The organism is Roseovarius nubinhibens ISM (assembly GCF_000152625.1).
GTDB lineage: Bacteria > Pseudomonadota > Alphaproteobacteria > Rhodobacterales > Rhodobacteraceae > Roseovarius > Roseovarius nubinhibens.
Map to the genome: position 1 here is coordinate 2,534,602 of NZ_CH724156.1, position 53,666 is coordinate 2,588,267.

General features: G+C 64.1%; 55 protein-coding genes, 2 tRNA genes, 2 rRNA genes and 1 other RNA gene (2 of these 60 only partly in view). 29 read left to right on the forward strand and 31 right to left on the reverse strand.

The window, feature by feature from the left end; genetic code table 11:
* The 4 genes from ISM_RS12055 to ISM_RS12070 all read left to right on the forward strand — a co-directional run.
* A 23S ribosomal RNA gene (locus tag ISM_RS12055) occupies positions 1–1,938 on the forward strand (it extends 896 nt beyond the left edge of the window).
* Positions 1,939–2,025: 87 nt separating this feature from the next.
* Positions 2,026–2,140, forward strand: a 5S ribosomal RNA gene (rrf, locus tag ISM_RS12060).
* A gap of 57 nt (positions 2,141–2,197) precedes the next feature.
* A tRNA-Met gene (locus ISM_RS12065) sits at positions 2,198–2,274 on the forward strand.
* Between the two features lie 230 nt (positions 2,275–2,504).
* On the forward strand, positions 2,505–3,128 hold the full coding sequence (locus ISM_RS12070; RefSeq protein WP_009814453.1) for a HEAT repeat domain-containing protein: 624 nt from the start codon (positions 2,505–2,507) through the stop codon (positions 3,126–3,128).
* A 16-nt stretch (positions 3,129–3,144) separates the two neighbouring features.
* Here ISM_RS12070 and ISM_RS12075 read toward each other — a convergent pair whose 3' ends face one another.
* Positions 3,145–4,065, reverse strand: coding sequence for a hypothetical protein (locus ISM_RS12075; RefSeq protein ID WP_156783377.1), 921 nt, complete (start codon positions 4,063–4,065; stop codon positions 3,145–3,147).
* A gap of 121 nt (positions 4,066–4,186) precedes the next feature.
* On the opposite strand from ISM_RS12075, the gene ISM_RS12080 reads away from it, so the two are divergent.
* Complete coding sequence (locus ISM_RS12080; RefSeq protein WP_156783378.1) at positions 4,187–4,891, forward strand: hypothetical protein; 705 nt, start codon at positions 4,187–4,189, stop codon at positions 4,889–4,891.
* Between the two features lie 56 nt (positions 4,892–4,947).
* Positions 4,948–5,835, forward strand: a complete 888-nt coding sequence (locus tag ISM_RS12085; protein WP_217622872.1) for a hypothetical protein — start codon at positions 4,948–4,950, stop codon at positions 5,833–5,835.
* 96 nt (positions 5,836–5,931) lie between these two features.
* On the opposite strand, the gene ISM_RS12090 is transcribed toward ISM_RS12085, so the two are convergent.
* The 3 genes from ISM_RS12090 to ISM_RS12100 form a co-directional block, all read right to left on the reverse strand.
* Positions 5,932–7,965, reverse strand: coding sequence for an NADH:flavin oxidoreductase (locus tag ISM_RS12090; protein WP_009814457.1), 2,034 nt, complete (start codon positions 7,963–7,965; stop codon positions 5,932–5,934).
* A gap of 263 nt (positions 7,966–8,228) precedes the next feature.
* A complete protein-coding gene (locus tag ISM_RS12095; protein WP_009814458.1) occupies positions 8,229–9,629 on the reverse strand; it encodes an amidase in 1,401 nt (466 codons plus the stop codon).
* A gap of 435 nt (positions 9,630–10,064) precedes the next feature.
* The gene (locus tag ISM_RS12100) at positions 10,065–11,006 is read right to left on the reverse strand and encodes a LysR family transcriptional regulator (RefSeq protein ID WP_156783380.1); all 942 of its coding nucleotides are present in this window, start codon (positions 11,004–11,006) and stop codon (positions 10,065–10,067) included.
* 98 nt (positions 11,007–11,104) lie between these two features.
* Here ISM_RS12100 and ISM_RS12105 point away from each other — a divergent pair, with 98 nt between their 5' ends.
* The 6 genes from ISM_RS12105 (at position 11,105) to ISM_RS12130 (ending at position 16,327) form a co-directional block, all read left to right on the forward strand.
* Complete coding sequence (locus ISM_RS12105; RefSeq protein ID WP_009814460.1) at positions 11,105–11,842, forward strand: oxygen-binding di-iron domain-containing protein; 738 nt, start codon at positions 11,105–11,107, stop codon at positions 11,840–11,842.
* A complete protein-coding gene (locus ISM_RS12110; RefSeq protein ID WP_009814461.1) occupies positions 11,839–12,705 on the forward strand; it encodes an MBL fold metallo-hydrolase in 867 nt (288 codons plus the stop codon). The genes ISM_RS12105 and ISM_RS12110 overlap by 4 nt, the downstream gene beginning before the upstream one ends.
* Before the next feature lie 82 nt (positions 12,706–12,787).
* A complete protein-coding gene (locus tag ISM_RS12115) occupies positions 12,788–13,756 on the forward strand; it encodes an ABC transporter substrate-binding protein (protein WP_009814462.1) in 969 nt (322 codons plus the stop codon).
* A 92-nt stretch (positions 13,757–13,848) separates the two neighbouring features.
* Positions 13,849–14,889: an ABC transporter permease gene (locus ISM_RS12120; RefSeq protein WP_009814463.1), complete on the forward strand. Its 1,041-nt coding sequence runs from the start codon at positions 13,849–13,851 to the stop codon at positions 14,887–14,889.
* A 10-nt stretch (positions 14,890–14,899) separates the two neighbouring features.
* Positions 14,900–15,979, forward strand: coding sequence for a quaternary amine ABC transporter ATP-binding protein (locus tag ISM_RS12125; RefSeq protein WP_009814464.1), 1,080 nt, complete (start codon positions 14,900–14,902; stop codon positions 15,977–15,979).
* A 153-nt stretch (positions 15,980–16,132) separates the two neighbouring features.
* Positions 16,133–16,327, forward strand: coding sequence for a hypothetical protein (locus ISM_RS12130; protein ID WP_009814465.1), 195 nt, complete (start codon positions 16,133–16,135; stop codon positions 16,325–16,327).
* A 6-nt stretch (positions 16,328–16,333) separates the two neighbouring features.
* Here ISM_RS12130 and ISM_RS12135 read toward each other — a convergent pair whose 3' ends face one another.
* Positions 16,334–17,092 (reverse strand): sulfite exporter TauE/SafE family protein, encoded by a 759-nt coding sequence (locus tag ISM_RS12135; RefSeq protein ID WP_009814466.1) that lies wholly within the window; start codon positions 17,090–17,092, stop codon positions 16,334–16,336.
* On the reverse strand, positions 17,089–17,991 hold the full coding sequence (locus tag ISM_RS12140; RefSeq protein ID WP_009814467.1) for a LysR family transcriptional regulator: 903 nt from the start codon (positions 17,989–17,991) through the stop codon (positions 17,089–17,091). Before ISM_RS12140 ends, ISM_RS12135 begins: the two co-directional genes overlap by 4 nt.
* 211 nt (positions 17,992–18,202) lie before the next feature.
* Here ISM_RS12140 and ISM_RS12145 point away from each other — a divergent pair, with 211 nt between their 5' ends.
* From ISM_RS12145 to ISM_RS12190, 10 genes are all read left to right on the forward strand, one after another.
* Complete coding sequence (locus tag ISM_RS12145) at positions 18,203–19,183, forward strand: Bug family tripartite tricarboxylate transporter substrate binding protein (protein ID WP_009814468.1); 981 nt, start codon at positions 18,203–18,205, stop codon at positions 19,181–19,183.
* Between the two features lie 113 nt (positions 19,184–19,296).
* On the forward strand, positions 19,297–19,800 hold the full coding sequence (locus ISM_RS12150) for a tripartite tricarboxylate transporter TctB family protein (RefSeq protein ID WP_009814469.1): 504 nt from the start codon (positions 19,297–19,299) through the stop codon (positions 19,798–19,800).
* Entirely contained in the window at positions 19,797–21,329 is a 1,533-nt protein-coding gene (locus ISM_RS12155; protein WP_050754142.1) for a tripartite tricarboxylate transporter permease, read from the forward strand. Before ISM_RS12150 ends, ISM_RS12155 begins: the two co-directional genes overlap by 4 nt.
* A gap of 9 nt (positions 21,330–21,338) precedes the next feature.
* Positions 21,339–22,094: a succinate dehydrogenase/fumarate reductase iron-sulfur subunit gene (locus ISM_RS12160; RefSeq protein WP_050754143.1), complete on the forward strand. Its 756-nt coding sequence runs from the start codon at positions 21,339–21,341 to the stop codon at positions 22,092–22,094.
* Between the two features lies 1 nt (position 22,095).
* Positions 22,096–22,428, forward strand: coding sequence for a succinate dehydrogenase (locus ISM_RS12165; RefSeq protein ID WP_009814472.1), 333 nt, complete (start codon positions 22,096–22,098; stop codon positions 22,426–22,428).
* Entirely contained in the window at positions 22,425–22,772 is a 348-nt protein-coding gene (sdhC, locus tag ISM_RS12170) for a succinate dehydrogenase, cytochrome b556 subunit (protein WP_009814473.1), read from the forward strand. The genes ISM_RS12165 and sdhC overlap by 4 nt, the downstream gene beginning before the upstream one ends.
* A gap of 2 nt (positions 22,773–22,774) precedes the next feature.
* A complete protein-coding gene (locus ISM_RS12175) occupies positions 22,775–24,538 on the forward strand; it encodes an L-aspartate oxidase (protein ID WP_009814474.1) in 1,764 nt (587 codons plus the stop codon).
* Positions 24,538–25,497, forward strand: a complete 960-nt coding sequence (locus ISM_RS12180) for a fumarate hydratase (protein WP_009814475.1) — start codon at positions 24,538–24,540, stop codon at positions 25,495–25,497. The genes ISM_RS12175 and ISM_RS12180 overlap by 1 nt, the downstream gene beginning before the upstream one ends.
* On the forward strand, positions 25,494–26,666 hold the full coding sequence (locus ISM_RS12185) for a CaiB/BaiF CoA transferase family protein (protein WP_009814476.1): 1,173 nt from the start codon (positions 25,494–25,496) through the stop codon (positions 26,664–26,666). The genes ISM_RS12180 and ISM_RS12185 overlap by 4 nt, the downstream gene beginning before the upstream one ends.
* Positions 26,663–27,331 carry a fumarate hydratase C-terminal domain-containing protein gene (locus ISM_RS12190; RefSeq protein ID WP_009814477.1) on the forward strand — a complete coding sequence of 223 codons (669 nt, stop codon included), beginning with the start codon at positions 26,663–26,665 and terminating at the stop codon, positions 27,329–27,331. The genes ISM_RS12185 and ISM_RS12190 overlap by 4 nt, the downstream gene beginning before the upstream one ends.
* Positions 27,332–28,038: 707 nt before the next feature.
* Here the strand turns inward: ISM_RS12190 and ISM_RS18280 are convergent.
* Positions 28,039–28,122 (reverse strand) — tRNA-Tyr (locus ISM_RS18280).
* Between the two features lie 135 nt (positions 28,123–28,257).
* Between ISM_RS18280 and rlmB the strand changes: the two genes are divergently transcribed.
* From rlmB to ISM_RS12205, 3 genes are all read left to right on the forward strand, one after another.
* Positions 28,258–29,037: a 23S rRNA (guanosine(2251)-2'-O)-methyltransferase RlmB gene (rlmB, locus tag ISM_RS12195; RefSeq protein WP_009814478.1), complete on the forward strand. Its 780-nt coding sequence runs from the start codon at positions 28,258–28,260 to the stop codon at positions 29,035–29,037.
* Positions 29,038–29,049: 12 nt separating this feature from the next.
* Positions 29,050–29,337: a hypothetical protein gene (locus ISM_RS12200; RefSeq protein WP_009814479.1), complete on the forward strand. Its 288-nt coding sequence runs from the start codon at positions 29,050–29,052 to the stop codon at positions 29,335–29,337.
* 277 nt (positions 29,338–29,614) lie between these two features.
* On the forward strand, positions 29,615–30,085 hold the full coding sequence (locus ISM_RS12205; RefSeq protein ID WP_009814480.1) for a CoA-binding protein: 471 nt from the start codon (positions 29,615–29,617) through the stop codon (positions 30,083–30,085).
* 79 nt (positions 30,086–30,164) lie between these two features.
* Here ISM_RS12205 and ISM_RS12210 read toward each other — a convergent pair whose 3' ends face one another.
* Genes ISM_RS12210 through hisF form a run of 3 tightly spaced genes read right to left on the reverse strand, consistent with a single transcriptional unit; the run spans position 30,165 to position 31,521 of the window.
* Positions 30,165–30,455 (reverse strand): Dabb family protein, encoded by a 291-nt coding sequence (locus tag ISM_RS12210; RefSeq protein WP_009814481.1) that lies wholly within the window; start codon positions 30,453–30,455, stop codon positions 30,165–30,167.
* Entirely contained in the window at positions 30,452–30,760 is a 309-nt protein-coding gene (locus tag ISM_RS12215) for a phosphoribosyl-ATP diphosphatase (RefSeq protein WP_009814482.1), read from the reverse strand. Before ISM_RS12215 ends, ISM_RS12210 begins: the two co-directional genes overlap by 4 nt.
* Positions 30,757–31,521, reverse strand: coding sequence for an imidazole glycerol phosphate synthase subunit HisF (gene hisF, locus ISM_RS12220; RefSeq protein WP_009814483.1), 765 nt, complete (start codon positions 31,519–31,521; stop codon positions 30,757–30,759). Before hisF ends, ISM_RS12215 begins: the two co-directional genes overlap by 4 nt.
* Positions 31,522–31,625: 104 nt before the next feature.
* Between hisF and ISM_RS12225 the strand changes: the two genes are divergently transcribed.
* Positions 31,626–32,084, forward strand: a complete 459-nt coding sequence (locus tag ISM_RS12225) for a DUF302 domain-containing protein (RefSeq protein WP_009814484.1) — start codon at positions 31,626–31,628, stop codon at positions 32,082–32,084.
* A 29-nt stretch (positions 32,085–32,113) separates the two neighbouring features.
* Here ISM_RS12225 and ISM_RS12230 read toward each other — a convergent pair whose 3' ends face one another.
* Positions 32,114–32,662 (reverse strand): DUF2867 domain-containing protein, encoded by a 549-nt coding sequence (locus ISM_RS12230; protein ID WP_009814485.1) that lies wholly within the window; start codon positions 32,660–32,662, stop codon positions 32,114–32,116.
* A gap of 5 nt (positions 32,663–32,667) precedes the next feature.
* Positions 32,668–33,390, reverse strand: a complete 723-nt coding sequence (gene hisA, locus ISM_RS12235; protein ID WP_009814486.1) for a 1-(5-phosphoribosyl)-5-[(5-phosphoribosylamino)methylideneamino]imidazole-4-carboxamide isomerase — start codon at positions 33,388–33,390, stop codon at positions 32,668–32,670.
* Positions 33,391–33,543: 153 nt separating this feature from the next.
* Here hisA and ISM_RS12240 point away from each other — a divergent pair, with 153 nt between their 5' ends.
* Complete coding sequence (locus ISM_RS12240; protein WP_040618518.1) at positions 33,544–33,936, forward strand: DUF2147 domain-containing protein; 393 nt, start codon at positions 33,544–33,546, stop codon at positions 33,934–33,936.
* Between the two features lie 229 nt (positions 33,937–34,165).
* Here the strand turns inward: ISM_RS12240 and hisH are convergent, their stop codons facing one another.
* Positions 34,166–34,804, reverse strand: a complete 639-nt coding sequence (gene hisH, locus ISM_RS12245; RefSeq protein ID WP_009814488.1) for an imidazole glycerol phosphate synthase subunit HisH — start codon at positions 34,802–34,804, stop codon at positions 34,166–34,168.
* Between the two features lie 4 nt (positions 34,805–34,808).
* Complete coding sequence (gene hisB / locus ISM_RS12250) at positions 34,809–35,396, reverse strand: imidazoleglycerol-phosphate dehydratase HisB (protein ID WP_009814489.1); 588 nt, start codon at positions 35,394–35,396, stop codon at positions 34,809–34,811.
* A gap of 169 nt (positions 35,397–35,565) precedes the next feature.
* Here hisB and ISM_RS17755 point away from each other — a divergent pair, with 169 nt between their 5' ends.
* Positions 35,566–36,417 (forward strand): GGDEF domain-containing protein, encoded by an 852-nt coding sequence (locus tag ISM_RS17755; RefSeq protein WP_198011666.1) that lies wholly within the window; start codon positions 35,566–35,568, stop codon positions 36,415–36,417.
* Here ISM_RS17755 and ISM_RS17995 read toward each other — a convergent pair.
* The 8 genes from ISM_RS17995 to ISM_RS12285 form a co-directional block, all read right to left on the reverse strand.
* A complete protein-coding gene (locus ISM_RS17995; protein WP_009814491.1) occupies positions 36,351–36,641 on the reverse strand; it encodes a ribbon-helix-helix domain-containing protein in 291 nt (96 codons plus the stop codon). The genes ISM_RS17755 and ISM_RS17995 overlap by 67 nt on opposite strands.
* Complete coding sequence (locus tag ISM_RS12260) at positions 36,638–36,886, reverse strand: DUF4169 family protein (RefSeq protein WP_009814492.1); 249 nt, start codon at positions 36,884–36,886, stop codon at positions 36,638–36,640. Before ISM_RS12260 ends, ISM_RS17995 begins: the two co-directional genes overlap by 4 nt.
* Positions 36,883–38,274: a class II fumarate hydratase gene (fumC, locus tag ISM_RS12265; RefSeq protein WP_009814493.1), complete on the reverse strand. Its 1,392-nt coding sequence runs from the start codon at positions 38,272–38,274 to the stop codon at positions 36,883–36,885. The genes ISM_RS12260 and fumC overlap by 4 nt, the downstream gene beginning before the upstream one ends.
* Before the next feature lie 89 nt (positions 38,275–38,363).
* Entirely contained in the window at positions 38,364–38,876 is a 513-nt protein-coding gene (locus tag ISM_RS12270; protein WP_009814494.1) for an SspB family protein, read from the reverse strand.
* An 84-nt stretch (positions 38,877–38,960) separates the two neighbouring features.
* Entirely contained in the window at positions 38,961–40,202 is a 1,242-nt protein-coding gene (chrA, locus tag ISM_RS12275; protein ID WP_009814495.1) for a chromate efflux transporter, read from the reverse strand.
* Complete coding sequence (locus tag ISM_RS12280; RefSeq protein ID WP_009814496.1) at positions 40,199–41,056, reverse strand: chromate resistance protein ChrB domain-containing protein; 858 nt, start codon at positions 41,054–41,056, stop codon at positions 40,199–40,201. Before ISM_RS12280 ends, chrA begins: the two co-directional genes overlap by 4 nt.
* A 170-nt stretch (positions 41,057–41,226) precedes the next feature.
* Positions 41,227–41,577: a transfer-messenger RNA gene (gene ssrA, locus ISM_RS18000) on the reverse strand.
* 58 nt (positions 41,578–41,635) lie between these two features.
* Entirely contained in the window at positions 41,636–43,735 is a 2,100-nt protein-coding gene (locus tag ISM_RS12285; protein WP_040618058.1) for a hypothetical protein, read from the reverse strand.
* Between the two features lie 162 nt (positions 43,736–43,897).
* Here ISM_RS12285 and ISM_RS12290 point away from each other — a divergent pair, with 162 nt between their 5' ends.
* Positions 43,898–44,548: a thiamine diphosphokinase gene (locus ISM_RS12290; RefSeq protein ID WP_254655681.1), complete on the forward strand. Its 651-nt coding sequence runs from the start codon at positions 43,898–43,900 to the stop codon at positions 44,546–44,548.
* Positions 44,549–44,592: 44 nt separating this feature from the next.
* On the opposite strand, the gene ISM_RS12295 is transcribed toward ISM_RS12290, so the two are convergent.
* The 9 genes from ISM_RS12295 to ISM_RS12335 form a co-directional block, all read right to left on the reverse strand.
* Complete coding sequence (locus tag ISM_RS12295; protein ID WP_009814499.1) at positions 44,593–45,522, reverse strand: DMT family transporter; 930 nt, start codon at positions 45,520–45,522, stop codon at positions 44,593–44,595.
* The gene (locus tag ISM_RS12300; protein WP_009814500.1) at positions 45,522–46,895 is read right to left on the reverse strand and encodes an L-serine ammonia-lyase; all 1,374 of its coding nucleotides are present in this window, start codon (positions 46,893–46,895) and stop codon (positions 45,522–45,524) included. The genes ISM_RS12295 and ISM_RS12300 overlap by 1 nt, the downstream gene beginning before the upstream one ends.
* Positions 46,896–46,991: 96 nt before the next feature.
* Positions 46,992–48,035, reverse strand: a complete 1,044-nt coding sequence (locus tag ISM_RS12305) for an RDD family protein (RefSeq protein ID WP_009814501.1) — start codon at positions 48,033–48,035, stop codon at positions 46,992–46,994.
* Positions 48,032–49,081: a stage II sporulation protein M gene (locus tag ISM_RS12310; protein ID WP_009814502.1), complete on the reverse strand. Its 1,050-nt coding sequence runs from the start codon at positions 49,079–49,081 to the stop codon at positions 48,032–48,034. The genes ISM_RS12305 and ISM_RS12310 overlap by 4 nt, the downstream gene beginning before the upstream one ends.
* Positions 49,078–50,391, reverse strand: a complete 1,314-nt coding sequence (locus ISM_RS12315) for a DUF58 domain-containing protein (RefSeq protein ID WP_009814503.1) — start codon at positions 50,389–50,391, stop codon at positions 49,078–49,080. Before ISM_RS12315 ends, ISM_RS12310 begins: the two co-directional genes overlap by 4 nt.
* A complete protein-coding gene (locus ISM_RS12320) occupies positions 50,392–51,348 on the reverse strand; it encodes an AAA family ATPase (protein ID WP_009814504.1) in 957 nt (318 codons plus the stop codon). It abuts the gene before it with no gap.
* Positions 51,317–52,639 carry a hypothetical protein gene (locus ISM_RS12325; RefSeq protein WP_156783382.1) on the reverse strand — a complete coding sequence of 441 codons (1,323 nt, stop codon included), beginning with the start codon at positions 52,637–52,639 and terminating at the stop codon, positions 51,317–51,319. The genes ISM_RS12320 and ISM_RS12325 overlap by 32 nt, the downstream gene beginning before the upstream one ends.
* Positions 52,632–53,303: a hypothetical protein gene (locus ISM_RS12330; RefSeq protein WP_009814506.1), complete on the reverse strand. Its 672-nt coding sequence runs from the start codon at positions 53,301–53,303 to the stop codon at positions 52,632–52,634. The genes ISM_RS12325 and ISM_RS12330 overlap by 8 nt, the downstream gene beginning before the upstream one ends.
* Positions 53,304–53,391: 88 nt before the next feature.
* Positions 53,392–53,666 carry the 3' portion of a DUF805 domain-containing protein gene (locus tag ISM_RS12335; protein WP_009814507.1) on the reverse strand. Its footprint extends 175 nt past the window's final position, so only the last 275 of its 450 coding nucleotides appear in the window; the start codon falls outside the window, past its right edge; the stop codon is at positions 53,392–53,394.

Sequence of the window (53,666 nt, forward strand, 5' to 3'; positions counted from 1 at the left end):
GATGGGTAATGGGGCCCCACAGGCTTACTGATCCTAACCAAACTCCGAATACCGAGAAGTACTAGATGGCAGACACACTGCGGATGCTAACGTCCGTAGTGGAGAGGGAAACAACCCTGACCTCCGGCTAAGGCCCCCAATTCATGGCTAAGTGGGAAAGCAGGTGAGACGTCCAAAACAACCAGGAGGTTGGCTTAGAAGCAGCCATCCTTTAAAGATAGCGTAACAGCTCACTGGTCTAAATAAGATGTCTTGCGGCGAAGATGTAACGGGGCTCAAGCCATGAGCCGAAGCCGAGGAGTGCATAGCACTGGTAGCAGAGCGTAGTGTGACATAGTTCCATTCCTCCTTAGCATCCTTCGGGGTGCATTGGAGGAGAGGAGCTTTCGATGAAGCGGGCGCGTGAGCGATCCCGTGGAGAGATCACTAGTGAGAATGATGACATGAGTAGCGACAAAGAGTGTGAGAGACACTCTCGCCGAAAGTCCAAGGGTTCCTGCTTAAAGCTAATCTGAGCAGGGTAAGCCGACCCCTAAGGCGAGGCCGAAAGGCGTAGTCGATGGGAACCAGGTTAATATTCCTGGGCCAGATGGAAGTGACGGATTGTGAAGGTTGTTCACCCTTATTGGATTGGGTGGGCCGCTAATCAGTCCCTGGAAATAGCTCCATCATGAGATCGTACCCTAAACCGACACAGGTGGACTGGTAGAGCATACCAAGGCGCTTGAGAGAACGATGTTGAAGGAACTCGGCAAAATACCTCCGTAAGTTCGCGAGAAGGAGGCCCAGTTTCTACGCAAGTATTGGCTGGGGGCACAAACCAGGGGGTGGCGACTGTTTACTAAAAACACAGGGCTCTGCGAAGTCGCAAGACGACGTATAGGGTCTGACGCCTGCCCGGTGCCTGAAGGTTAAAAGGAGGGGTGAGAGCTCCGAATTGAAGCCCAGGTAAACGGCGGCCGTAACTATAACGGTCCTAAGGTAGCGAAATTCCTTGTCGGGTAAGTTCCGACCTGCACGAATGGCGTAACGACTTCCCCGCTGTCTCCAACATCGACTCAGCGAAATTGAATTGCCTGTCAAGATGCAGGCTTCCCGCGGTTAGACGGAAAGACCCCGTGCACCTTTACTACAGCTTCGCACTGGCTTCAGGCACAACATGTGCAGGATAGGTGGTAGGCTTTGAACCAGAGACGCCAGTTTCTGGGGAGCCATCCTTGAGATACCACTCTTGTTCTGCTTGAAGTCTAACCGCGGTCCGTTATCCGGATCCGGGACCCTGCGTGGTGGGTAGTTTGACTGGGGCGGTCGCCTCCTAAAGCGTAACGGAGGCGCGCGAAGGTTGGCTCAGAGCGGTCGGAAATCGCTCGTTGAGTGCAATGGCAGAAGCCAGCCTGACTGCGAGACTGACAAGTCGAGCAGAGTCGAAAGACGGCCATAGTGATCCGGTGGTCCCAAGTGGGAGGGCCATCGCTCAACGGATAAAAGGTACGCCGGGGATAACAGGCTGATACTGCCCAAGAGTCCATATCGACGGCAGTGTTTGGCACCTCGATGTCGGCTCATCTCATCCTGGGGCTGGAGCAGGTCCCAAGGGTACGGCTGTTCGCCGTTTAAAGAGGTACGTGAGCTGGGTTTAGAACGTCGTGAGACAGTTCGGTCCCTATCTGCCGTGGGTGTAGGATACTTGAGAGGAGTTGCCCCTAGTACGAGAGGACCGGGGTGAACGATCCACTGGTGGACCTGTTGTTGCGCCAGCAGCAGTGCAGGGTAGCTATGATCGGACAGGATAACCGCTGAAGGCATCTAAGCGGGAAGCCCCCCTCAAAACAAGGTATCCCTGAGGACCGTGGTAGACCACCACGTCGATAGGCCGGAGATGTAAGTGCAGCAATGCATTCAGTTGACCGGTACTAATTGTCCGATAGGCTTGATTTGATCCAGTAATAGCAAGACTATTACAGAACAAAATCAAAAGCATACACACAATGCGTACTTGACTTGGTACTCAGGAACTTTCCTCGGTTTGGTGGTCATAGCACAAGCGAAACACCCGGTCCCATCCCGAACCCGGCCGTTAAGCGCTGTCGCGCCGATGGTACTGCGACTTAAGTCGTGGGAGAGTAGGTCACCGCCAAACCTAGAAAAGTTCCTCAAGTATCTCTCAATACAAACAAAATCGAACAAACACCCCTGTCGCGGGATGGAGCAGCCCGGTAGCTCGTCAGGCTCATAACCTGAAGGTCGTAGGTTCAAATCCTACTCCCGCAACCAAAACACCGAAAAAGCCCCGCAAGCCGCGGGGCTTTCGGCGTTTGGGGGGGTATTCCTTCCATTGGATCACGCTGGTGCCTCCTCGATGACCTGATTTCAGGCCGTTAACTCCCCTGTTGGGGGTGTTTTGCAGGCGTGGGATCGGCGGTGGCGGCGCAGGCGGAAGCGGATTGACTGGTTGAAAGACCTGCGCATAGGCTGGAGAGGGTCATGCGGTAGGGGAATTTCTGATGAAACTCGGTCGGTTTTTCGCAAGTGTTTTGGCGCTGTTCACCATGGTGGGGAGTGGCCAGGCGCAATCGCTGTCGGCGGCAGAGATTGCCGCGATGGTGGATGAGCGCATGGGCAGCGTCGACGAATATGCTGAATTGCTCAACGATCCGGACCCGGATCGGTCGCTGGCGGCGATGCAGATCATGATCGGATTGGATGATGCGCAGATCAGCCGCATGGCGTTGCAGCATGGGCTGACCAGCACCAGCCCGGGGGTCCGGAAGGCGGCGCTGAAAGCCTATCTGGACACCGGGCCGATCCTGAATATTTACATCGATGGCTCGTCCTTGGATCGGGAGAACCTGACCTCGGCAATCAACCAGCAAAGCGGCACGGTGGATACGTCTGGGACGGCGTTTTTATCCTATAAGGTCGGTGGCTTTGATGCGGAAAACGGCTGTTACGATTTCCACGTGAATGCGAGCTATTGCCTGCTCACCTTGAGCGAAAGCAATGTGTCGATGAACCTGTGGAGCCGGTGGACCTCGATGACGTTGAATGCCGAGGGCAATCTTGTCGGCATGCTTCAGGTGGCCAATATCAGGCCGTCGGTGCCGGTGACGGTCCCGGTCAAACCGTGAGTCTGGGCGGTCCGGGTCAATAGACCTCGACGCTGTCGATCTGCACCGGCCCGGAGCCCTGAACGCTGTCGATGGTCACGATCACCCGGCGGGCGAAGCGTTCGGATTTCTTGCCGCTGTCGAAACTGCCGGTCGGGGTCATTTCACCGCGGTCGAACCGCTGTGGGTTTCCGCCTGCTGCCGAAGGGTCGATCATCACGCGAATGGCCAGCGGTTTGGCCGCGTCGGCCTGCGACCGGATACGCACGCGGCTCACGCCGACCGCCTCGCCATCGCCCACGCCAAAGACCAAGGTGGTGCGACCGGTAAATTCAAAGCGATAGGGGCCGCTGCGGGTCGCGAGGTTTTCCGGGCTGGCGTCGGGGGTGAGGGCCTGCGTCTGATAATCCAGTAGGCGCAATTCATGCTGGCCCTCTTCGGGCTGAGCCACGGTCTCAGTCGCGGCGCTTGTCACGGCGCGGGCGCGGCCGGCAAGCCAGCGGCGCGTCGCGAAACCCAGCTCTTCGATCCGGATGAAGCTCATGCGCTGGCTGCCGTCCGGGCTCTGGATCGCCATGCCGACGGGCAGCTCGTCGGCAAAGAGAAACGCGCCGGACAGGCCTTGGAAGGCGCGGTCATCGGGGTCTTCGAATTCGGCAACAAAGGTCTTGTGGTCGAGCGTGTCGACGATCCGCATCGGCCGCTGGGTGACGCCGCCGCCGGGCTCGACAAAGCGCAGATCGCCGCGCAGGACAGCGCCGGCGGTCTTGCGGGTCTGCATGATCATGCCGAGCTCTGCGGTGCAGGCGGTGCGTCCCGCCGCCTGACCCACAACGCCGATGGCGAAATCCATGCCCTCCCAGAAATCGGGATAGGCCTCGCCGCTGCCATAGACGGAGGGCGCGGGCGAGGTCTCGACCTCGATCTGCCCAAAGGCGTCGAGCAAATGGCTTGGCATGAGAACCCAACAGATGCCATTATCCTTAACCATAAACCCTTGGCCGTCGGAGGCTGCGTCGATTCTGACGGCCTGGGCCCAAGCACTGGTCGTGATGACGAAGGCAGCGAGGGGGACGAAGATGAATTTGATCATGAAACCCTTGGCTTTGGCGCTGAGCGTGAGCGTCTTATTGTCACCTAGTTTCCCGGGCCAAGCAACTGCGGAGCAGGCCGAGCTGCTGTCGGAAGTCTTTCAGGAAAATCTACGCCCGGCGGCGAATACCGGCGGGGCGCGGGTCATGGGGCTGCAGGTGATCGGCAGTGATGCGGCGGCGGAGCTGCACGCCATTGTCCCGAGCGACTGGGCCGGCAAGGAGTTCTGCGTGCGCACCAGCAGCTCTGACGGGCTCTATGACAGCGAGAACACCTATCGCGCGCCGCAGAACACGTCGCAGCCGGTGACCGTGCCGCATGTGATGATGACCCGTTTTCCCGATAAGCTCGCCCAGACCGCGCCGGAAGGGTTTGGCATCCGCATTCTGCAAGCGCCCTGTGACGAGGTGACCGAGGAGACGGCGGCGGGGCTGGCGCTCTGGCGGGCGTCGGGCCGGGCGGAGAGCTTTACGCTGCTGGTGAACAGCTTTGACGCGGATCGGCTTGTCGCCATTCCCGGCACCGGCGCGCCGGTGGAATGCACCGAGATCAGCGCCGACATCACCGTGGCCTTTGACCGGATCTGTGTCGTGCCGAGACCGCCCGAGACGGGCAGGATGAAGATCCGGCTTGTCCCGGTGAAGGACGGGCGGCGCGGGCGGCCCGAAACCCTGTTTGTCGAGCTGCCATGACGGCGTCTGGCAGCTACAGACCGTTGATCGCGGCGCTTCGGCGCAATTTCGGAAAGATGGTCGGGGGCAGTGCCACGGCGCGGAGCATGATCGCCTTCCTCGTTCTGGCGACGGTGCTCATTCTGGTGTCGCCCAGCCGCACGATCCAATTGCAGGCGCGCACCCTCTCGGCGCAGGTCGAACTGACGTCAGAGCCGCTGGCTTGGGATCTGACCGGGGCGACGGTCTGTGTCCCGTCGGCGGATGTCGAGGCGGCGGCAACACCGCCCTGCGGCGATGGCGAGACAGTCGCGGGCACAATCGATGGGCCCGTCGTCTGGCCGCGCGATCAGCGGCTGGTTCTGAACTGGACCCCGGAGAGGATGAGCATTCGGCTTTTGACAGAGGCGGAGAGCTGGCCTGCGGGGACAACCCTCCGGGTGAGCTGGGCGGATGCGGCGCGCAACGGGGCGCTCGCCTTTTCCGGCTATCTCTTGCTCGGGCAGGAGATGAGCGCGGGCGCGACGGGCTATGTGCTCGACGGGTCCTATGCGATTTATGAACAAGGGCTGGTCAGCGGCTGGATTGGCTGGTCCCCGGAAATCACCCGCGATGGCGAGATCCGGCGCGGCGATCAGCTCCAGATCATTTGCAGCCCGTTGTTTTTCCAGACCTGCGAGGGGGCGCGGATCGACGGGCGGTCGGATCAATACCGCAACACGGTGATGGCCTCGATCTCGGTCGATCATGACGAGATGGCCGGGCTGCATGTGGTGGCCACGGGGGCGGAGGCCAACAGCCGGTTGGAGCTGGCCTATGCTGGGCGGGACAGGGTGTTGCTGATCAAGCCGTCCTGGGTCGAGCGGGCCGCGGCGAGTTCAAGCCTACTGGCGCTGTCGCTGCTGTTTTCGCTGCTGGCGCCGCTATTGCTGCCCTTGCTGGAACGGGCAACGCGAAAGAGTTGAGGCGCTGATGGCAAGCCTGAGGTCGAAAGAGCCCCGCAGTCGCGGGGCTTTTGGCGTTTTTGGGGCAGGGGGTATTCCAGCCAGAACGTACCAGCCTCAGAGATCCTTGCAGAGGCGCAGGGCGTCATAGAGCGCCGCATGGATGTTGCGACCCGCGATGGCATCGCCGAGGCGGGCGAGCAGGTAGCTGCCCCCGTCCTGCAGCGGGATGAGCGGCGCGCGGCCCTCGAGCAGCGCGTCCTGATCCACTTGGCCCAAGTTACGCGCCTGCGGTTTGAGATCATGGTAAAGCGCATCCATCGGGACGGTGCCCTGTTCGATCACCACATGATCGACGAGCCGCGTGCTCGTGTCCCCGGTCAGCACATGGCGCAGGGTGACCTCTTTGCGATTGCCCTCTTGGCGGATGGCGGTGATGTCTTGCAAACAGTGAAATGTCACGCCTTGTCGGGCCAGATCGCGCAGGGCGACGGCGGAATTGGTGGGGCCGAGATCCTGCGCGGTGGCGCGGTCGGGGGTGACATGGGACACGGTGCAGCCTTTACGGGCGAGCACATCGGCGCAGGTGAGGGCGGGGTGATCGCCCAGCTCGTCAAAGAGTAGGACCTCGCCGCTGAGCCGCGCCTCGCCGGAGAGGACGTCCCAGCTCGAGACGCTGAGCGCGGCACCGTCGAAATGCGGCGTGTCGGGCCAGCCGCCGGTGGCGAGGAGCACCACATCCGGGGTCTCGGCGAGGATGTCATCGGCTTCCGCATAGTGGTTTAACCGCAGCGCGACGCCGAGATGAGTCACCTCCTCGATGAGCCAATCGGCGACGCCCCAGATCTGACGGCGGGTCATGCCGCTGCTGGCGAGCTTGAGCTGGCCGCCGAGACGGTCGCTCGCCTCAAAGAGCACCACCTGATGGCCGCGTAGGGCGCAGAGACGCGCCGCCTCGAGCCCGCCGGGGCCGCCGCCGACCACCACGATCTTGCGGGGCGCGGGCGCGGGGGCGATCACATGCGGCATCAAGGCCTCGCGCCCGGTGGCGGGGTTGTGGCCGCAGACGGCGGCCTTGCCCTGATTCACACGGTCGACGCAATAGCCCAAGCCCACACAGGGGCGAATGCGGGTCTCGTCGCCGCGGGCGAGTTTCGCGACCAGATAGGGATCGGCCATATGGGCGCGGGTCATGCCGATGAGATCGACATGGCCTTCGGCGACGGCGTGGCGGGCGGTGGCGATGTCGGCGATGCCGCCAGCGTGGAAAATGGGCAGATCGACGGCGCGGCGGATGCGGCTTGCGACGCTCAGATGGGCGGCGGCGGGCAGGCCCATGGGCGGCACCCAACCCGCGAGGCCGAGGTCGTCATAGGGGGCGCCGGCGAGGATGTTGAGGAAATCCACCGCGCCGGTGGCCGAGATTTGCTGGGCGATGGTCACGCAATCATCAGCCGTCAGCCCGCCTGCGGTGAGCTCATCCCCGGTCACACGCATGCCGAGGATCATATCCGGGCCGACGGCCTCGCGCACCGCCTCGATCACCTGCAGGGTCAGACGCAGGCGGTTCTCCAAAGAGCCGCCGTAGTCATCGTCGCGCTGGTTCACCAGGGGCGACAGGAACTGCCCCAGAAGATGCGAATGGGACAGCAGCTCGATCCCGTCGAACCCGCCTTGCTGACAGCGTCTGGCGGCCGCGGCGAACTGGGCGATGATGCGGCGGATGTCTTCGGCTTCCATGGCCTTGGGGATCGAGCGATGGGCGCGTTCGCGTGTCACCGAAGGCCCCGCGACCGGGAGCCAGTGGCCATCGTCCCAAGCGGTGCGACGGCCCATATGGGTGATCTGGCACATCACCGCCGCGCCATGCGAATGCACGCCATCGGTGAGCTTTTGAAACCACGGGATGATGCTGTCATCGCCGGCATAGAGTTGACCAAAGACCGAGGGGCTGTCGGGGGCGATGTTGGTCGAGCCGCCGATGATGGTGAGGCCGATTCCGCCCTTGGCCTTTTCCTCGTGATAGAGGCGGTAGCGGTCGCGCGGGTGGCCGCCTTCTTCGTAAGACGGCGCGTGGGCGGTGCTCATGATCCGGTTGCGCAGGGTCAGGTGGCGCAGTTGGAAGGGCGTCAGCAGCGGATCGGGTTTCATGCGCGGTCTCTTGGCCAATCTTTTGGGCGGTTGTTCGGTCGGTGTCTTGGTCGGTGCGGGATCACTCTGTCCGAGAATGTGGCCGATGTCTCGCCGAACACTCTTCAGACCTGGCCCATGAGATCGGCAAACGGGGGGGCGCACCTCTGTGGCCGCGACATCCAGAGAGGGTTTCGCGACGCGCTACGTGGCGCGCGTCGCGGGTTGGTCTTGTCGATCCTGCGCCATGGCATGTCCGGCGCAGGGTCCGTGATGGGGTTGGATCAGGCGCCTTTGGCGCGCGGGTTGATCGGCAGCTGTTTGGCGATGCCCAAGGCCTCTTCGAACCGGCGGGCGGCGCGGAGCAAGGCCGCCTCGCCGCGTGGTTTGCCGACGATCTGCACGCCGACCGGCAGGCCGGAGGCGGTAAAGCCGCAGGGCACGCTGATGGTGGGGCAGGCGGTCATGGTCAGAGCGAAGGTGATGGAGAACCAATCGATATAGGTCTCGCAGGGCTTGCCGTCGATTTCTGTGACATAGCGCTGTTCGACCGGGAAGGGCGCGATGGAGGCCGCCGGACAGATCAAGAGATCATGGGTGTCAAAGAAGGCGACCATCTTTTTGTAGAGCTCGGCGCGCACCCGCTCGGCCTCGAAAATCTGCGAGGGGGTGATGTTCAGGCCGCGTTCGATATTGCCGATGATTTCCGGCGCGATCCGGTCGCGGTGCTGGGCGAGAATCGGCTCCATCAGCGTGGCGAAGAGCACCGCGCGATGGGTCTGAAACGCCTCGAGGACACCGGTGAAATCGGGGATGTCATCGGTGACATCGGCGCCAAGATCGCCAAAGGTCGTGGCCGCGCCGCCGCAGATTTCGGCGATTTCCTTTTCCATGGAGACGATGGAGAGGTCCGGGCTGAAGGCCACGCGCTCGGGCATGCCGGTCTCGGTGAGGGCCGCGACAAAGGAGGTGCCGGTCTGGTCGAAGGAAAGCGGGTCATCCGCCTGCTGGCCGATCCCGGCATCGAGCATCAGCGCGAGGTCATCGACATTGCGCGCCATCGGGCCTTCGACCCAGAGCGTGTCCATCGGGGGCAGGCGCGAGCCGCGCGGCACGCGGCCCGGGCCGGGGCGCAGGCCGACGATGCCGTTGAAGGCCGCGGGTGTGCGCAGGCTGCCGCCGAGGTCATTGCCGGTGGCGAGCCAGACCGAGCCGCTGGCCAAGGCCGCCGCCGAGCCGCCGGAAGAGCCGCCGACGCTCATCCGCAGGTCCCAAGGGTTGCGCGAGGCGCCGAAGACCGGGTTGAACGTGTTGCCGCCCGCCCATTCGGGCACGTTGGATTTGGCCACGGTGATGGCGCCGTTCTCCTCGAGCTGCCGGACCGTGGCATCGGATTTTTCGGCGACATTATCGGCAAAGATCGGCGAGCCATAGGTGGTCACGGCACCGCGAACATCATTGTAATCCTTGACGGCAATGGGCAGGCCATGCAGCGATTTGGGATTGTCCTTATGGGCGTCGGCATCAAAGTTGCGCGCCTCTTCGCGGGCTTGGTCAAAGCAATGGATCGGCAGCGCGTTAACCTCGGTGTCAACGGTTTCGATCCGCTCGATCGAGGCTTCGACCAGCTCCAGCGGGCTCAGCTCGCGACGGCGCAACCGCGCGACAGCTTCGGTCGCGGTCATACGGCAAAGTTCATTCATTTTATCTGTCACGGGGGCACTCCTATGGGTTTGAGGTGTCAGATGGGGCGGCATGGGGATCACGCAGCCCCGTGTTCGGGTCCGTGTTTGGGCCTGTGTGAGAGGGGCAGGGCGATGGGGGAGGAGGCCGCCGCGCGCTGCGGGCCGCATGTGGGGGAGATGTCATTCGGTCGGGTCAAAGGTTTCCCCACGGCGCTATTGGCAACAGAATCTTTCATGGCAGTAAAACATATTTCGCCCACCTTGTATACAATGGCTTTTGCATTGAATACATTTGGGCGATTGTTGCATGTGGACATGCTTTGGTAGGCGCATATTCTGTGGTGGGGTAGGTCGTTAAAACAGGCGTTCTCGGTGCCCGGCCGCAGAACAATGCCCGCCATCAGGGCGCGTGTGCCAAGCGCGCAGGTCGAGCGGTCAGCCGTCGGCCTGCGCCGCGAGGGGGATCGGGGCCGGTCGGGTGAGGCGCGACAGGGTCTTGATACATTTATGGGTCAGCTTCTTTTCGCGGCCATTGGGGGAGGCCACGGCATAGAGCGTGGCGCCGCTCTTGACCCAATGCGCGCTGAGCGGGACCAATTGCCCGGTGCGCAGGTAGCCATCCGCAAAGCCGCGCCAGGCGAGGACCGTGCCTTCGCCCCGTGTCGCGGCCTCGAGCGCGTAGACGTAATTGTCGAACTGCTGTTCGGGCGCGTCGGGCAGGGCGAGGGAGCGGGCGTCGAACCAGTCCTGCCAGGTGGCCCAGCCGGAATTGGCCTTGGTCAGGCAGAGCCGGGGCAGGTGTTGCCAGCGGCTGAGGTCATCATGGTCGACGAGCCCGTGTTCGGCGATAAAATCCGGCGCGGCGGCGGGCAGGATTTCCTCCACCGCGATCTGCGCGGCGAGCCCTGCGGGGCGGCGGCGGCTATAGTGAAAGACGATGTCGGCCCCGGCATCGATCATCGCGGGAATGGCCGGGTATTCGCAGGTCACCACCCGGATATGGGCCTGTGGCCCGAGCGCTTTGCGCAGCTCTCCATAGCGCGGCATCAATATCAAATGTGATACTTCATGGGTGCAGGCGATGACCAGCTCGTTGCGATTGGCCGAAACGGTTTCCCCGGCGCGGCGCAGGCGGGCCAGGACCTGTGCGACCTCATCGGCATAAACGGCCCCGGCAGCGGTGAGCGAAATACCTCTGCCACTGCGCCCCAGAAGCGCCACGCCTAGATCGGCCTCCAGCCGCCGGATATGGCGGCTAACGGCGGCTTGGGAGGTGTTCAGCTCTTCGGCGGCGCGGGTGACATTGCCCAGCTGCGCCACCCGTTCAAAGGCCGCGAGCGCGCTGATGGAGGGGAGGTTTCGGCCAGATTTATCCATATCAGAATTGATATGAAAATCCACGCAAAAGGCAATGGAGTTTTTGCCGTGCCGCCCTGACAAATGAGCCAGAAATGGCAAATGCGCCGGGGGCAAGAATGTTGAGACATGTGAGGGACGACCTCTACCAGATTGGTGAGAGCGTGGCGGGCCGCGATGGCTGGCACGAGGCGGTGAGGGTCTATGTGCTGCTGAATGACGGCTGCCCGCTGCTGTTCGATTCCGGGTCGCATATCCACCGCGGGGCGATCATGGAGGAGCTCAAGACGCTGCTCGGGGATGTCGCGCCGGGCTATGTCTTTCTCACCCATACCGAGCTGCCCCATACCGGCAATATCCAAGCCATTCTCGAGGCCTGGCCCGAGACCAAGCTTGTCGCGTCGAGCGCGATCCTGCCGCATGTCGAATTGCCCTGGTGGGTGCGCGAAGAGCAGGTGCTCTATGGCTATGCCGGCACCGACGAGATCTATGGCGGGCGGCATATCTCCTTTCTCGACGGGATCCTGAAGGATCAGCCGGGCACCCATTGGATGTATGACGCCCAAAGCGGCACGCTCTTCACCGCAGATGCCTTTGGCTATCTCTATCCCGGTGAGGCCGATCTCAAATTCGATGACGAGTTGCGGGTCGAGGTGGAATGGCTGCGACGCTACCACGAGAGCGCCTTTCGCTTTTTGCCGCAGGTGAGCGGGGCCAAGCTTCTCGCCGAGATAGATCAGGTCTTCGACAAGCGCGATGTGCGGGTCATCGCCCCCACCCATGGCAATGCGATGCGGCAGGACATTGACCGCTGCCGCGACCGTTTCAGCCAAGCCATCAAGGAGACCTGCCAATGAGCACGAAAGTCTATGGAAGCGGTGCCGACCGCGTGGGCGTGCGTCAGATCACGCCGAATATCTACTGGATCTGCCATTGTGCCGGGGCCGAGGCGGCGCGGCTCAACCGGGGTTTTGCCAGCGATTTCGCGCGGGTGAACCCCAAGTTCGATCCCGAGGCCAATGACATCATCTACAGCTCTTACCTGTTCCTAGATGACAAGACATTTCTGATCGACACGCTCGGCCCGGCCCAGCACAAGACGGTGCTCGAGGCCTTGGCCGATCTCTTGGGCGACCGGCGGCTCGATTACCTCTGGATCAGCCATACCGAGCTGCCCCATGCGGCAAATACCGCCGCCATCCGCCGCGCCTATCCGGAGGTCGAGGTGCTCACCGTGGGCGGGCATGACCATTACGAGGTGCATGGGCTGGGCGATGCCAAACAGCTCGACTATGGCGACCGGGTCGAGCTTGGCCAGCACAGTATCGAGATCATCGAACCGCTCTTTGTCGATCACGCGCTGACGCAATGGATCTATGAGCATAACACCGGGTTTCTGTGCCCGGTGGATTGGGCCCTCAATGCCCATAACGAGCATCAGTGCTTCCGCTTCATGGATGAGATGGAAGAGGTCGGTTACTCGGCCGAGCGGTTCGGGCATGACGTCTCGATCACCAATTGCGTGGTCTTTGCCTGGCTGCGTTGGGCCGATCCCGATCAGGTCGTCGCCGCCATCGACCGGTTCTACGACAAATATGACATCCGGATTTTCGCGCCGAGTCACACCAATGTGATCCGCGAGAACCTGCCCCAATATCTCGGCGCATTGCGCGAAGCGATGCGCGTGGCGGTCACTCGCGACTATGGGATCGTCCACTGATACCGGGCGCTGCCCCCGGGCGGCGCCTCCCCAAAGAAACCGCGCCGCAAGGGGCGGAAAACACACCACCAGGGAGTAAGACATGACCAAGATCAATCTAGCGACTTTGAGTGTAATTGGTTTTCTCGGTTCGGCCTCGATCGCGCAGGCCGAGTGTGGCGAGGTTTCGATCACCGAGATGAACTGGGCCTCGGCCTCGGTCGTCACCACCGTGGCGACCTTTCTCATGGAGCAGGGCTATGGCTGCGCGGTGACAGTTGTGCCCTCGTCGACGGTGCCGGCTGTCACCTCGGTCTCCGAGACCGGAGAGCCCGACATCCTGACCGAGCTTTGGCTCTCGAGCCTGCCGAACTATGCCAAGCTCGAGGCGCAAGGCACGGTGCGCACACTGACAGAGGTGCTCTCGGATGGCGGGCAAGAGGGCTGGTGGGTGCCGCAATACCTCGCCGAGGCGCATCCCGAAGTGACCACCATCGAGGGCATTCTCGCCAATCCCGATCTGGTGGGCGGGCGGTTTCACCGGTCTCCCGATGGCTGGGCGGCGGCGATTGTCGACAGCTCGCTCGCCAAGGCCTGGGATCTCGAGGGCAACGGGATCGAGGTCTTTGCCCATGGTTCGGGCGAGACGCTCGCCACCTCCATCGCCGCCGCCTATGCGGATAGGGAACCGTGGTTCGGCTATTACTGGGCGCCGACCTCGGTGCTGGGCAAGTTTCCCATGGTGATGGTCGATCTGGGCGAGTTTGACGCCGATATCCATGCCTGCAACTCCAAGGCCGATTGTGCAAACGTCGGCAAATCGCCCTATCCGCGGGCGCGGGTGATCACCGCGGTGACGCCCGGCTTTGCCGAGGAAAACCCCGAGATCATCGAGATGCTGAGCAATCTGAGTTTCACCAATGATCAGATGGGCGCGATCCTCGCCTGGCAGGAAGAAAATGGCGCGTCGAGCGAAGAGGCGGCCGTCTGGTTCCTGTCCAACAATTCCGACATCTGGGCGGGTTGGGTGAATGACGCGGCACGCGAAAACCTCGCGGCCCTGATTCCCTGATAGGGGGCTGACGGGGGACCGGCGGGCGCGGGGGCAACCCGTCGCCCGCCGGTGCGCCACAGGTGAACGGCAACAGAAATTGAGGAAATGGCATGGCCTATTACGATGCGATGTTCGACAAGGTCGGGCTGCGCGACTGGTGCGGAGAGACGGGCGGCAGCGGCGGGCCGATGACCATGGCCGAACTGCTGGCCAAGAAGGGCGGCGGCACGGCGGCCGATGCGCCGGTCCCGTTTCTGGCGACGCCCTTTCCCTCGCTCGACAATCTGCATGAGGCCTGCCAGAGCATCCCGCGCACCCGCGAGATGACCGCCGGGGTGGAACAGCTCTTTCTCGGCGTCAAGGACAGTCTCAAGCTTGTGCTCGACCCGCTGACCCAACCGCTCAGCTGGGCGCTCGACGGCGCGCTGGCCCTGTTTCAGGCGGTGCCCTGGTTCATCATGATCCCACTTCTGCTGCTCGGGACATGGTTGCTCAGCCGTCAGTGGCGGATGGTGCTTCTGGTCGCCATCAGCTTTCTCTTTCTGGGCTTCATCGACCATTACAGCTATTCGGTGCAGACCCTGTCGATCATCTTTGTCTGCACCGCGATCTGTGTCTGTCTCGGCGTGCCGATCGGCATTCTCATGTCCAAGAGCGACCGGTTTCAGAAATGGACGATCCCGGTGCTCGACATGCTGCAGACCTTGCCGACTTTCGTCTATCTGATCCCGCTCATCTTTCTGTTTTCCGTCACGGAATCTAAGCTCTACGGGATTGCCATCATCCTTTATGCCATCGTGCCGGTGATCCGGCTCACCGATCTCGGCATTCGTTTGGTTGACCGCGATGTGATCGAGGCGGCCGATGCCTTTGGCATGACGCGGCGGCAAAAGCTCTTTGGCGTCGAGATCCCGCTGGCGCTGCCCAATATCATGGCCGGGATCAACCAGACCATCATGATGTCGCTGGCGATGGTGGTGATCGCCTCGCTCGTCTCGGCGCCGGGGCTCGGCGTGCTCGTGCTGCGCGGCATCCGCAATCTGGAGCTCGGGGTGGGGCTGGTCTCGGGCTTCTGTATCGTGCTCATCGCGATCATTCTGGACCGGGTCAGCAAGTCTGCCCTGTCTCGCATCAACGAAGCTCAGAAATGAAGAGGCAGGCATGACACAGGCCCCCAGGATACAGGCCTCCAACACACAGGCCCCCAAGGTTTCGATCCGAAACCTCTACAAGATCTTCGGCCCGCGTCCGGCCCATGCGCTGCAACAGGTGCTGGGCGGGGTGGGCAAAACGGACCTGCTCAAATGCCATGGCCATGTGCTCGGCTTGCAGGACATCAACATCGATATGCAACCCGGCGAAATCACGGTGATCATGGGCCTGTCGGGATCGGGGAAATCGACCCTGATCCGCCATCTCAACCGGCTCATCGAACCGAGTGCCGGCGAGGTTTGGGTGAATGGCGAAAACGTGCTCGGCTATGGCGAGCGAAAGCTGCGCAGGCTGCGCCAGACCACCATGTCGATGGTGTTTCAGAAATTCGCCCTGCTGCCCCATCGCACCGTGGCCGAGAACGCCGGAACCGCGCTCACCGTGCGGGGGGCGGCGCGGCCCGAAATCCTCGCGGCGGGGCGCAAGTGGTTGGCGCGGGTCGGGCTCGCGGGCTATGAGGATCATTATCCGCATCAACTCTCGGGCGGGATGCAGCAGCGCGTCGGCATTGCCCGCGCCCTGGCCTCAGATTCCGAGATCATGCTCATGGACGAGGCGTTTTCGGCGCTCGATCCGCTCATCCGGACGGATATGCAGGATCTGCTGCTCGAGCTACAGCAGGATTTGAAGAAGACCATCATCTTCATCACCCATGACCTCGACGAGGCGCTGAAACTGGCCGATCATCTGGTGATCCTCAAGGATGGCTATGTCGTCCAGCAGGGCGAGCCGCAGCATATCCTGCTCAACCCGAGCGACCCCTATATCGAGGACTTCGTGAGCGATATTAACCGCGCCCGGGTGCTGCGGGTGCGGTCGATCATGGCGGATGTGGCACGCCATGACGGGCCCTTCGACGGCGATGTGCGCGCCGATGACACTCTTGAGAGCCTGATCAGCCTCTCTGGCGGCGAGACCTGCAAAGTGTACCGGGTGATGGAGGGCGACAGACAGCTGGGCGTGCTCGACATGACAGAGCTGCTCCCTGCGCTGGTGCCGGCACGCACGGGCAAGCGGGCGATGGGATAGGGCCGTCGTCTGTGGCGCGAAACCGAGCCTTCGCGCGTCAATTGCTCTTGCAGAGCGCGGTGGGCGGTGGATAGTGGCCGGGAAACATCGCAGCGGAAAGGGCGGCAGGTGTCGACAGGTCAACCGCAGCCCGTTTTGCGTCATCTCAGGCTCTTGGCCATCTGGTTCGTGGTGATCACCGTGATCATCCTGCTCTATGCGGAGGAGACCGAGCCGATGCCGGTGAGCATCATGGGGCGGCTCTTGATCGCGGCGGGGATCGTGGTCTTTGTAAACCTGCCTTTTGTCCGGGCGATTGGTCGGATCTATCTCAACACCACGCCGGACGAGCCGGACCTCGACGACTGAGCCGCGTCAGCCCGCCCCGAGCGCCCAGAGCTCGCGCGCCATCAGGATCGAGCCCGAAACAAAGGTGAGCCCGATCAAGAAGCGGCGGAAGAGATCGGTCGAAAGCCTGCCGAAGACATGCAGCCCGATCTGTGCCGCGATCATGGTCGAGGGCAGGGCGATGAGGATCATCAAGAGCGTCGTACGGTCGTAGGCGCCGCGCCAGGCCAGCAGCAGTGCGGTGATGCCGAGGATGGCCACGTTAAAGCTTTGCAAGACGGCGCGGGTTTCTGTCTTGGGCCAGGGCTTCATCGAGCACCACATGGTCGGTAGCGCCCCAGAGAGCGAGGCCGCGCCGCCGAGGATGCCGCCGATAAAGCCCACGGTGGCGTCGGTCTTGCGGGTCTGGTCCGCATAGACGGGCAGCGTCTTGCGAAAGCTGAAATAGCCGCCGTAGAGGATGAGGAACCCGGCGATTACCAGTTTCAGCGTCTGGGCGTCGATCATCGCCAGAAGCCCCACGCCGAGCGGCACGCCGATCACGCCCGGCAAAAGGAAACGCAGCACGCGGGCGGGCTGTTGGTGGATGTCGTGGCGCACCCGCCAGAGGCCTTGCAGCCCGCTGGCGACCGAAAGGATGACCACCACCGCCACGGCCTGCACCGGGGGCATGACATTGAGGAAAAAGCCCAGCGCGAAGAGCGCGGTGCCAAAGCCCGCGAGCCCGTTGATAAACCCGCCGGCGAAGGCCCCGCAGAGCAGCATGGCGATGGTCCAGCCTGTCATGTCTTGTCCTTTTCAACATTGCGCAGCGGATCGAACGAGCCGGTTTCGACGGCTTCGCACAGCGCCGAGAGCACTTCTTCGATCACGCGTTTCTTTGGGCTGTCGGCGCGCCAGCACAGGCCGAGCGTGCGGGTCGGCCCATCAGGGCCGAGCGACAGGCGTTTGACGGGCAGCACCACCGGGGACGACACACAGCGCCGCGGCGCGATGGAGACGCCGAGATTGGCGAGCACCATGCTCGAAATGGCCTCGAGCCCTTCGAGCTCCATGGTTTCCTTGACGCTGATGCCTTGGCTTTGCAGCCAATGTTCGATGATCTGACCGACCACGGCGTCGCGGCTGAACCGGATGAATGGCTCGGTCCGCAGGAGGTGTATGGGATCGTCGGAGAGCGTGCCGGGTGCGGCCAGCAGCACCATCTTTTCCTCGGCGATGGCGGCGAACTCCATTCCGGGTGGCAGCACCACGGGCCGGGTGACCACGGAGGCATCGATCGTGCCGCGCTGGGTGGCGGACATCAACTGGCGGGTGAGGGCAGGCTCGACCGCGATATGCAGGCTCGTCCAGCGCAGTTTCAGGTTGGACACGGTGAGCGGGATCAGCCCGGCGAGCGCGGTGGGCACCGTGCCGAGCAGCAGATCGCCGGTGAGCCCGCCATCCTCGGTCACGGAAGGCACGAGATTGTCATAGGCCGCGACCACCTCGCGCGCCTTGGCCACAAAGGCGCGGCCCGTCGGGGTGAGCTCGGGCGGGCGGCGATTGCGGTCGAAGAGTTGCAGCCCCAGCTCGGCCTCGAGCGCCTTCATCTGCTGGCTGACGGCGGCGTGCGAGATGAACACGGCGTCGGCGGCGGCGCTGAACGTGTCATGTTCGGCCACGGCGATGAGGGTGCGAAGCATTCGGATGGACATGGGGCGGAGGGACTTTGCGGTGAGAGGGCGGGCAACCTAAAGCTGTGTAAGTAAAGCTTTCAGTAAAGTTAAAGATAATTCATTTTTGTTTAGGATTTCTTTCGCATAGGATTTTGTCAAGGTTTTTCTACCGTCGGGAGATGAGGGCGGGAGGAGGGCCGTACAGCCAAAAGGCGCGAGAGTCGCCAAGGGAGGACGAATGAAACTGAATGCATTTAAAACGGCCGTGGCCTGTGCTGCCGCACTGGTCACCGGCACAGCCGCACTGGCGGAATATCCGGATCGGCCGATCAACATGATTATTCCTTACGGGGCCGGCGGCGCGACCGACATTTCGGCCCGCACCATTGCCGAGCCGCTGGGCGATGCGGTGGGTCAGGCCCTGGTCATGACCAATGTCACCGGCGCGGGCGGCGCGACCGGTTCGGTCGTGGTGCAGAACGCGGCGCCCGATGGCTATTCGATGCTGTTTGCGCGGGTCGGCTCGCATTCGGTGAGCCCGGCGATGAAGGCGACCTTGCCCTATACGCTCGATGATTTCCGCTTTGTCGCGGTCTATGAGATCAACCCGGTGGCCTGTGTGGTCGCGGAAGGCTCGGACATCAAATCGATGGAGGATCTCATCGCCAAGGCCAATGAGGGCGGCGTGAGCTATTCCTCCTCTGGCGTCGGTTCGATGCTGCATTTGGCGGGCGCGATGGTGCTCAACGCTTTCGGGATCGAGAACCCGCTCGAAGTGGCGACCCATATCCCGCAGCGTGGCGGTGGCGCGGCGGCGACCGCGGTGCTCAACGGCACGGCGACCTTTGTCTGCACCAACACTTCGGCGCTGGCGAGCTTTGTCGCCAACAAGCAGCTGCGCCCGCTGATGGTCACCACGGATGAACCGGTGCCGGGCTTTGACGCGCCGACGGCGGCCTCGCTGGGGCATCCCGAGCTCAACCAGCTGGTGGGTTGGACCGGTCTCGCCGGTCCCAAGGACCTCGGTGATGATGTTGCGGCCAAATGGGGCGAGTGGATGGCCACGGCCGTGGCGGATGAGACCTTTTTGAAGTCGATGGAAGAGCGTGGCTCGGTCATTCGTCTGATGTCGCCGGAAGAGACCGGCGAGTTCATCGAAGGCCAGTACAACACGTTCCGCGCGTTGGTCGATAAGCTTGGGATGCGCGTCGAGGGCTAAGCCCCGCTGCGCGACCTGCCTGAAAAGGCCCGGCCGGGCAGAGAATGCCCGGCCACCACCACAGCTATGCCCATAAGGGAGGGGGCAGAGCCATGACAGATAAAGTCCTGCAAATGAGATTGGGAATTACCGCGCTTCTGGCGGCGATCATCCTTCTCGTCTATGGCATCCCGAACTGGGTTTCCGCACCCAGCAACGTGCCGAAAATCGTGCTCTCACCCCTGTTCTGGCCCGAAGTTCTGGCCTGGCTCACCGGGCTCGCCGGTCTTGGCCTCATCCTGTTTTCCTGGCGCGACAAGGGCGTGGCCACTGAGGACCGCGATCCGGCGGCCCCCGACAGTGGCGCCCGCGGCCGCAGCGGCGACACGCCGCGCCATGCCTATCTGCGCCTTGCCGCAATGGCGGTTCTGATGATCGTGATGATGTGGCTGATGCCCCGTCTCGGCATGGTCTGGACCGCGATGATCGGCTTTTTGGTGACCGCGCTGCTCATGCAGCCGCGCATCCCGATCTCAACCCTGGTGGCCGCGATTGCCGTGCCGCTCGTTCTCTATGCCTTTTTCGCGCATGTGGCCGGTGTGGCCATTCCGCAGGGCCAATTCGTGAGGCTGCCATGAGTTTCCTAGACAGTCTGATGGCCGGGCTGGCCCTGGTCGGCAATGTAGAGGCCTTTCTGGCATTGGGTATCGGCGTGGCGATTGGCGTCGTTGGCGGGGCGATCCCCGGCATGTCGGCGACGATGGCCGTGGCGCTGACGCTGCCGTTTACCTTCACCATGACGCCGATCACCGGCATCCTGCTGCTGCTCGGCGTCTATAAGGGCGGCATTTTCGGCGGCTCGATCCCGGCGATCCTGATCAAGACACCGGGCACGCCCGCCTCCTCGGCGACGGTGCTCGACGGCTATCCGATGGCCGAAAAGGGCGAGGCGGGCCGGGCGCTTGGCATGGCGCTCTGGGCGAGCTGCACGGCGGATCTGATCTCCAACCTTGCGCTCATTCTCTTTGCCGGGTGGCTGGCCAGTTTCGCGCTGAGCTTTCGCCCGCCCGAATTCTTCACCCTTATCCTCTTTTCGCTGACCATCATCGCCGGTGTCTCGGGCAACAGCCTGCTGCGCGGCGCGCTTTCGGCGCTCTTGGGGTTGTTGCTGGCCACCGTGGGGCTCGACCTCATCTATGGCACGAACCGCTTTACCTTTGGCGATCCCAACCTGATGGGCGGGCTCAACTTCATCGCAGTTCTCATCGGTCTCTTTGCGATCCCCGAGATCCTGTCGATGGTCTGGAACCCCGGGGCCCATGACGGGCAGGCGCGGTCGCTCGGCAAGAACTGGGTCACCTTTGCCGATTACCGCAAATCGTTCAAATCCATTGTGCGCGGCTCGATGATCGGGGTGTTCCTCGGCTCGATCCCCGGCATCGGCGCGGCGCCCTCGGCCTTTCTCAGCTATTCCGAAGCGCGCCGCAAATCGCCGGACCGCGACAATTTCGGCAAGGGCGAGGTCGAAGGTGTGGCCGCGGCGGAAGCGGGCAACAATGGTGTGGCAGGTGCGACGCTCATCCCGCTCTTGGCGCTTGGCGTGCCGGGGGACGTGATCACCGCGATCATCGTGGGCGCTTTCATGATCCACGGGCTGCAGCCGGGGCCGATGATGTTCGTGATGAATGTGGACATCATCTATGGGCTCTTCATCGGGCTGATCGTGAGCTCGGTCTTTCTGTTTCTCGTCGGGTCGGTTGCGATCCGGGGCTTTCGGCTGGTGGCCGATATCCCGCGGGCGGTGCTGTTTCCGGCGGTGCTGATCCTGTGCGTCTATGGCGTCTATGCGGTCAACAACAACCTCTTTGACGTGGGCGTGATGTTCGCGATGGGCTGGGTCGGGTTCATGATGGCGCGCTATGACGTGCCGGCGGCCCCCTTCCTTATCGCCTTCATTCTCGGCCCGCTTCTCGAAGACAATTTCCGGCAGGCCATGCTGATGTCCGGCGGCTCGCCCGCCATCCTGTTCAGCAGCCCGATCACCTGGTTCTTCTGGGCGCTCACCGGGATCACCGTGGCGGCGATCATCCGCGCAGGCCTGCGGGCCGCGCGCGGCGAGACCCTCCCGGGCCTGCCTGCCAAGCCGGTACAGACAAGTGAGGACTAAATGACCGCAATGCGTAAGATAACCCCGTCCGAGGACGCCACGGGTACCACACCGGTGCTGCGCGTGTCGGTCTGGCGCGGCACGGCTGAGGGCGGCGCCTATGAAGAGTTCGAGGTGCCACAGCAGGACAATCAGACCATTCTCGATGTGGTGTCCTGGATCCAGCAATATGCCGATCCGACGCTCACCTATCGGTTTGCCTGCCGGGTGGGGATGTGTGGCTCTTGCGCGATGATGGTCAATGGCAAGCCGCGCTGGACCTGCCGGACCCATGTGAAAAAGGTGACCGAAGGCGGTGCCCTCACCATCGCGCCGCTGCGCAACCTGCCGGTGATCAAGGATCTCGCCGCCGATATGGACCCGTTTTTCGACAAATGGGTCAAAGCGGGCGGGCACCATCACCCAAGCGCCAGCCGCCATGATCCGATGCCGGTCATCACCTCGGAGACCCCGGGCCGGGTCGAGGCCAATGCGGGCATTGAATGCATCAACTGCTCGGTCTGCTACGCCTCCTGTGATACGGTGGCGGGCAATCCCGATTACCTTGGCCCGGCGGCGCTGCAACGGGCCTGGACGCTCTATAATGACGCGAAAGAGGCCGACCGCGAGGCGGTGCTCGACCGGGTGTCGGGGGCGGGGGGCTGTCACAATTGCCACAGCCAGGGAAGCTGTACGCTCTATTGCCCGAACGAGCTCGATCCGCTGTCGGCGATTGCCGGGCTGAAACGGGCCAGCGCCAAGCGCTTCTTTAAAGGGGGCCGGTAACATGTTGGATATGCGGCTTTATATGGCGCAGCGCCTGTCGGCGATGGCGATGGGGCCTTTTGTTCTCGTGCATATCGCGGTGATGATCTACGCGATTCAGGGCGGGCTCTCGGCCAGTGAAATCCTGTCGCGCACCCAAGGATCGGTGTTCTGGTTTCTCTTTTACGGGCTGTTCGTCGTGGCGGCGGGCCTCCACGGGGCGATTGGCCTGCGGGTCATTGCCCATGAAATGCTCGGCCTCAAGGGCTGGTCGCTGGGCGCGATCACCTGGGGCTTTGGCATTGGCGTGATTTACATGGGGGCACGGGCCGTGATGGCCGTGACGGGGCTATGAAGGGGATGAAGACGCATCGCGATCACCCGCTCTGGCTCGCCTATGCGCTGCATCGCTTTTCGGGGCTGGCGCTGGCGATCTTTCTGCCCGCGCATCTCTATGTGCTGTCGCTGGCGCTCACCGATCCGGCGCGGCTCGACGGGTTTCTCCACTGGGCCGATCTGCCTCTGGTGAAGCTGGCCGAGTTCGGCCTCGTCTTCCTGCTGGCGGCGCATATGCTGGGCGGTCTGCGCCTGCTCGCGCTCGAGTTTCTGCCGTGGTCCGGGCCGCAAAAGAGCCTCGCGGCCAGCGTTCTCGCCGGGGCGTTCCTGATCTCGGGCCTCTTCTTTCTCAGGGCGATTTGACCATGACACACGCGACCGACATCGAAATGATGGACACCGATATCCTCATCCTCGGGACCGGCGGGGCGGGGCTTTTTGCGGCGCTGCACGCGTTGCAATCGGCACCGATGGGCACGCGGGTGACGCTCGCCGTTAAGGGGCTTATCGGGAAATGCGGCTGTACGCGGATGGTGCAGGGCGGCTATAACGTGGCGCTTGGCAATGGCGACAGCGTCGAGCGGCATTTCATGGACACGATCCAGGGCGGCAAATGGCTTCCCGATCAGGATATGGCGTGGAAGCTCTGCGAACAGGCGGTGGTGCGTATCCACGAGCTTGAGAACGAGATCGGCTGTTTCTTTGACCGCAACCCCGATGGCAGCGTCCATCAAAAGGCCTTTGCCGGTCAGACCGCCGACCGCACGGTCCACAAGGGCGATCTTACAGGCATCGAGATCATCAGCCGGTTGATGGAGCAGGTGCTCGCCCGGCCGGTGCAGAAACTGCAGGAACATCGCGCCATTGCGCTCATCCCGACCAAGGACGGATCGGCGCTCTCAGGCGTGTTGTTCATCGACATGCGGACCGGCAAGTTCCGTTTCGTGCGCGCCAAGACGGTGATGATGGGGACGGGCGGCGGCCCGACCATGTATAAATATCACACGCCCTCGGGCGACAAGACGATGGATGGCCTTGCCATGGCGCTGCGCATCGGCTTGCCGCTGCGCGATATGGAGATGGTGCAATTCCACCCCACCGGCCTCTTGGCGGGGGACCATACGCGGATGACCGGCACGGTTCTCGAAGAGGGGCTGCGCGGCGCGGGCGGCCAGCTCATCAACCATCATGATCAACGGTTCATGTTCGATTACGACCAGCGCGGCGAACGGGCCACCCGCGATGTGGTGAGCCGCGGCATCTATGCCGAGATGCGCAAGAACAACAATCCCGAGCAGGAAGGCGTCTTCATCTCGATGAGCCATCTTGGCCCAGAGAATGTCCGCAAGAAATTCGCGGGCATGGTCAAACGCTGTGCTGACAGCGGTTTTGACCTCGCAGGCGGCAAGGTCGAGGTGGTGCCGACGGCGCATTACTTCATGGGTGGCGTGGTCGTCGATACCGAGACCCGGACCGAGCTCGAAGGGCTCTATGTGGCGGGTGAGGACGCGGGCGGGGCGCATGGCTCGAACCGGTTGGGCGGCAATGGCGTGGCCAATTCCACCGTCTATGGCGGGGTCGCGGGCGATGTGATGGGGATGGATATCCGCCGCATGGGCGCGCTGCGCGATCCGGACCGCAACATCCTCGACCGCGAGATCGAACGGGCCAGGGCGCCGCTCTCAAAGAAGCCCGGCAACATCCTAGAGCTGCGCAAGAAATTGCAAAATGTCATGTGGGATGATGTGGGCGTCATGCGCACCGAGACCGGCATCAATCGCGGGCTATCCCAGCTCTCGGAAATCGAGGCCGAGCTGATGGAGACCGGGGTCGATGGCAGCAATCTCGCCTTCAACCTGACCTGGCATGACTGGCTCAACATGGCGTCGCTCACCGAGATTTCCGAGGTGATCGCGCGCGCCGGGCTGGCACGGGAAAATTCGCGCGGGGCGCATTTCCGCGAGGATTTCCCCGAACCCGGCGCGATGGAAGCATCGTATTTCACCGTGGCGCGCAAGGCAGGTGAGACGCTGTCGGTCAGCCGCGAGCCGGTCAAATTCACCATTGTGCGCCCCGGCGAGACGATCTTGCCCGAGGGCGAACCTGAAACACTTGTGGGAGCGAATTGATGATCCCGATCGACCTGATCCAGAAAACCGCAGAAACGCTGATGGACAAGGCGGCCATCGAAATCCCCGAGGATTACCTGCAAGGGCTGCAGGCCGCCGCCAAGACCGAGGATGGCGATCTGTCCTCCTTTGTGCTGGAGGCGATGCTCGAGAATTACAAGGCCGCCAAAGAGGATGGCCGCGCCATGTGCGGCGATACTGGCACCCCGCGCTGGTATGTGAAAATGGGCAATGACACCCGGATCGAGGGTGGTCCCATCGCGCTCGAGGCGGCGCTGCGGCGGGCCACGGCGAACCGCACGGATGGCGTGCCGCTCCGGCCCAACCGGGTGCATCCGCTGTGGCGGACCGACCACAACAACAACGTCGGCATTGGCGCGCCCGAGATCGAATATGGCTATGAGCCAGGCGGCGAATGGATCGACCTGATCACCGTGCACAAGGGCGGGCTTTTTGGGACAGACTACCGGATGCTCTTTCCCTCGGACGGGATCGAAGGCATCAAGCGGTTCTACCTCGACAGCCTCGTGGCCTTTGGCAAGCGCGGCCTCGCCTGTCAGCCGGCAATCATCGGTATCGGCCTTGGCGGCTGCAAGGACACCTGCATGGTGCTCGGCAAGCGCGCCGCCTGTCTGCGCACCGTCGGCAGCAAGAACAGCGATCCCAAGATTGCCGCGCTGGAAGACGAGTTCAAAGAGCTCGGAAATTCCATCGGCATGGGCGCCATGGGCTTTGTCGGCAAGAACATGGTGATCGATTGCAACATCGAGGTGGGCTATTGCCACACCGGCGGCATGCAGATGTCGGTTCATGCCTTCTGTCTCAGCTCGCGCCGTGCCGTGGCCCGGGTCTTTGCCGATGGCCGGGTCGAATATCGCACCGATCCCGACTGGTTCACCGATTATCAGCGCCGCGAGACGGTGGACTGGCTCGAAGGGGCGGAAGAGGTGATGGCATGACGCCAGCCCCCGGATCCACGGCCGCGGGCGAAGGTCCGCTGGCGGGCCTCCGGGTGCTCGACCTGACCCATGTGCTCGCCGGGCCCTATGCCACCGGGCAGCTGGCGCTCATGGGGGCCGAGGTGATCCGGGTGGAACGGCCTGCGGGCGATGATTTCGTGCGCGGCCATGGCGGCACCGAAGAGATGCGCGCCGCCGGGCTGGGGGCGAGTTTTCTCAGCCAAAACAGTGGCAAACGCTCGATCACGCTCGATCTCAAGGGGGCGGGCGACCGCGCGCGTCTGCTCGATCTGGCCCGCAGCGCCGATATCATGGTCGAGAATTTCCGCCCCGGTGTCGTCGACCGTCTCGGCGTGGGCTATGACCAGATCCGCGCGGTGAAACCCGATATTCTCTACGCCAGCCTGAGCGGTTATGGCCCCGATGGGCCGCTCGCCGGGCGACCGGCCTATGACCATATCCTGCAAGGGATCAGCGGCCTCATGGCGATGACCGGCGAGGCGGCCAGCGGCCCGATGCGCGTCGGCCTGCCCATTGTCGACTATGTGGCGGGTCAGGCGTTGGTGGCGGCGCTGCTGGCGGGGCTCTTGCAGCGCGCGAGGGTGCCCGGAGAGCCGCAGCACCTGCAGATCTCGATGCTCGATGCGATGACGACGCTGATGGGGGCCTATGCGCTGCACCATGAAACCACGGGTCAGCTGCGGGGGCTGGAGGGCAACCGCGCCTTTGCCGATACGCCCTATTCAGGGCGGTTCGACTGTGCCGAGGGGGCCATCGTGATCACCGCCAACACGCCCGCCCAGGCCACCCGGCTCTGTGCGGCGCTGGGGCGCGAGGACCTGCTCGATCAGGGCGCGCCGGGGCAGGTGGCCGACAGCCTGCGAGAGATTTTCCTCGCCCGTGACGCCGATCACTGGGAGGCGCATCTCTCCGAGGCGAATGTCCCCGCCGCGCGGGTCCGGAGCCTCGCCGAGGCGCTCGACCATCCGCAGATGAAACACAGCCCCGCCTGGCGCGATTTGCCGGTGCCGCAGCTCGGTCTGACGCTGCGCGCCCCGGCGCTGCCCTTTGCCGCGCCCTGGGGCCCCAAGACGCTGGCGCCCGTACCGACATTGGGCCAGCACACAAGTGAAATCCTAGCCGACTTGCCGAAGGAGGCCGCCTCATGAAACCGCGTGAAATCCGACTGTCCACCACCCCGAGCGCCGAAGATATTGCGGCGCTGCGCCTTGGCGATATCGTCTATCTCGACGGGCTGATCTACACCGCCCGCGAAGGCGTCTACATGCGCGCGCTCGAGAAAAACGCCAATATTCCCATGGAGTTGCCATCCGAGTCTGCGGCAAACTTCCACTGCTCGCCAGCCGCCACGATCCGCTCGGACGGCACCTTCGACATGGGGGCGGTGACCGCCACCGCCTCGTTCCGCTTTGCCAAATGGCTGCCCGAATGGATGGCCAAGACCGGCGCCCGTTTGATCATCGGCAAGGGGGGGATGTCGTCGAAGGATTACAAGGAATATTTCGTCCCCAATGGGGCGGTCTACCTGTCGACCGTGGGCTATGGCACCGGGGCGCTTTTGGGCCGTGGGGTGGAAAAGGTCGAGGCGGTGCATTGGAACGAAGAGCTTGGCCTCGCGCAGGCGATGTGGGTGATCCGCTGCAACAAGATGGGGCCGTTCATCGTGGCCTCTGACCTCGAAGGGAACTGCCTCTTTGAGCGTGAGAACGCCAAGATCGCCGGCAATCTGGCCCGGGTCTATGAGGGCACGCGCCCGGCGGTTCTCAAACGCTATGGCGAGACCGATGACCGCTCGGATGAGGTGATCGGCTAGCGTCACCACGCGAGAGTTTCACCCGGCCACACCCGCCCTCTGACAGGGGGGCGGGTGCTGTGTTTTGAAGGGGGGCTAGATCGCCAAAATGCCATGTCGGCAACACGTCGGTATGACGTCGGCATCACGACTGCGCGCATTTTTGTAGAGAACCCATCGCAACATCGCTGCTTTGTGCAAACATGCGGCGCGAGTGTCTCTGAGAAGAGGGGAAAGTGGTGGGCGACCCTGGAATCGAACCAGGCGTGCGTCTCCGCGAGGGAGCCGCAGGCGGGCCCTGCCATCTGGCCGTATCGCGCAGGATCGATCCGGGGGATCGATCGGCGGCCACGAGCACAGCGCTTGCGGGGTCGAAAAGGTCATGAAAAGGAGGGGAAAGTGGTGGGCGACCCTGGAATCGAACCAGGCGTGCGTCTCCGCGAGGGAGCCGCAGGCGGGCCCTGCCACTTGGCCGTATCGCGCAGGATCGATCCGGGGGATCGATCGGCGGCCACGAGCACAGCGCTTGCGGGGTCGAGATTGGTCGTGAGAAGGAGGGGAAAGTGGTGGGCGACCCTGGAATCGAACCAGGCGTGCGTCTCCGCGAGGGAGCCGCAGGCGGGCCCTGCCACTTGGCCGTATCGCGCAGGATCGATCCGGGGGATCGATCGGCGGCCACGAGCACCGCGCTTGCGGGGTCGAAATAGGTCAAGAAGAGGAAGGGAAAGTGGTGGGCGACCCTGGAATCGAACCAGGCGTGCGTCTCCGCGAGGGAGTTACAGTCCCCTGCCACACCTTGCGGCCTGTCGCCCACTTTCCCGGCACAAAAGCGCCGGATGTGGGGGGCTGATTACCGCCGCGACCGGGGGGCGTCAACAGGAAAATCGCTTGCGCCCGGACAATCGGCAGTGCACGGAGGGGGCCAGTTGAGAAAGGGGCATCTTGCCATGAAGAAACCGCGCTGGGTCATCGACAAGGAACAGGCCAAAAAGGCCTCGGCCGCCGAAACCGTCTGGCTTTTCGGGCTGCATGCGGTGCGCGATGCGCTGATGAACCCGGCCCGCGACAAGCTGCGGCTGATCGTGACCAAGAACGCCTGTGACAAGCTCCAAGATGCCATCGACGCCGCCGGGATCACCCCCGAGATGGCCGACCCGCGCAAGTTTTCCGCCCCCATCGATCCGCAATCGGTGCATCAGGGCGCGGCGCTCGAGGTCAAGCCGCTGAACTGGGGCTCGCTCGAGGATGTGGCGCTGCGCGAGGGCGTGGGCGCACCGCGTCTGCTGCTGCTCGACCGGGTGACCGACCCGCATAACGTGGGGGCGATTCTGCGCTCGGCCGAGGTGTTCGGCGCGCAGGCGGTGATCGCGCCGCGCCATGGCTCGGCCCCCGAGACCGGCGCGCTGGCCAAGACGGCGAGCGGGGCGCTTGAACGGCAGCCCTATCTGCGGGTGCGCAACCTCGCCGATGCGATCAGCGAGTTGCAGGCGATGGGGTTTCTGGTGCTTGGCCTGGCGGGCGAGGCGGAGGACACGATCGACGCCGCGCTCGACGGGATGCGCGACCGGCCGGTGGCGCTGGTGCTCGGGGCCGAAGGGCCGGGGCTGCGGCAGAAAACCCGCGAAACCTGCGACAAATTGGTCAAAATCCCCTTTGCCGGCGGCTTTGGCTCGCTCAACGTCTCGAATGCGGCGGCGGTCTCCCTATATGCCTCCCGAGAGCGGTAAACCGGGCGAGGCATGGCAGATAAAATCGCAACCTGTTGCTATTGCGGCGCGCGCAGCCTGTTGCGGCTGCGCGGCGCGGTGCAGCATGAGCTGAGCTGCGGCTCTTGCGGGGCGCCGATCCGGCAGATGAAACATATGCCGGCGCGGCCCACGGCCCGGCCTGCGCCCAAGCCCAGCCCAGCAAAACCCGCGCCAGAACAGCGCCAACGGCGCAAAAACCTGCGCAAGAAATCGCCGATCCGGGGGATGGCGCGGCTGATCGACGACCTTTGGGATGAGATCGAAGATATTTTCGACTGAGATATCAGGCGGTTACATTCGTGACGCGCGAAAATCCGGCCGCCTGTTCACAGCTCTATTACAATCCCTTTTTAACCTGAGATTGCGCCTTACATAGAGTTCAGAGGCGCCGGTTCGGAACCCCGGCGTTTCACTTCACTGTCCCTCGTTCCGTGACTGCGCCCAGGGGGTTTCCCCTTGGGCGCTTTTTTTGCGGGCGCCTTTTTTTCGGGCGCTTTTTTATAGAACGGATCGCGGAAGGGCTTGCCGCACCTTGCAGGGCGGCTAGGATCGCCGGATGGAGAGCTATAGCGATCAGTTTCTGAAAGACGTGCTGCGCCGCACCAAGCGCATTGCGGTGGTGGGGGTCTCGGCCAATGAGATCCGCCCGAGCTATTACGTGGCGCGCTACCTGAGCCTCAAGGGCTATGAGGTGTTTCCGGTCAATCCGGGCCAGGCGGGCAAGAGGCTCTTTGGCCGCAAGGTTCATGCCAGCCTCGCCGAGATCGAGGCCGAGATCGACATGGTCGACATCTTTCGCCGCCCCGAACATGTGCCCGACGTGGTCGACGAGGCGCTCGCCGCCTTTCCGGCGCTGCGCACCATCTGGATGCAGATCGGCGTGGTGCATGAGGGCGCGGCCGAACGCGCGCGCGCGCGTGGCGTCGATGTGGTGATGGATCGCTGCCCCAAGATCGAATATCAGCGCCTCTTTGGCGAGCTGCGCATGGGCGGCTTTGCCACCGGCATCATCTCGTCCAAGCTCTGAAACGTCTCCTAAGGCTTCTTCTGGCGGAAAATATCCCGGGGGTCCGGGGGCAGCGCCCCCGGCTCAGCCACTCGTGCCCTTAGCTCGCGGTGAAATCCGCAGCGATGCGCTGATCGCGCAGCGGGCGGACGCGGCGGATCGATTCCTCGTAGAGCGGATGCGCTTTATAGGCGGCCAGCGCCGCCTCGTCTTCGAACTCGGCATAGACCACGATATCGACGGGGGCGTCGCTGATCATGTCGCCCTGCAGGTTGCGACCAAGTTCGAAATGGCGGTGATGGGGGATCTGCGCCAGAAGCGACAGCCCGTCATGAATGCGGTCGTAATCGGCGCGGTCGCGGGCCGAGAAAAACACGACATGGCGGATCATCTGCGCGCGGCCTTTTCCGCGAGGCCGGATTGCGCCTGGCGCGCGTCGAGCACGGCCATGACCTCGGCCAGCGACACGTCGCGGGCGCGCAGCATCACCAGCAGGTGAAAGAGCACATCCGCCGCCTCGGAGGCGAGCGCCGCGCGGTCGCCCTTGACCGCCTCGATCAGCGCCTCGATGGATTCTTCGCCGAATTTCTCGGCCACTTTCTCGGGGCCTTTGGCGAGAAGTTTTGCGGTCCAGCTGTCGTCGGGGCTGGCTTCGGCGCGGCGGGCGACGATCTGTTCGAGCTCTTCGAGGGTCATGCGCCGAGCCTCACCGGGATGCCAGCCGCCGCCATATGGGATTTGGCCTGGGCGATGGTGTAATCGCCGAAGTGAAAGATCGAGGCCGCGAGCACCGCCGCCGCGCCGCCGCGGGTCACCCCGTCGACGAGATGGTCGAGCGTGCCGACCCCGCCCGAGGCGATGACCGGCACCGGCACCGCGTCCGAGATGGCGCGGGTGAGCGGCAGGTTATAGCCGTCGCGGGTGCCGTCGCGGTCCATCGAGGTCAGGAGGATTTCGCCGGCGCCGAGTTCGGCCACTTTGCGGGCGAATTGCACCGCGTCGATGCCGGTGGGCTTGCGGCCGCCATGGGTGAAGATTTCCCATTTGCCGGGGGCCACGGTCTTGGCGTCGATGGCCACCACGATACATTGGCTGCCGAATTGCGCGGCAGCCTCGCGGACCACCTGCGGGTTGGCCACAGCGGCGGAGTTGAAGCTCACCTTGTCGGCCCCGGCCAGAAGCAGGGCGCGCACGTCTTCGGGGGTGCGCACGCCGCCGCCCACGGTCAGCGGGATATAGCATTGCTCGGCGGTGCGGCGCACCACGTCGAACATGGTGCCGCGATTCTCGTGGGTGGCGTTGATGTCGAGAAAGCAGAGCTCGTCCGCGCCCGCCGCGTCATAGGCGCGGGCGGCATCGACGGGATCGCCCGCATCGACGAGATCGACGAAGTTCACGCCTTTGACCACGCGGCCGTCGGCCACGTCGAGGCAGGGGATGATGCGTGTCTTGAGCATATTTGTGCCGGGTCCAGTTTGTCACGAAGCTGTTTATGGCTAAATCCTTCAACATGCCAGAGGCTGTGCCCATGAGATATCGATCAAGATGAGGAGTTTGGAACATGAAGAAGATTATGGCCGGGATTATGATTGCGCTTGCCGGGGCGGCCGGCAGCGCCATGGCGGATGAGGATGACATCACGCGGGTCAAGGCCGAGGGGGCCGTGGACGAGGTGATGAACGCGCTGGAGATGGCGGTCGAAGGGGCGGGGGCCACGGTCTTTGCCCGGGTCGATCACGCAGGCGGGGCGGAACAGGCCGGCATGTATATGGAGCCTTCGCAGCTCTTGATCTTTGGCAATCCCAAGCTCGGCACGCCGGCGATGCAGGACAATATGCTGGCGGGGCTCTACCTGCCGCTCAAAGTGCTGGTCTATCGCGACAAGGACAATCAGGTCTGGCTCGCCTATGAGGACCCCGATGAGACGCTCGATCTCGACGGGATCGACGATGATGCCGAGTATATCAAGCAGATGACCGGCGCGCTTGAAAAGCTGGTGGCGAAAGCCTCGGGGATGTGATCCCCGGCCCGGGATGCTCAGCGGGGCGCTCAGCCGGGCGCTTGGCCGGGTGCTGGGCGGTCCGCCGGGCGTCCGGCATGGCGGTGGAGCCGGGCCAGCATCTGTTTGGCGATGAGGATATGAAACGGCATAATCGCCGCGAGGTACAACCGGCCAAACCGGTTGTGCCGCCGCACCCATGTGCCACTGTGGATATAGCCATCGCGGGCGAAAAAGCTGATGCGGAAATCGAGATGGTGATCGTCAAAGCCGAGCACCAGTTCCTGCGCGCATTCATGGGTGACCGGGAAGATGGCGATGCTGTCGCCGCCCGTGTCCTGTGGTGACATGTCCTGTGATGTAGTGTCCTGTGATGTCAGGCCCTGTGATTTGAGGTCGAAAGGCGACAGGAGCAGCCCGCGCAGCCGCAACAAGAGCCGCACCCAAGCCGGAAAGCGCAGCGCGATCTCCGCCGCGTGGCGCGGGGCATAGGCCGCCCGGACCCGGTAGCCATCGATGAAATCGCCCGGCGCGTGGAGGGACCAAAGCAGGCTCTCCTTGGGCAGCGGGGCCGTTTCGATGCTGCGAAAGAGCCCCATCCGACTCAGCCCTTGAGCGCCGCCAGCGCCTCGCGCAGGTCGATCGCCCCATCATAGAGGGCGCGGCCCGAGATCGCCCCGTCGAGCGCCGCGCCGCAGTCGCGCAGCGCGATCAGGTCCTCGATGGAGGAGACACCGCCCGAGGCGATGACCGGGATCGACACGGCGCGGGCGAGCGCGGCGGTGGCCTCGATATTGGGGCCCTGCATCGCGCCATCGCGGTTGATGTCGGTGTAGATGATCGCGGCGACGCCCGCGTCCTCAAAGCTCTGGGCCAGGTCTGTCACCATCACATCGGTCTCTTCGGCCCAGCCCTTGGTCGCCACGCGGCCATTGCGGGCGTCGATGCCGACGGCCACCTGACCGGGGAAAGCGCGGGCGGCTTCGCGCACCAGGCCCGGGTTTTCCACCGCCACGGTGCCGAGGATGACCCGGGCGAGCCCTTTGCCGAGCCAGGTCTCGATGGTTTTCATGTCGCGGATGCCGCCGCCGAGCTGGGCCGGGGTCTTGGTCTGGGCGAGGATCGCCTCGACCGGGGCGGCGTTGACCGGCTCGCCCTCGAAGGCGCCGTTGAGATCGACCAGATGCAGCCATTCGCAGCCCGCCTCGACAAAGGCCATGGCCTGTGCCGCCGGGTCGTCATTGAAGACGGTCGCCGCCTCCATATCGCCGCGCAGAAGGCGCACGGCCTGGCCGTCCTTGAGGTCGATGGCGGGGTAGAGGATCATGGCGGGCTCCGGCGTGGCTTGGGTCTTGCGATCTAGGTGGTTTCCCGGGCTTTGGCATGGAGACGCCGGAAATGCAACGCGACCCAACGTCATTCTTGATCGGCGCGCCGGGGGCGGGCCATGCTGCGGCCATATCTCAGGGAGGAGATCGACATGAAAAGATTTGCATTGGCCGTGGCCGCAGTCTGTCTGAGCGCGGGGGCGGCGCTGGCCGCCGATCCGCTCGAAGGCTATTGGCGCACTGCCAAGGATGACAATGGCAATTCCGGCATGATCCATGTGGCGCCTTGTGGCGCCCAGCTCTGCGGGACGCTGGTCAAGGCCTATGACGCCAATGGCAAGGAAATGAAGAGCCCCAATATCGGCCGCAAGATCATTTCCGAGACCGTGCCCAAGGGCGGCGGCGCCTATACCGGCAAGGTCTATTCGCCGGACCGGGGCAAGACCTACAAGAGCAAGCTTCAGATGTCGGGCAAAAGCCTCAAGGTGAGCGGCTGTGTGCTGGGCATCTGCCGCGATGGGGGCGCTTGGGTCAAAGTTAAATGACCTTACGTCAATGTTGTCTCTAGGTAATCTTTTGTTAACCAAACACCACCTATAGGTGTTGCGTGCGAGTGTTCACAGAGTAAGACCACCCCGGGAGCGAACGCCTGGGGTGGTCTCTGTTTAAGTTCTTGATTTTACAAGCGTAATTATCACTACGGTTAGCCCCGGGCGTGTGCCTTTTGGCCCGCCCGGGATGCCCGTATAGGGCGATCCGAGTGGTTAACCTGTGTTAAGGTTTCCAGCGCAGGAAGTTGGCGATGATGCGCAGCCCGGTGGCCTGGGATTTTTCCGGGTGGAACTGGGTGCCGACGATCGTGTCGCGGCCGACGACGGCGGTGATGTCGCCCGCGTAATCCACATGCGCCAGCCGGTCCGGCCCGTTCGCCACCTGAAAATGGTAGGAATGCACGAAATAGGCGTGATCGCCGGTGTTGATCCCGTCGAGCACCGGGTGCGGATCGCCGAGGATCAGATCGTTCCAGCCCATATGCGGCACTTTGAGCGTCGGATCGCCGGGGTCGATCGGCGTCACCGTGCCCTCGATCCAGCCAAAGCCCGGGGTTTCGCCATGCTCCAACCCGCGCGAGGCGAGCATCTGCATGCCGATGCAAATGCCCATGAAGGGGCGGCCTTGGGTGATCACCGCCTCCTCGATGGCGTCAAAGAGCCCCGAGCGTTCGAACAGCGCCGCGCGGCAGGCCGGGAAGGCGCCGTCGCCGGGCAGCACGATCCGGTCGGCGCGGCGCACCGCGTCGGGATCGGTGGTGACGAAAACCTCGCCGCTGCCGGTCTCGGCGGCGACGCGCTGAAACGCCTTTTCCGCCGAGTGCAGATTGCCCGACTCGTAATCAATGATCGCAGTGCTCATGGGATCACAGCGCCCCTTTGGTCGAGGGGATGGCGTCGGATTTGCGCGGGTCGGTGTCGACCGCGTCGCGCAGCGCCCGGGCGACGGATTTGAACGCCGCCTCGGCGATGTGGTGGCTGTTCACCCCGTGCAGCATGTCGACATGGAGCGTGATGCCGCCATGGGTCGACAGCGCCTGAAAAAACTCGCGCACGAGTTCGGTGTCGAACGTGCCGATTTTTTGGGTCGGCAGATCGAGATTCCACACCAGAAACGGCCGGCCCGAGAGATCGAGAGCCGTGCGCACGAGCGCGTCATCCATCGGCAGCAGGCAGGCGCCATAGCGGCGGATGCCGCGCTTGTCGCCGAGCGCCTCGGCCAGCGCCTGACCGAGGGCGATGCCCACGTCCTCGACCGTGTGGTGGTCGTCGATATGCAGATCGCCCGTGCAGCGCAGCGTCATGTCGATCAGCGAATGGCGGGCCAGCTGATCGAGCATGTGGTCGAAGAAGCCGACGCCGGTCTCGTTGTCGTAGCGACCGGTGCCGTCGAGGTTGATCTCGACCGAAATATCGGTTTCCGCGGTCTTGCGGGTGATGGTTGCGCGGCGCATGGGCGGCCCCTTTCGTCTTGGTCCCGTCCTTATAGGGGGGAAGCGTCACCGCGCCAAGAGAAGAGGGGGCTGCGCGGGCCTCGGGTGCCGCGAACACTTTGTTAACGCCGGGGGGCTAGGGTGGTGGGTGGAGAGTGGAAGGTGTCGCATGCAGCTGCGGTTGAAAAATATGGCACAGGTGCGCCTGTTTGCGGTGGTCGTCACCGCCTGCGCGCTCACCGGGGTGCATCTGATGCAGCTGGTGATCTACCCGCCCGATCTGTGGCGGCAGATCCTCGTGACCAGCACGGTGATCACGATCAGCATGGCGATGCCGATTGCCTATTTCGTGGGCCTGCAGATGGCGGCGGTGGAACGGCTGACTGCGCAGCTCGAACATGCGGTCAATCACGATGCGCTCACCGCGACCTGTTCGCGGCTGCGGTTTTATGAGGAGGTGGGCAAGGCGCGGAACTGGCCCTTGATGCTCATCGCGACGGATATCGACCATTTCAAAGGGGTGAATGATCAATATGGCCATCAGGCGGGCGATGCGGCCTTGCGCCAATTCGCCCAATGCCTTGTGCGCAATTGCCGCGAGGATGACATCGTGGCGCGGTTTGGCGGCGAAGAGTTCATCATCCTGCTGCGCGCCGAGACCGAGCCAGAGGCGCTCGCCACGGCAGAGCGGCTGCGGTCCTGGGTCGCGGCGCGGGAGTTCGTGCTCGACGGGCATGTGGTGCATATCACCGCGAGTTTCGGCGTGGCGCGGGCCGAGGATGCGGCGTCGATTGACCGGGCGATGCATGCCTCCGATCTGGCGCTCTATCGGGCCAAGGAGGCCGGGCGCAACCGGGTCTGCGCCTATGATGCGGAGATCGATGGCGTGGCGGGGGTGTCGCGGCCGTCGGGCGGCATCGCGCCGCGTCTCTCCGGCCCATCGGAGAGCAAAGCGCCGGGGCGGCGGCTCGGGGATCAGTCGGGCGATGTGCCGGGAGATTTGCCGGGAGATTTACCGGGATCAGCCGCCGCCGCGCGGTAATGGTCGAGCACATAGACCCGGATCGCCGAGGCGAGCCCCATGTCGGTGCCATCCGCGCCAAGGCTGGCGGCGCGGGCGTCGTCGATCTCATTGGCGAGCTGGTTGAGCGGGATGCCACGTTCGGCGGCGATGGCGCGAAAGGCCTCCCAGAAAGGGGCCTCTAGGGAGACGCTGGTGCGGTGACCGCGGAGCGTCAGCGAATGTTTGACCGGCCGGCCCGTCATGGATCGCGCTCGCCCTCATCCGAAGGCGCGTCGCTCGTGTCGTCACCCTTATCGGCGCTCTTCGCCACGGGCGCGCGGCGGTGGGCGTCGAGGATCTGCGCGGCGCGGGATGTGCGGGCCTGATCAAGGCTGATCTCAGCCTTGCTGCGCCCGAATTTGAGAGAGTTTTCTTCGGCGCGGGCCTTTTTGGCAGCCCGCGCCTTGTCCTTGCGGACCCGGTTCAGATTGACCGGCTTGTCGCTCATTTGGGTCCGATCATGTCCTGCGGGCGCACCACGCGATCGAAGGTCTCTTCATCGACAAAGCCGAGCTTGACCGCCTCTTCGCGCAAGGTGGTGCCGTTCTTATGCGCGGTCTTGGCGACCTTGGTGGCATTGTCATAGCCGATGGTCGGTGCGAGCGCGGTGACCAGCATCAGCGATTCGCGCATCAGCTTGTCGATGCGGGCCTCATTGGCCTCGATCCCGTCGAGCATCCGCTCGGTAAAGCTGTCGGCGGCATCGCCCAGAAGCTGGATCGATTGCAGCAGGTTATAGGCCATCATCGGGTTGTAGACATTGAGCTCGAAATGCCCTTGCGAGCCGGCGAATTTGATCGCCGCGTCATTGCCCATCACATGCGCCGCCACCTGGGTCAGCGCCTCGGCCTGGGTCGGGTTGACCTTGCCGGGCATGATCGACGAGCCGGGTTCGTTTTCCGGCAGGATCAACTCGCCCAGACCGGAACGCGGGCCGGAGCCGAGGAAGCGGATGTCATTGGCGATCTTGTAGCAGCTGCCCGCCACGGTCGCGAGCGCACCCGACAGGAACACCATCGCGTCATGGGCGGCCAGGGCTTCGAATTTATTGGGGGCGGTGACGAAGGGCAGGCCGGTGATCTCGGCCATATTGGCGGCAACCTCTTCGCCCCAGCCCTTTGTGGTGTTGAGCCCGGTGCCGACGGCGGTGCCGCCCTGCGCCAGCTCATAAATGCCGGGCATGGCCGCCTCGACCCGCGCGATGCCTTGGCGGATCTGATGGGCATAGCCCGAGAATTCCTGACCCAAAGTCAGCGGCGTCGCGTCCTGAGTGTGGGTGCGGCCGATCTTGATGATGTCCTTGAAGGCCTCCGACTTGCGCTCGAGCGCCTCGGCGAGGCGGGTGAGACCGGGCATGAACACATCGCGCACCATCATCGCCGTGGCGATATGCATCGCGGTGGGGAAGGTGTCGTTCGACGATTGGCCCATGTTGCAATGGTCGTTCGGATGCACCGGATCCTTGGAGCCGATCTCGCCGCCGAGCATTTCGATGGCCCGGTTGGCGATCACCTCATTGGCGTTCATGTTGGACTGCGTGCCCGAGCCGGTCTGCCAGACCACCAGCGGGAAATTGTCGTCGAGCCGACCGTCGATCACCTCGCCCGCCGCCGCGATGATCGCATCGGCCAGTTTCGCATCCAGCGCACCCGACGCCTTGTTGGCCTGAGCGCAGGCCTGTTTGATCACGCCCAGCGCGCGCACGATGGCGACGGGTTGTTTTTCCCAGCCGATGGGGAAGTTCATGATCGAGCGCTGGGTCTGCGCGCCCCAGTATTTGTCGGCAGGCACCTCGAGCGGGCCGAAACTGTCGGATTCGGTACGGGTAGCGGTCATGGGTCGGACACTCCTGATTGGGTTGTGCCTGTCATAGCGTCTGGGGCGGAAAGATCAACGCTGTATGCCGTGGCATACAGCGGGATGGATCACTTGCGGAAGCTGTCGAGACTGACCACTTCGGCCTCGGTCCGAGGGGCGTCGCCATGCCGGTCCTCAGAGGCGTCCTCCATGTCCTCGTCGTCGAGCGATCCGTCCTCGTCGAGCAGATCCTCGTCATCCTCGTCCTCGTCCTCTTCGTCGTCATCGCTTTGCTGTTCAAAGCGCAGGCCGAATTCGACGGAGGGGTCGACGAAGGTCTGAATCGCGTCATAGGGGATGTAGAGATTTTCCGGCGCATCGCCGAAATTCAATGTGATCCCAAAGCCTTCGTCGGTCACGTTGAGGTTGTCGTACCAGTGCTGCACGACGACGGTCATCTCGGCCGGGTAGCGATCGCGCAGCCAGTCGGCCATGGTCGCCTCGGGGTGGGTGGTGTCGAAGGTGATGAAGAAGTGATGCGCGCCGGGCAGCCCGTCCTTTTGCACACCCATCAGCACGTCCTGAATGAGCCGCCGCATGGCAGCGTGCATGAGTTTCCCGTAATCGATCATGCGCGACATGTATGGCCCCAAGGTTGTTGCCCCATAAGCATACGGGATTCGGGCGGAAACGAAAGCCCTGTTGCGCATATCTGCAGAGGTGGATCAGGCCAGAATGTGCAGGGTCAGCGCCGCAAGTGACGTAAGGGCAAGTGTGAGGGGAATCGACCGGCGCAGCACCAGTAGAAACAGGGCTGACAAGAGGGTGAGCCCGAGCGCGGTGAGCGACAGGCTCGGCCAGTCGGGGCGCGGGCCGAGGGGCGAATCATGCACCCTCTCAAAGAGCACATGCAGCGCGAACCAGAGCCCAAGGTTGAGAATCACACCGACCACGGCGGCCGAGATCCCCGCCAGCGCGCCGCGCAGCCGGGGTTTGGACAAGAGCCAATCGACATAGGGTGCGCCGGCAAAAATCCACAGGAAGCAGGGCACGAAAGTGACCCAGAGCGTCATGCCACCGGCGAGCAATGCGAGGCTCAGCCCGCCTTGCAGCCAACCTGCGAGAAGGCCCACGAATTCGGTCACGAGGATGAGCGGGCCGGGGGTGGTTTCGGCCAGACCGAGCGCGTCGATCATCTGGGCGGTGTCGAGCCAGCCATGGGTTTCGACCACGGTCTGGGTCATATAGGCGAGCACCGCATAGGCGCCGCCAAAGGTGACCACGGCAAGCGTGCTGAAGAAAAGCCCAATCTCGGTGAGAAACGTCGCCCCCATGGCTGCGGCGAGCGCCAGAGGCGCGGCCCAAAGCGCCCCCCAGATCAGCAACGTGCGCGCCAGATGGGAATGGCCCGGATGCGGCACGGGATCGGCCGGGGCGGGGCTTTGGTGGAACGCGAGCCCGGCCAGCGCCGCGGCCGCGATGACCAGCGGAAAGGGCACCGAGCCCGCGTACATGGCGACAAAGGCCAGCGCTGCGAGGAGCCAATGGGCGCGGCGGCGCAGCGCCTTTTTCGCCAAGCTCCAGAGCGCGCGCAGCACGATCACGATCACCGCCGCCTTGATGCCCACGAAGCCGGCCTGCACGAGGCTCAGATCGGCGAATTGCGCATAGGCCAGCGCCAGCACCAGGATCACCGCCGCGCCGGGCAGCACGAAGAGCCCACCGGCGATGAGCCCGCCGGGTACGCCCCGCAGCCGCCAGCCGCAATAGGTCGCGAGCTGCATCGCCTCGGGGCCGGGCAGCAGCATGGCAAAGGAGAGCGCGCCGAGAAACCGCTCTTCGCTCATCCAGCCGCGGCGGGTGACGATCTCGTCATGCATGAGAGAAATCTGGGCCGCCGGGCCGCCGAAGGATAGCAGACCGATGCGGCCAAAGCTGCGCAAGAGGTCGGAATAGCTCTGGCTCATGCGCGGTCTCCGGCCTTGGTTGGTGCCGGGGTTGGTACCTGTGCCGGGGCGGTGCCGGGCCAGTCATGGGCCTCGTCATAGCCGTCGCGGGCCCAGCGGTAGAGCGCATCATAGAGCGCCAACCCCGCCGTGAGCTGATCCTGATCATTGCGATATTGCCGCGAGAGCCCGACCGAGATCGCCAGCAGCCCAGCGGCGGCGGGGTGCAGATCATGGCGGTTGGTGTCCGCCGCGCGGATAACGAGGGCGAGACGGCGCAGCGGCTCGGAGCCCAGCCCGAAGAGATCAAGCATCGTGTCAAAGCTGCAGGCTTCGCCCCGGTGGCTGAACGGCACGCCGTCGATGTCGAACGGGGTGGCGTCAAAGCGGGAGGCGACCTCCGCGACCTGATCGGGGGCGACAAAGAGAAAGCGGGCGCGGCGATCGACAAAGCGCCGGATGAGCCAGGGACAGGCGATGCGGTCGATCTTGGGCCGGTGCCGGGTGACCCAGAGCGTTGCGCCATCGTGCAGCGGTGGGCGGGCGGCGGCGGTCAGGCGGATCGTGCCGGGCGTGTCGCGCCAGCCGAGGTTGCCGCCCTGCAGATACATCGCGTCGATCCCGTCGCCCGCGAGCCAAGCGGCGGCGCCTTGGCTGAGCTTGGCGCCTTTTTGGCAGATGAGCACGGCGCGTTGGCCCTGCAGGTCCTGTGCCAGGGCGGGCAGATCCCGGTGGCTGTGCCGTTCGGCGCCGGGGATGAGATAGGGGTCTTGGGCGAAATCCTCGTCGAGGGTGAGATCAATGAGCCGCGGGCAATCCGGGGTGCCGATCAGGCGGGAGAGCTGTGCTGGGGTGAGTTCATTGGGGGCGGGCATGACAAAGCATCCTCTGTGAAAGGTCAGTGGATGCGACTTTGGGCCAAAGCCTCACGGGGCAGTCGCGGCGGCCCCATGCCGAGCAGAATGAAAGGCGCGGCGCGCGCTGTCAATCCCGGTGCGGTGCAGGACCGGGTGCGAATTGGGTGGGGGGAATGGGGGGGAAGATAAGTGCAGGCTTCTGTTGCCAGGTGCCTGCGAACCCCGCCTTACCTGGCTAGAGGCAAGGGCTTAAGTTTCGGTTACTCCGACTGCTTACGCAGCCATTGCGACCGGAGCACGATTGTCATTTGCAATTGTACTGTTCGGGCCGATACGGTGGCACCCCGCCGAGACAAAGCTAACCCCTTTAGACGTTCGTCGATCCTATTTCGTCCCCATGATCCCCAAATGAAGGATGGTTGGTGGAGACGCCGGGTACCGCCCCCGGGTCCGATCCGCTTATTACGAGCGCGTTTATGTCCATAGTCCCCAAGGGGACAGGGAGGAATATAGGCGCGGGCGCGGGCAAAGCAAAGGGGGCGCAAGAAAAAATCCCCGGCGCGGGCACCGGGGATTTGTCGTTGTTGCGGCTGGCGATCAGCCGGCGCGGCGGAAATCCGTCACATCGGTCACGGTAAAGCGGCCGCCTTTGACCTTTTGCAGCTTGCCCTGACGCAGGAGCTGACCAAAAGAGCGCAGCCCATCTTCGCGCGAGAAGCCGCTGTCGTCCACTTCGCGCAGCTTGTGCATCAGCATCGGGCGCGAGAATTGTTCGCGGCCTTCCACATCCGAGATATAGGCGGCGGCGGCTTCGAGCAGCTCGGTCAGGTTGTCGGCCCCGACCTTTTCGGCGTAATCGGCAAAGCCGCCATCGGTCGAGGGGACGGGCCCGTCGAGCGTGTCGCTTACCAGTTCGGCCTGCGAGACGCGGCGCGGGCGCACCGGCTCGGACGGGGTGTCGACGCGCTGTTCGGCGACGAGACGCAGCGGCGCCGGGCGCGAGACCTCGGGGCGGTCGGTGCGGGCTTCGCCATCGGCACGGGGACGGCGCGGGCGCACGGCCTGCTCCAGATCCATGTGATAGGGCGCGGCATCGGTGCGCGGAGTGATGTCGATCCCGGCGCTTTTCTCGGCCTTGGTGGCGGCGACGGCGGCGCGCAGATGCTGGATCGCGCTGCGGCGCTTGCTACCTTCGCTGTCGTCGAGTTGGGTGTCCGCTTCGCGGAACATCCGGTCGGTTTCGGCGGTGTCGGCCTGGGCGGCGAGACGCGAGGGACGGGGCGCGGCGATGTCGTTTTCGCTGACGTCTTGTGCCTCGTCTTCTGCGGTCTCGTCTTCTGCGGCGGCGCTGGCGGCCTCGGCCGTGTCCTCGTCGTCGAGATCATCCTCGAGATCATCGTCCAAGTCGTCCATGGCCAGCGCATCGGCGCTCTCGTCATGACCGTTGAATTCGGCCTCGACCGCGGCGAGTTCGCGCAGCAATTCGGCCTCGGCATCGGGGTCGAGATCTTCGGCGCTGTCTTCTGCATTGTCTTCGGCGGTCTCGTCGGTCGCGACCTCTTCGGCATCCTCGAAAACGCTGTCGAACTCCGAACGCTTGACCTTGACCACGCGCACGGGGCTCACGTCTTCCAAGGTCTCGGCGGCGTCGTCGGCGGCCTCGTCGGCCTTATCGTCGGCCAGAAGCGAGGCGAGGCTGTCGCCAAGCTCGACGCTGTCCTCCTCGGCACTGTCTCCGGCGGCACTGTCTTCGGCGGCGGTGATGTCGTCCTGAGACGCGGCATCGGCCATCAGCTGCGCCAGCGTGTCCTCGGCCTCGGCGCCAGAGGTGTAAAGCGCGTCCTCGCCCTCTTCGTCATAGAGCTCAGCGGCCTTTTCGGCGCTGTCCTCTGCGGCGAGCGCGGCGAGCACATCCTCGGTGACATCGACCGGGGTCTCGTCCGCGAGGTCTTCGGCGGTGTCTTCTGCGAAGGCCTCAGAGATCTCTCCGGCGGTCTCCGGCTCGGCCACAGTCTCGGCCACAGTCTCGGCAGCGGGGGCCACCGATTCGGGGGCGGCATCAACCTCTGCCTCTGGCGCGGCGGATTGCATGAAATCCTGCGCGTGCTCGTCCTCATTATAGGTCTCGGCGAAGGCCACGCTCTGCGGGCTGGCGACGGCGCGAATGCGGCGCAGCTTGTCGGCGACGCTCTCGGCCTCGGCGGGGGCGGCACGGTCGATGTCGCGCGGCGTCGAGGCGACCGGTTCGGCCTCGTATTCGGGGGTGGGCTGCGCGGCGGTGAAAGGTTCCGGCGCGGGCGCAACAGGGGCGACCGGCGCAGGGGTTTCCATCGCAGCGGCAGGCGCCGGAGCGGGCGCGGGAGTGGGCTCAGCCGCAGGCGCAGAAGGGGTTTGCGAGGTCAGCTGGGGGGCCGGTTGGGCCGCAGCCTCGGCCTGCTCGGCCTGAGCCGCGCGCAGGTGAATGCGCCCCTCGTCATCGCGGGCCTCGACCCGGCGGGAGATTTCACGCTCGGCGATACGGGCCAGCATTTCGGCATCCGGTGTCGGCGGTTCAGCCCCGAAATAACGGTCGTCGGCGGCCAGATCACGGAAATATTCCGCGATGGCTTTCATCGTGTCGAAACTGTCGTCAAACCCTTCGAGGGTACAGGAAAATGTCCCGTAGGAGACCGTTAAAATCTTGCTTGTACTGACCATGTTATGCTCGCTTTGTGTTGCCCACAACGGAAGGGTTTACCATGGTGAGCCAGTCGAAAGAGGCCCGAATCTAGGATCATGAGCGTATCATTTCGTGACGAATTTGTGTTCTGTTTCCAATATCGGCAATAATGCGGGGTAGTATCTTTGATTGTTTCCAGCTTGTCACCAATCGCTCTGATCGGCGGTGGGGATATGGACCAGGGCGATCTCGCGGCGGCGCTGGCCCATGCCGAGTGCGTGGTCGCAGCCGATGGCGGCGCTGATAAGGCGCTGGCGGCGGGGATCATGCCGGAGGCGGTCATCGGTGATTTCGACAGCCTGTCCGCGCGGGCGCGGCGCGAGATCCCGCAAGAGCGGCTCCATCGGATCGACGAACAGGACAGCACCGATTTCGACAAGGCGCTGCGCCATATTGAGGCGCCCCTGATCCTTGGGGTCGGGTTTCTTGGCGCGCGGCTCGATCATCAGCTGGCGGCCTGTAACACATTGGTACGCCACGCAGAGGCGCGGGTCATCCTGACCAGCCGCGACAGTATCGTGCTGCTCGCGCCGCCGTCGATTGTCCTCGATCTGGCGCCGGGGACGGTGGTTTCGCTGTTTCCGCTGGGGGCGGTCGAGGGCGTGTCGGATGGGCTCGAATGGCCGATTGCCGGGCTGAGCTTTTACCCCGATGGGGTGATCGGCACGTCGAACCGGGCGCTGGGACCGGTCGAGATGAGCTTTACCGCGCCCAAGATGCTGTTGATCCTGCCGGCGGACTGTCTGGACCGGGTGATCGAGGCGCTGGGGCGCACCGCATCGCATTGGTAAGATCAGGGCGGTAAGATCAGGGCGGTGAGATCAGGGCGGTGAGATCAGGGCGCGGGCGGCGGGCGGCGTTCGAGATGCTGTTCGCGCAGAAAGACAAAAAGCCCTGAGCCGACGATCAGCGCAATCCCCACCATGGCAAGCCCATCGGGCAGCGTGCCAAAGACATAGAACCCCATGACCGTGGCCGAGACAATCTCGAGATATTGCAGCGGTGCGATGGTCGAGGCGGGCGCGAGCGAGAGCGCGAAGCTCAGGCAGACATGGCTCAGCGTGGCGATCAGGCCGACCACCGCCAGAAGCCACACTTCGCGCGGACCGGGCCAGGAGGGGTCGAGCTCGGACAGGCCAGAGCCGTTGAACGCAGTCAGCAGCGGGAGGGCGATGAGCACGGCGGCAATGCCGGTATAGGCCTGCAATGTGATCGGGTGCATTCGCGTCGCCATGCGCCGGGTGAGGATCATGTAGAAGGCAAAGAGAAAGGCGGTGACCAGCGGCAAGAGCGCCACCGGGCCGACATCCTGAAAGGTTGGCCGGATGATCAGGAGCGCCCCGGCAAAGCCCACGGCACAGGCGATATAGCGGCGCGGGCCGATCGGCTCGCCCAGCATCCATGCGCCGAGAAGCGTCAGGATGAAGGGCTCGACAAAGAAGATCGAGATCGCCTCGGCCACCGGCATGAAACGCAGCGAAAAGAAAAAGCACGAGGTCGCCACCAGCAAGAGCGCGGCGCGCATGAGATGCAGCCCCATTTCGCCGCGCCGGGGCCGGTGCAGCCAGCCCATCCAGGCCGCGAGCGGCAGGAGCAACGCGCTTTGAAAGACAAAGCGGGTGGCGGCCACCTGACCCACCGCCACCTGATCGCCGATCAGCTTGGCGGCGGTGTCCATAACCGGCGCGAGGACGGAAAACCCCACCATGAAGAGGATGCCGAGCGTCGTCTCGCTCATCCCCGCGATGGTGGGCCGCCCGGTCATCAGCAGTTGGGCACGTTGACGGCGAGACCGCCGAGCGAGGTTTCCTTGTATTTCTCGCTCATATCCGCGCCGGTCTGGCGCATGGTTTCGATACAGGCGTCAAGCGGCACCAGATGCGTGCCATCGCCGCGCAGCGCGAGGCTCGCGGCCGAGACGGCCTTGATCGCGCCAAGCCCGTTGCGTTCGATGCAGGGCACCTGCACCAGCCCTTTGACCGGGTCGCATGTCATGCCGAGGTGATGTTCGAGCGCAATCTCGGCGGCGTTTTCGATCTGCTCCGGGGTGCCGCCCAGCACCGCGGCGAGACCGGCCGCGCCCATGGCGGCGGCGCTGCCCACCTCGGCCTGACAGCCCGCTTCGGCGCCAGAGATGGAGGCGTTGAACTTGACCAGCCCGCCGATGGCCGAGGCGGTGAGCAGGAAATCCTCGACGCGGTCGCTGCTTGCCCCCGGCACATGGTCGAGCCAGTAGCGGATGACCGCAGGGACCACCCCCGCCGCGCCATTGGTGGGCGCGGTGACGACCTGACCGCCAGCGGCGTTTTCCTCGTTCACCGCCATGGCATAGACGCTCATCCAGTCGTTGATCTTATGCGGCGCGCTGAGGTTGGTGCCGCGCTCGGCCAAGAGCGCCTCGTGAATGCCCTTGGCGCGGCGTTTCACCTGCAGCCCGCCGGGCAGGATGCCGTCGGTGGCAAGGCCACGGTCGATGCAATCGCTCATCACCTGCCAGATCTTGGCCACCCCGGTGCGCAGGTTTTCCGCCCCGCCGCGCGCCTCTTCATTGGCGCGTTTCATCTGGGCGATGCTCTTGCCCGAGGTTTCCGCCATCTCGAGCATCTCGGCGGCGGATTTGAACGGGTAGGGGACCGGTGCGCCATCATCGGTGTCGCGCCCTTGGGCGAGCTCGTCCTCGGTCAGCACAAAGCCACCGCCGATGGAATAATAGGTCTCTTGCAGGATCACGTCGCCCTGCGCGTCGGTGGCCATCAGGATCATGCCATTGGCGTGACCGGCGAGATTGGGGCCGAAATCAAAGATGAGATCATCCTTGGGGTGAAAGCGCAGCTCGGGCAGGCCCTCGGGGCGCAGCGTCTGGGTCTCGCGGATCTGGGCGAGGGTTTCCTCGGCCTTTTCATGATCGTAGCTCTCGGGCAGGAACCCTGCGAGCCCGAGGATCGTGGCGCGGTCGGTGGCATGGCCGACGCCGGTGAAGGCGAGGCTGCCATGCAGCGAGCCCTTGACGCCTGCGGGGGCAAAGGGCGCGGCGCGTATCTTGTCCAGAAACCGGGCGGCGGCGACCATCGGCCCCATCGTGTGCGACGAGGACGGGCCTACGCCCACTTTGAACATATCGAACACCGAGAGAAACATCGGGACACCTCTTTTGCTCTCACCGCGTGGCCCGACCGCGCGGGGCGGTGGGCTGCGGGGCGAGAATCGTCAATTGCGCTTTGGGCCACTCTCCACTTATTTCGGCGGCGTGAACCTTGCGTCTGCGCCAGTCTTGGCGGTTTTGGCGACATCGTGAAATTTGTTCTCGCGCGCATCGCCAAAGAGCTGACGGCTTTCGAGAAATTCCCGCTGGGCCGTGTAGAAATCGGTCAGGAACCGCCATTGATCGTTCGGATTGACCGTTTCGGGATAGTCGATCTTGGTCAGGATCGTCTTGGTCACCGAAGAGACATTGTTGCGCTGTTCCGGCGATTGCGGCGGGCTGCGCAGGATCTGCTCCAGCGTTTGCAGCTCGAACCGGCCATAGATGCCGAGATGGCTCGGATCAAAGAGATAGCGCGGCTTGGCGCGGGTTTCGGTCGCGGTCTGCGCGAGATCGGGCAAGAGCAGCGTCAGCGGCTGATCCACCACCAGCGTTCCGGCGATCATGTCGCCAAGCCGCTGACGGCGTTTGTTGAAGAACGGCACCAAGAGCACCACGACCACCCAGAGCATGAGGAGAGCGGTGGCGTAGCCGGGTTTGTCGGGGACGCTGAAGATCATTGCGATCGGGGTAAAGACCTCGATCTCTTTCATCAGGTTGCGGGCGGTGATCTGATAGGGGGTGAGCCGCGTGCCATCGGCGCTGATCACCCGGATCTTGACGAGGCGCTTGCCCAGGGTGCGGCCATTCCAGACCAGTTCGGACAGAACGTAATAGGGCACGCGCACAAAGAAAAAGAGCAGCGACAGCAGGATGAGAAAGGCGCTCCAGCCGAGGAGATTGCTCCAGAGCAGCAAAAACAGAAGGAGGATGACACCGCCGAAGGTGATCAGGATGTCGAGGAGCTGCGCGCCAAGCCGCGCGCCGCCGCCAGAGATGTCGAAGGCAATGGGGACGCCTTCGGGCGGCAGGTAATTCTCGAGCCGCCGGCCGCCTTGGGATTTGTTGACCGTCGTGCCGCGCACCGGGGCGGGCTCGGTCGTATTGGTTTGGGCCTGTGCGGTCTGGGATTGTGTGGCCTGAGACTGGGGGCTCTGGGACTGGGCGGCCCCGGTTTGCGCGCTGTTGATGCTCATGCCGGGCCACCTGTGCCGCTGCCGTCACCCGACCGGCCCGCCAGGATCAGCCACGCCAGCCAGCCAAGCCCGATGCCCCAGCCGATGGCGAGGCGCAGCTCGGTCGATTGCACGGTCTGGCGCAGGAAGCCTTCGATGAAGGCGGCGGCGATGAGCATGAGCGCGGCGAGGATGACCAGACAGACCGCATCGCGGCCCCGGGCGCGCAGCGCGGCGCGGCGGGTGAGCTGACCGGGCATCAGCACCGCGAGGCCAAGCTGTGCGCCACCGGCACAGGCGATGCAGATCGCCGAAAGCTCTGTCACCCCGTGAATCGACAGCCAGCCAAAGAGCTCATAGCCGAGCCCGGCCTTGGCAAACATGGCAAAGAACGCGCCCAGCACCAGACCGTTGTAGAAGGTCAGGGCAAAGCTCGGCAGGCTGACGAAAATGCCCAGCGCAAAGATCAGGATGGCGATCTGGGTGTTGTGCGAAAAGAGCTGGGCGGCAAAGGCCCCGAGCATTTCATGCGCCCTGGGGTTGTCGTCGAAGAGCGTGCTGCGCAGATAGCTGGCCGAGGCCTCGGGGGTGCGCCCGTCCGACAGGCCCGACGGCACGAAGCTGTAGAACCAGGACGGGTCGTCGAAAAACAGCATGTAGCCGGTGAAGGCGCCCAGCGCCATGGCGAGAAAACCGATCGCGAGCGCCAGCGCCGAATTGCGCACCGCCTGCGGGATGTACTGGGTGAAGAGCTTGACGAGCGCGTCGCGGACGCTTTCCTGTGGCGCGTAGATCACCAGATAGGCCCGCGCGCAGAGCGCCTCGAGATAGGCGAGCAGCGCCTGATCGAGCGAGATGGCGCGCGCCACGCTCAGCGAATTCATCGCCTGCCGATAGAGGCTCGGCAGGGCGAGCGTGTCCTGATAGCTCATGTTGCGGACGCCGCGTTTCTCGGCCTCGACCACCAGCGCGTCGAGCCGTTTCCAGCTCGTCTCGCGCTCCTTGCGGAACCGGGCCGAACGGATGGCGTCGCTGACAGGGGGCGGCGTGGCATGGGTGTCGGTCATATCAGCCCCTGCGATTTGATATCCATATAGCGCGAGATGAGCTCGGGGGTGAGCGATTGCGGATCGCTGTCGAGGCAGAGCACGCCGAGCCGGCGCAGACGGTCGAGCACCCGCGCCCGTTCCTGTCGCAGCTGGCTCGCCGAGATGGCCCGCGCCACGCTGTCCATCGAGAGATCCTCGGGATGGGCCAGCGCGTCGAGCTCGCGGTCGCGCAGCGCGACATAGAGCACGAGATGCTGGCGCGTCATCACCGCGAGGTTTTCGATCAGCAGCTCGGCGCTGGTGCTGTCGACGAAATCGGAAAAGATGATGACCAGAGAGCGCCGCGACAGCAGCCCGTGGAGATGGGTGAGGGCGAGGGTGTGGTTGCTCTCGGAATGGCTCTCCCGCAGATCGGCGGTCACCGCGCGGATGCGGCCAAAGGCGTTGCGCCCGGCGCGCGGCGGCACCACCTGACCGGGGCGCGCCCCAAAGGTGTAGAACCCCACATTGTCGCCGCCCAGTACCCCGGCCCAGGTCATCGCCAGGGCGGCGTTGATCGCATGGTCGAGCTTGGAGAGCGTGTCGAGCTTCTGCGCCATGAGATGGCCGTGATCGACGCAGATCATGATCTGGTGATTGCGTTCGGCGCGGGTCTCGCGGGCCACCATCGCGTTCATCCGGGCCGAGCGTTTCCAGTCAATGCTGCGCGGGTCCATGCCGGGCATATAGTCGCGCAACTGATGAAATTCGGACCCTTCGCCCTTGAGCGTCGTGGTCTTGAGCCCGTCGAGAAGCGGCAGCATCTGGGTCTGGATCTCGCCCGAGAGGATCGGCTGAAGGTTGGGCTGGATCTTGATCTCGAGATCGAGCGGCCAGCGCGGCAGGATCTCGAAGAGGCCAAAGCGCGAGCCATAGCACAGCGTGATGTCGTCGACGCGCTGGGTGCCGCGTTCGACCGGGCGCAGACCGATGTCAAAGGTGATCTCTCCCGCGCCTTCCGAGGGGCTGAGATCGACCGTGTCCTGCACCACCAGCCCGGCGCTCTGGCCAAGCCGCGCGGCAATGACACGCGGCAGCGGCCCGGATTTGCGCGAAAGCGTGCCGCGCAGCCGGGTCTCGACCCCGTTATAGCCCTGCGAGGGCAGCAGCGCCTCGAGCGTGAGACTGCGGCTTGCCACCGACAGGAGGAGATCGGCACAGCCCACGAGCGCCAGCCCGCCCCACAACAGGAGCAGCGCCAGGCTCGCATCCGGCAAGAGCCCGGTGACCAGCACCGTGACCGCAGCCAGCGCCAGTGTCAGCGCAACAAGGCGACGCGACGGGCGCATCTAGCGCGGCGCGTCCAGGCGGTTGACGATGGTCTGCAACACATCGTCCGAAGTGCGGCCTTCGATCTCGGCGGTGGGGCCGAGCACCACCCGGTGCCGCAACACCGGCGTGATCAGCGCCTGCACATCATCGGGCAGCGCATAGTCGCGCCCGTCGAGCGCCGCGCGCGCCCGCACCGCCCCGGCCAGCGCATCGGCGGCGCGGGTCGAGGCCCCGTGCAGCACCTCGGCATCGGTGCGCGTGGCGCGGACCAGATCGACGATATAGGTGAGGATCGTCTCGTCGAGCCGGATGCTGTCGACCAGCGCCCGCCCCGCGAGAAGCGTGTCGCGGTCGAGCACGCGGCGCAGCTCGGTCCGGCCCTTGTCGGTCTCGACGGGCAGGGCGGCATGGCGCGACAGGATCGAGATTTCGGCGTCGCGGTCGGGGAAATCCACCAGAAGCTTGAACAGGAACCGGTCGAGCTGGGCCTCGGGCAGCGGATAGGTGCCGTGCTGTTCGATGGGGTTCTGGGTGGCGATCACGAAAAACTCGCCGCCCAGCGGATAGTTGGTGCCGTCGATCGTCACTTCGCGTTCGTTCATCGCCTGCAACAGCGCCGATTGCGTCTTGGGCGGGGCGCGGTTGATCTCATCGGCGAGCAGGATGTCGGTAAAGACCGGCCCTTTGGTGAGGCGGAAACTGCCGCTCTGGAAATCATAGAGGTTCACGCCGAGCACATCGCCCGGCATCAGGTCGGGGGTGAATTGCACCCGCCCGAAATCGAGCGAGATGACCTGCGCCAGACAGCGCGCCAGAAGCGTCTTGGCGGTGCCCGGCGGCCCTTCGAGAAGGCAGTGCCCGCGTGCAAAGACCGAGGTCAGCAGCATGTCGATCAGCGGCTCTTGCCCCTGAACCACCTGGCCCACCTCGGTGCGGATATCGTCAGTGATTTGTTGAAATTCGGAGAGATCCATAGCGTTCCACAACCTGTTTCAAGAGCAATTTATACGTGCCGAGCAGCCGGTAGATCTCGGCCTGCGGCAAAGACGGGGCCTCGGAGATGAGCGCGCGCGCCGTCGCTTCGAACTCGCGGGCGAGGGTCGGGTCCTGCCGGGCGAGATGGGCAAAGAGCCGCTCTTGCCCGGCCGCGCCCTGATCGGGGCCAAAGACCTGACGGGTGATGTCGATGAGCTGGGCCTGCACGAAATCCGACACCAGATGCCCGTCATGACCCGACAGACGCAGCAGCCGCGCCTTGGCGGCAATCGATGCCTCGCGCGAGATCCCGTGGCCGTCACCCGGGTCGTCCAGCGGCCGCACCGGGCCGAAACGCCGGGTGCCGCGCCAATAGACCACCGCAATCACCAGCGCCAGCATCGCCCAGAGCACGTTGAACGGATAGTCGAACATCCGGCCAAAATCATCGGCGGTGCGCTCATAGTCGCGCCGCTCTACGTCGGTGGCCTCATATTCGGTGAGCAGGTCCGGGCTGGTGTCGACATAGATGTCGCGGGTGATATCGCCGCCGACCCGGCGGGCGAGGGCGGTGGCAAAACGCGCGTTGTCGCCAAGGCCGAGCCCGTGATTGTTCAGAAGATCGGGGTCGGTGACGATCCATGTGGCATGCTCTGGCTCGGGCAGATCACAGCTCAGGACAAAGACGCTCTCGCCGAGCGCCGCCTCGGGCCGGCAGTGTTCGGGCAGGGTGTCGCGCGGCAGGCTTTGCGCCTGAAAGAGCGCGACATCGGCCCCAAAGAGCGTCCCGCGCAGAAACTCCGGCCCGGCCCGGTTGATCCGCGCGTCTTTCAGCCCGATCTGCCGCAACAGCCGCGACAGGTTGCCGGAGCGGATCAGCGTCAGTTCATGCGCGATGCCGGTCTCGACAAATCCGGTGCGCCATTTCGGCAAGACGAGCACCGTTGGCAGCTCGATGAGCTTGGTCTCGAAGGCAAAGCGTTCCATGTCCTTCTGGGTCTGTTGATGAAACAGCTCATCCTTGGTGGTCGGACGCTGGGGAGGCTTTTCGAGGTCAATGTCATAGAGCGGCAGCAGCCGGAACGACAGATCCTCGCGATTGGGATGCAGCCGCCGGTTCGAGGCGCGGACCGGCAGATTGTCGGCCTCATAGACCGGGATCAGCCCGTGTAGCCCGATGACAGACCGATCGATATAACCGCCCTCCTCGCCGCCGCGCAGCAAGAAGAGCCCCGCGAGACCGGCGAGGATCAGCCCCGCCACCACCACCATGGGACCCTTGTTACCCATGACGCATCTCTCCGAGCCGCAGAATGGTCGCGCCTTGGCTCAGCGCCGCCTCAAACCCGTCATCGCTCACCTCGCGGCCGCCGTAATGGGCCAGCTCGGCCGCTTTGAGGATATCGGCCAAAGTGCCGCGATATTTCCAGTCGCCGGGCAGCCGGGCAAAGGCCTCGCGTTCGGTGTCCGAGCGGGCAAAGCGCGTCTCGCAGGCGGTGCCCGCCGCCAGCAGCACATGGCGCAAGAGCCGCACCAGCGCCGCCCGCCGGTCGGGCATGGCCCGGAGCTGGGCAAGCAGGCTCTGCTGATCGGTGGCGGCCTCATCGGCGTCGATTTTCCAGCTCTCGGGGGCGTCGATGGTTTTGCCGTCCTTCTCCTTGGGCGCGCGCGACAAGATCGTGCCGGTGCCGCCAAAGCGCAGAAAGAGCAACAGCAGCGCCAGCAGCACCAGAACGACGATGATCGTGCCGGTGCCACCTTCGAGCTTAACGCCCGGATCGCGGCGGCGGACAGGCTCGATCCGGCGGGTGTCGCCGGTCAGGGTAAGGCTGCCCAGATCGGACACATATTCGGCCCGCGTCTCGAGACGCCGGGCGCGCGCCGCTTCGAGATAGCGCTCGGCCGTCTCGCCCCGCGGCGCCGTGGCCGCGCGCGCATCTTCGGGCAGGGCCAAGGGTTCTCTGGCAGAGGCAAGCCCCGCAGAGAGAAGTGCCCCGCACAACAAGAGCGCGGGGCACAGGAGGCGCAAGGCCTTCATGAAATCAGGCGAAGACGTCGGAATTGGCCGCGCCGCGCAGCGGATCAGGGCCAAATTTATTGTCGCCATCGGTGCCCTTGAGGACCAAGATCACGATCATGGCGATCGAGATGAGAGGCCCCACAAAGGGGATCATCCCGCCGACAAGAAAGCCGAGATACCACCAGCCCGACATGTTGCGGTCATGCAGGCGGCGCACGGTGACGGCGATGGTCGGGATCAGGATTGCCAGATAGAACAGGCCGTAAAGACCGAAGAAGATCATCGGCAGGGCCGAGG

What these genes read in the sequence shown, in the direction of transcription:
- ISM_RS12070 (WP_009814453.1), top strand. Translation starts at nt 2,505, where the DNA reads ATGAAACTCGGTCGGTTTTTCGCAAGTGTTTTGGCGCTGTTCACCATG.
- ISM_RS12075 (WP_156783377.1), bottom strand. Translation starts at nt 4,065, where the DNA reads ATGCCAAGCCATTTGCTCGACGCCTTTGGGCAGATCGAGGTCGAGACC.
- ISM_RS12080 (WP_156783378.1), top strand. Translation starts at nt 4,187, where the DNA reads ATGAATTTGATCATGAAACCCTTGGCTTTGGCGCTGAGCGTGAGCGTC.
- ISM_RS12085 (WP_217622872.1), top strand. Translation starts at nt 4,948, where the DNA reads ATGGTCGGGGGCAGTGCCACGGCGCGGAGCATGATCGCCTTCCTCGTT.
- ISM_RS12090 (WP_009814457.1), bottom strand. Translation starts at nt 7,965, where the DNA reads ATGAAACCCGATCCGCTGCTGACGCCCTTCCAACTGCGCCACCTGACC.
- ISM_RS12095 (WP_009814458.1), bottom strand. Translation starts at nt 9,629, where the DNA reads ATGACCGCGACCGAAGCTGTCGCGCGGTTGCGCCGTCGCGAGCTGAGC.
- ISM_RS12100 (WP_156783380.1), bottom strand. Translation starts at nt 11,006, where the DNA reads ATGGATAAATCTGGCCGAAACCTCCCCTCCATCAGCGCGCTCGCGGCC.
- ISM_RS12105 (WP_009814460.1), top strand. Translation starts at nt 11,105, where the DNA reads ATGTTGAGACATGTGAGGGACGACCTCTACCAGATTGGTGAGAGCGTG.
- ISM_RS12110 (WP_009814461.1), top strand. Translation starts at nt 11,839, where the DNA reads ATGAGCACGAAAGTCTATGGAAGCGGTGCCGACCGCGTGGGCGTGCGT.
- ISM_RS12115 (WP_009814462.1), top strand. Translation starts at nt 12,788, where the DNA reads ATGACCAAGATCAATCTAGCGACTTTGAGTGTAATTGGTTTTCTCGGT.
- ISM_RS12120 (WP_009814463.1), top strand. Translation starts at nt 13,849, where the DNA reads ATGGCCTATTACGATGCGATGTTCGACAAGGTCGGGCTGCGCGACTGG.
- ISM_RS12125 (WP_009814464.1), top strand. Translation starts at nt 14,900, where the DNA reads ATGACACAGGCCCCCAGGATACAGGCCTCCAACACACAGGCCCCCAAG.
- ISM_RS12135 (WP_009814466.1), bottom strand. Translation starts at nt 17,092, where the DNA reads ATGACAGGCTGGACCATCGCCATGCTGCTCTGCGGGGCCTTCGCCGGC.
- ISM_RS12140 (WP_009814467.1), bottom strand. Translation starts at nt 17,991, where the DNA reads ATGCTTCGCACCCTCATCGCCGTGGCCGAACATGACACGTTCAGCGCC.
- ISM_RS12145 (WP_009814468.1), top strand. Translation starts at nt 18,203, where the DNA reads ATGAAACTGAATGCATTTAAAACGGCCGTGGCCTGTGCTGCCGCACTG.
- ISM_RS12150 (WP_009814469.1), top strand. Translation starts at nt 19,297, where the DNA reads ATGAGATTGGGAATTACCGCGCTTCTGGCGGCGATCATCCTTCTCGTC.
- ISM_RS12155 (WP_050754142.1), top strand. Translation starts at nt 19,797, where the DNA reads ATGAGTTTCCTAGACAGTCTGATGGCCGGGCTGGCCCTGGTCGGCAAT.
- ISM_RS12160 (WP_050754143.1), top strand. Translation starts at nt 21,339, where the DNA reads ATGCGTAAGATAACCCCGTCCGAGGACGCCACGGGTACCACACCGGTG.
- ISM_RS12165 (WP_009814472.1), top strand. Translation starts at nt 22,096, where the DNA reads ATGTTGGATATGCGGCTTTATATGGCGCAGCGCCTGTCGGCGATGGCG.
- sdhC (WP_009814473.1), top strand. Translation starts at nt 22,425, where the DNA reads ATGAAGGGGATGAAGACGCATCGCGATCACCCGCTCTGGCTCGCCTAT.
- ISM_RS12175 (WP_009814474.1), top strand. Translation starts at nt 22,775, where the DNA reads ATGACACACGCGACCGACATCGAAATGATGGACACCGATATCCTCATC.
- ISM_RS12180 (WP_009814475.1), top strand. Translation starts at nt 24,538, where the DNA reads ATGATCCCGATCGACCTGATCCAGAAAACCGCAGAAACGCTGATGGAC.
- ISM_RS12185 (WP_009814476.1), top strand. Translation starts at nt 25,494, where the DNA reads ATGACGCCAGCCCCCGGATCCACGGCCGCGGGCGAAGGTCCGCTGGCG.
- ISM_RS12190 (WP_009814477.1), top strand. Translation starts at nt 26,663, where the DNA reads ATGAAACCGCGTGAAATCCGACTGTCCACCACCCCGAGCGCCGAAGAT.
- rlmB (WP_009814478.1), top strand. Translation starts at nt 28,258, where the DNA reads ATGAAGAAACCGCGCTGGGTCATCGACAAGGAACAGGCCAAAAAGGCC.
- ISM_RS12200 (WP_009814479.1), top strand. Translation starts at nt 29,050, where the DNA reads ATGGCAGATAAAATCGCAACCTGTTGCTATTGCGGCGCGCGCAGCCTG.
- ISM_RS12205 (WP_009814480.1), top strand. Translation starts at nt 29,615, where the DNA reads ATGGAGAGCTATAGCGATCAGTTTCTGAAAGACGTGCTGCGCCGCACC.
- ISM_RS12210 (WP_009814481.1), bottom strand. Translation starts at nt 30,455, where the DNA reads ATGATCCGCCATGTCGTGTTTTTCTCGGCCCGCGACCGCGCCGATTAC.
- ISM_RS12215 (WP_009814482.1), bottom strand. Translation starts at nt 30,760, where the DNA reads ATGACCCTCGAAGAGCTCGAACAGATCGTCGCCCGCCGCGCCGAAGCC.
- hisF (WP_009814483.1), bottom strand. Translation starts at nt 31,521, where the DNA reads ATGCTCAAGACACGCATCATCCCCTGCCTCGACGTGGCCGACGGCCGC.
- ISM_RS12225 (WP_009814484.1), top strand. Translation starts at nt 31,626, where the DNA reads ATGAAGAAGATTATGGCCGGGATTATGATTGCGCTTGCCGGGGCGGCC.
- ISM_RS12230 (WP_009814485.1), bottom strand. Translation starts at nt 32,662, where the DNA reads ATGGGGCTCTTTCGCAGCATCGAAACGGCCCCGCTGCCCAAGGAGAGC.
- hisA (WP_009814486.1), bottom strand. Translation starts at nt 33,390, where the DNA reads ATGATCCTCTACCCCGCCATCGACCTCAAGGACGGCCAGGCCGTGCGC.
- ISM_RS12240 (WP_040618518.1), top strand. Translation starts at nt 33,544, where the DNA reads ATGAAAAGATTTGCATTGGCCGTGGCCGCAGTCTGTCTGAGCGCGGGG.
- hisH (WP_009814488.1), bottom strand. Translation starts at nt 34,804, where the DNA reads ATGAGCACTGCGATCATTGATTACGAGTCGGGCAATCTGCACTCGGCG.
- hisB (WP_009814489.1), bottom strand. Translation starts at nt 35,396, where the DNA reads ATGCGCCGCGCAACCATCACCCGCAAGACCGCGGAAACCGATATTTCG.
- ISM_RS17755 (WP_198011666.1), top strand. Translation starts at nt 35,566, where the DNA reads ATGGCACAGGTGCGCCTGTTTGCGGTGGTCGTCACCGCCTGCGCGCTC.
- ISM_RS17995 (WP_009814491.1), bottom strand. Translation starts at nt 36,641, where the DNA reads ATGACGGGCCGGCCGGTCAAACATTCGCTGACGCTCCGCGGTCACCGC.
- ISM_RS12260 (WP_009814492.1), bottom strand. Translation starts at nt 36,886, where the DNA reads ATGAGCGACAAGCCGGTCAATCTGAACCGGGTCCGCAAGGACAAGGCG.
- fumC (WP_009814493.1), bottom strand. Translation starts at nt 38,274, where the DNA reads ATGACCGCTACCCGTACCGAATCCGACAGTTTCGGCCCGCTCGAGGTG.
- ISM_RS12270 (WP_009814494.1), bottom strand. Translation starts at nt 38,876, where the DNA reads ATGTCGCGCATGATCGATTACGGGAAACTCATGCACGCTGCCATGCGG.
- chrA (WP_009814495.1), bottom strand. Translation starts at nt 40,202, where the DNA reads ATGAGCCAGAGCTATTCCGACCTCTTGCGCAGCTTTGGCCGCATCGGT.
- ISM_RS12280 (WP_009814496.1), bottom strand. Translation starts at nt 41,056, where the DNA reads ATGCCCGCCCCCAATGAACTCACCCCAGCACAGCTCTCCCGCCTGATC.
- ISM_RS12285 (WP_040618058.1), bottom strand. Translation starts at nt 43,735, where the DNA reads ATGGTCAGTACAAGCAAGATTTTAACGGTCTCCTACGGGACATTTTCC.
- ISM_RS12295 (WP_009814499.1), bottom strand. Translation starts at nt 45,522, where the DNA reads ATGACCGGGCGGCCCACCATCGCGGGGATGAGCGAGACGACGCTCGGC.
- ISM_RS12300 (WP_009814500.1), bottom strand. Translation starts at nt 46,895, where the DNA reads ATGTTTCTCTCGGTGTTCGATATGTTCAAAGTGGGCGTAGGCCCGTCC.
- ISM_RS12305 (WP_009814501.1), bottom strand. Translation starts at nt 48,035, where the DNA reads ATGAGCATCAACAGCGCGCAAACCGGGGCCGCCCAGTCCCAGAGCCCC.
- ISM_RS12310 (WP_009814502.1), bottom strand. Translation starts at nt 49,081, where the DNA reads ATGACCGACACCCATGCCACGCCGCCCCCTGTCAGCGACGCCATCCGT.
- ISM_RS12315 (WP_009814503.1), bottom strand. Translation starts at nt 50,391, where the DNA reads ATGCGCCCGTCGCGTCGCCTTGTTGCGCTGACACTGGCGCTGGCTGCG.
- ISM_RS12320 (WP_009814504.1), bottom strand. Translation starts at nt 51,348, where the DNA reads ATGGATCTCTCCGAATTTCAACAAATCACTGACGATATCCGCACCGAG.
- ISM_RS12325 (WP_156783382.1), bottom strand. Translation starts at nt 52,639, where the DNA reads ATGGGTAACAAGGGTCCCATGGTGGTGGTGGCGGGGCTGATCCTCGCC.